This is a genomic window from Bacteroides sp. 2201st1_D9_2201SCRN_220225 (genome assembly GCF_040928965.1).
Classification (GTDB): domain Bacteria; phylum Bacteroidota; class Bacteroidia; order Bacteroidales; family Bacteroidaceae; genus Bacteroides; species Bacteroides stercoris.
On sequence record NZ_JBCODG010000001.1, the window covers coordinates 1 to 57,671 of the forward strand.

Annotated in this window: 45 protein-coding genes and 1 tRNA gene (1 of these 46 running past the window's edge); 15 read left to right on the forward strand and 31 right to left on the reverse strand. The window is 47.4% G+C overall.

Annotated elements, in window-relative coordinates; genetic code table 11:
- From AB5903_RS00005 to AB5903_RS00075, 15 genes are all read right to left on the reverse strand, one after another.
- On the reverse strand, positions 1-335 hold a 335-nt coding region (locus AB5903_RS00005), incomplete at its 3' end, for a transposase (protein ID WP_368117577.1).
- Positions 336-492: 157 nt separating this feature from the next.
- Entirely contained in the window at positions 493-4,836 is a 4,344-nt protein-coding gene (locus AB5903_RS00010; RefSeq protein ID WP_368117578.1) for an ATP-binding protein, read from the reverse strand.
- A gap of 124 nt (positions 4,837-4,960) precedes the next feature.
- Positions 4,961-6,097, reverse strand: a complete 1,137-nt coding sequence (locus AB5903_RS00015) for an N-acetyltransferase (RefSeq protein ID WP_368117579.1) — start codon at positions 6,095-6,097, stop codon at positions 4,961-4,963.
- Between the two features lie 57 nt (positions 6,098-6,154).
- A complete protein-coding gene (locus AB5903_RS00020) occupies positions 6,155-7,117 on the reverse strand; it encodes a calcium/sodium antiporter (RefSeq protein WP_118206713.1) in 963 nt (320 codons plus the stop codon).
- Between the two features lie 281 nt (positions 7,118-7,398).
- A complete protein-coding gene (locus tag AB5903_RS00025) occupies positions 7,399-8,331 on the reverse strand; it encodes a metallophosphoesterase (RefSeq protein WP_368117580.1) in 933 nt (310 codons plus the stop codon).
- A gap of 102 nt (positions 8,332-8,433) precedes the next feature.
- On the reverse strand, positions 8,434-11,202 hold the full coding sequence (locus tag AB5903_RS00030; protein WP_368117581.1) for a TonB-dependent receptor: 2,769 nt from the start codon (positions 11,200-11,202) through the stop codon (positions 8,434-8,436).
- A gap of 206 nt (positions 11,203-11,408) precedes the next feature.
- Positions 11,409-12,617 carry an SAM-dependent methyltransferase gene (locus AB5903_RS00035; RefSeq protein WP_272709988.1) on the reverse strand — a complete coding sequence of 403 codons (1,209 nt, stop codon included), beginning with the start codon at positions 12,615-12,617 and terminating at the stop codon, positions 11,409-11,411.
- Between the two features lie 106 nt (positions 12,618-12,723).
- The gene (locus tag AB5903_RS00040; protein ID WP_272709989.1) at positions 12,724-15,624 is read right to left on the reverse strand and encodes a chondroitinase family polysaccharide lyase; all 2,901 of its coding nucleotides are present in this window, start codon (positions 15,622-15,624) and stop codon (positions 12,724-12,726) included.
- A gap of 175 nt (positions 15,625-15,799) precedes the next feature.
- Complete coding sequence (locus AB5903_RS00045) at positions 15,800-17,398, reverse strand: RagB/SusD family nutrient uptake outer membrane protein (protein WP_117740669.1); 1,599 nt, start codon at positions 17,396-17,398, stop codon at positions 15,800-15,802.
- 24 nt (positions 17,399-17,422) lie between these two features.
- Positions 17,423-20,566, reverse strand: coding sequence for a TonB-dependent receptor (locus tag AB5903_RS00050; RefSeq protein WP_117740668.1), 3,144 nt, complete (start codon positions 20,564-20,566; stop codon positions 17,423-17,425).
- A 462-nt stretch (positions 20,567-21,028) separates the two neighbouring features.
- Positions 21,029-21,102, reverse strand: a tRNA-Ile gene (locus AB5903_RS00055).
- Positions 21,103-21,193: 91 nt separating this feature from the next.
- Positions 21,194-21,505 carry a DUF4491 family protein gene (locus tag AB5903_RS00060; protein ID WP_005655575.1) on the reverse strand — a complete coding sequence of 104 codons (312 nt, stop codon included), beginning with the start codon at positions 21,503-21,505 and terminating at the stop codon, positions 21,194-21,196.
- A 97-nt stretch (positions 21,506-21,602) separates the two neighbouring features.
- Positions 21,603-22,067 (reverse strand): Lrp/AsnC family transcriptional regulator, encoded by a 465-nt coding sequence (locus AB5903_RS00065; protein WP_005655574.1) that lies wholly within the window; start codon positions 22,065-22,067, stop codon positions 21,603-21,605.
- Between the two features lie 241 nt (positions 22,068-22,308).
- The gene (locus AB5903_RS00070) at positions 22,309-23,172 is read right to left on the reverse strand and encodes an FKBP-type peptidyl-prolyl cis-trans isomerase (RefSeq protein WP_016660893.1); all 864 of its coding nucleotides are present in this window, start codon (positions 23,170-23,172) and stop codon (positions 22,309-22,311) included.
- Positions 23,173-23,185: 13 nt separating this feature from the next.
- Positions 23,186-23,779: an FKBP-type peptidyl-prolyl cis-trans isomerase gene (locus tag AB5903_RS00075; RefSeq protein ID WP_005655571.1), complete on the reverse strand. Its 594-nt coding sequence runs from the start codon at positions 23,777-23,779 to the stop codon at positions 23,186-23,188.
- Between the two features lie 196 nt (positions 23,780-23,975).
- Here AB5903_RS00075 and AB5903_RS00080 point away from each other — a divergent pair, with 196 nt between their 5' ends.
- Positions 23,976-24,674: an NAD-dependent deacylase gene (locus AB5903_RS00080; protein WP_005655568.1), complete on the forward strand. Its 699-nt coding sequence runs from the start codon at positions 23,976-23,978 to the stop codon at positions 24,672-24,674.
- Positions 24,675-24,783: 109 nt separating this feature from the next.
- On the opposite strand, the gene AB5903_RS00085 is transcribed toward AB5903_RS00080, so the two are convergent.
- Together AB5903_RS00085 and AB5903_RS00090 are read right to left on the reverse strand one after the other, a co-directional pair.
- The gene (locus AB5903_RS00085) at positions 24,784-25,530 is read right to left on the reverse strand and encodes a glycosyltransferase family 2 protein (protein ID WP_005655566.1); all 747 of its coding nucleotides are present in this window, start codon (positions 25,528-25,530) and stop codon (positions 24,784-24,786) included.
- Positions 25,523-26,788 (reverse strand): glycosyltransferase family 4 protein, encoded by a 1,266-nt coding sequence (locus tag AB5903_RS00090; protein WP_016660891.1) that lies wholly within the window; start codon positions 26,786-26,788, stop codon positions 25,523-25,525. The genes AB5903_RS00085 and AB5903_RS00090 overlap by 8 nt, the downstream gene beginning before the upstream one ends.
- Before the next feature lie 226 nt (positions 26,789-27,014).
- On the opposite strand from AB5903_RS00090, the gene AB5903_RS00095 reads away from it, so the two are divergent.
- The 5 genes from AB5903_RS00095 (at position 27,015) to AB5903_RS00115 (ending at position 31,285) form a co-directional block, all read left to right on the forward strand.
- Positions 27,015-27,866 (forward strand): hypothetical protein, encoded by an 852-nt coding sequence (locus AB5903_RS00095; protein ID WP_272709998.1) that lies wholly within the window; start codon positions 27,015-27,017, stop codon positions 27,864-27,866.
- Entirely contained in the window at positions 27,863-28,615 is a 753-nt protein-coding gene (locus tag AB5903_RS00100) for an NTP transferase domain-containing protein (RefSeq protein ID WP_117907260.1), read from the forward strand. The genes AB5903_RS00095 and AB5903_RS00100 overlap by 4 nt, the downstream gene beginning before the upstream one ends.
- Before the next feature lie 230 nt (positions 28,616-28,845).
- Positions 28,846-29,889, forward strand: coding sequence for an N-acetylneuraminate synthase family protein (locus AB5903_RS00105; RefSeq protein WP_005655560.1), 1,044 nt, complete (start codon positions 28,846-28,848; stop codon positions 29,887-29,889).
- Complete coding sequence (locus tag AB5903_RS00110; RefSeq protein WP_117907259.1) at positions 29,886-30,749, forward strand: glycosyl transferase family 2; 864 nt, start codon at positions 29,886-29,888, stop codon at positions 30,747-30,749. The genes AB5903_RS00105 and AB5903_RS00110 overlap by 4 nt, the downstream gene beginning before the upstream one ends.
- Positions 30,750-30,787: 38 nt before the next feature.
- Complete coding sequence (locus AB5903_RS00115) at positions 30,788-31,285, forward strand: HAD family hydrolase (RefSeq protein WP_016660886.1); 498 nt, start codon at positions 30,788-30,790, stop codon at positions 31,283-31,285.
- A gap of 41 nt (positions 31,286-31,326) precedes the next feature.
- On the opposite strand, the gene AB5903_RS00120 is transcribed toward AB5903_RS00115, so the two are convergent.
- The 3 genes from AB5903_RS00120 to metG are packed head-to-tail and all read right to left on the reverse strand — an operon-like array spanning position 31,327 to position 35,817.
- A complete protein-coding gene (locus tag AB5903_RS00120) occupies positions 31,327-32,328 on the reverse strand; it encodes a glycosyltransferase (RefSeq protein WP_016660885.1) in 1,002 nt (333 codons plus the stop codon).
- Complete coding sequence (locus tag AB5903_RS00125) at positions 32,318-33,769, reverse strand: lipopolysaccharide biosynthesis protein (protein ID WP_195657868.1); 1,452 nt, start codon at positions 33,767-33,769, stop codon at positions 32,318-32,320. The genes AB5903_RS00120 and AB5903_RS00125 overlap by 11 nt, the downstream gene beginning before the upstream one ends.
- Positions 33,770-33,774: 5 nt before the next feature.
- Positions 33,775-35,817 (reverse strand): methionine--tRNA ligase, encoded by a 2,043-nt coding sequence (gene metG, locus AB5903_RS00130; RefSeq protein ID WP_005655552.1) that lies wholly within the window; start codon positions 35,815-35,817, stop codon positions 33,775-33,777.
- A gap of 218 nt (positions 35,818-36,035) precedes the next feature.
- Between metG and AB5903_RS00135 the strand changes: the two genes are divergently transcribed.
- On the forward strand, positions 36,036-38,099 hold the full coding sequence (locus AB5903_RS00135) for an acetate--CoA ligase family protein (protein ID WP_022104895.1): 2,064 nt from the start codon (positions 36,036-36,038) through the stop codon (positions 38,097-38,099).
- A gap of 82 nt (positions 38,100-38,181) precedes the next feature.
- A complete protein-coding gene (locus tag AB5903_RS00140; RefSeq protein ID WP_005655547.1) occupies positions 38,182-38,643 on the forward strand; it encodes a radical SAM-associated putative lipoprotein in 462 nt (153 codons plus the stop codon).
- Between the two features lie 13 nt (positions 38,644-38,656).
- Here the strand turns inward: AB5903_RS00140 and AB5903_RS00145 are convergent, their stop codons facing one another.
- From AB5903_RS00145 to xerD, 4 genes are all read right to left on the reverse strand, one after another.
- On the reverse strand, positions 38,657-40,195 hold the full coding sequence (locus AB5903_RS00145) for a YifB family Mg chelatase-like AAA ATPase (RefSeq protein WP_005655546.1): 1,539 nt from the start codon (positions 40,193-40,195) through the stop codon (positions 38,657-38,659).
- A 48-nt stretch (positions 40,196-40,243) separates the two neighbouring features.
- Positions 40,244-41,317, reverse strand: a complete 1,074-nt coding sequence (locus AB5903_RS00150; RefSeq protein WP_272710000.1) for a TlpA disulfide reductase family protein — start codon at positions 41,315-41,317, stop codon at positions 40,244-40,246.
- Positions 41,318-41,430: 113 nt separating this feature from the next.
- On the reverse strand, positions 41,431-43,122 hold the full coding sequence (locus AB5903_RS00155) for a tetratricopeptide repeat protein (protein ID WP_005655544.1): 1,692 nt from the start codon (positions 43,120-43,122) through the stop codon (positions 41,431-41,433).
- 135 nt (positions 43,123-43,257) lie between these two features.
- Positions 43,258-44,208, reverse strand: coding sequence for a site-specific tyrosine recombinase XerD (gene xerD, locus AB5903_RS00160; RefSeq protein ID WP_117740552.1), 951 nt, complete (start codon positions 44,206-44,208; stop codon positions 43,258-43,260).
- Positions 44,209-44,274: 66 nt separating this feature from the next.
- Between xerD and aroQ the strand changes: the two genes are divergently transcribed.
- From aroQ to AB5903_RS00175, 3 genes are all read left to right on the forward strand, one after another.
- Positions 44,275-44,700, forward strand: a complete 426-nt coding sequence (gene aroQ, locus AB5903_RS00165; RefSeq protein WP_016660879.1) for a type II 3-dehydroquinate dehydratase — start codon at positions 44,275-44,277, stop codon at positions 44,698-44,700.
- A gap of 15 nt (positions 44,701-44,715) precedes the next feature.
- The gene (gene pyk / locus AB5903_RS00170; RefSeq protein WP_005655539.1) at positions 44,716-46,173 is read left to right on the forward strand and encodes a pyruvate kinase; all 1,458 of its coding nucleotides are present in this window, start codon (positions 44,716-44,718) and stop codon (positions 46,171-46,173) included.
- A 75-nt stretch (positions 46,174-46,248) separates the two neighbouring features.
- Positions 46,249-46,878: an O-methyltransferase gene (locus AB5903_RS00175; RefSeq protein WP_005655538.1), complete on the forward strand. Its 630-nt coding sequence runs from the start codon at positions 46,249-46,251 to the stop codon at positions 46,876-46,878.
- Between the two features lie 87 nt (positions 46,879-46,965).
- Here the strand turns inward: AB5903_RS00175 and AB5903_RS00180 are convergent, their stop codons facing one another.
- From AB5903_RS00180 to AB5903_RS00190, 3 genes are all read right to left on the reverse strand, one after another.
- On the reverse strand, positions 46,966-48,198 hold the full coding sequence (locus tag AB5903_RS00180; RefSeq protein ID WP_005655537.1) for an FtsX-like permease family protein: 1,233 nt from the start codon (positions 48,196-48,198) through the stop codon (positions 46,966-46,968).
- 16 nt (positions 48,199-48,214) lie between these two features.
- On the reverse strand, positions 48,215-48,547 hold the full coding sequence (rbfA, locus tag AB5903_RS00185) for a 30S ribosome-binding factor RbfA (protein ID WP_005655535.1): 333 nt from the start codon (positions 48,545-48,547) through the stop codon (positions 48,215-48,217).
- Between the two features lie 420 nt (positions 48,548-48,967).
- Positions 48,968-51,481, reverse strand: coding sequence for a YfhO family protein (locus tag AB5903_RS00190; RefSeq protein ID WP_368117582.1), 2,514 nt, complete (start codon positions 51,479-51,481; stop codon positions 48,968-48,970).
- A 202-nt stretch (positions 51,482-51,683) separates the two neighbouring features.
- Between AB5903_RS00190 and AB5903_RS00195 the strand changes: the two genes are divergently transcribed.
- Positions 51,684-52,388 carry a 5'-methylthioadenosine/adenosylhomocysteine nucleosidase gene (locus tag AB5903_RS00195; RefSeq protein WP_005655531.1) on the forward strand — a complete coding sequence of 235 codons (705 nt, stop codon included), beginning with the start codon at positions 51,684-51,686 and terminating at the stop codon, positions 52,386-52,388.
- Between the two features lie 24 nt (positions 52,389-52,412).
- Entirely contained in the window at positions 52,413-52,901 is a 489-nt protein-coding gene (locus tag AB5903_RS00200; protein WP_368117583.1) for an S-ribosylhomocysteine lyase, read from the forward strand.
- 129 nt (positions 52,902-53,030) lie between these two features.
- Here the strand turns inward: AB5903_RS00200 and AB5903_RS00205 are convergent, their stop codons facing one another.
- From AB5903_RS00205 to AB5903_RS00215, 3 genes are all read right to left on the reverse strand, one after another.
- Positions 53,031-54,677 carry an AMP-binding protein gene (locus AB5903_RS00205; protein WP_005655528.1) on the reverse strand — a complete coding sequence of 549 codons (1,647 nt, stop codon included), beginning with the start codon at positions 54,675-54,677 and terminating at the stop codon, positions 53,031-53,033.
- 210 nt (positions 54,678-54,887) lie between these two features.
- Positions 54,888-55,463, reverse strand: coding sequence for a helix-turn-helix domain-containing protein (locus AB5903_RS00210; protein ID WP_005655526.1), 576 nt, complete (start codon positions 55,461-55,463; stop codon positions 54,888-54,890).
- A gap of 228 nt (positions 55,464-55,691) precedes the next feature.
- Complete coding sequence (locus AB5903_RS00215; protein WP_005655524.1) at positions 55,692-56,180, reverse strand: DUF4251 domain-containing protein; 489 nt, start codon at positions 56,178-56,180, stop codon at positions 55,692-55,694.
- Between the two features lie 96 nt (positions 56,181-56,276).
- Between AB5903_RS00215 and AB5903_RS00220 the strand changes: the two genes are divergently transcribed.
- The gene (locus tag AB5903_RS00220; protein WP_005655522.1) at positions 56,277-56,804 is read left to right on the forward strand and encodes a GNAT family N-acetyltransferase; all 528 of its coding nucleotides are present in this window, start codon (positions 56,277-56,279) and stop codon (positions 56,802-56,804) included.
- 102 nt (positions 56,805-56,906) lie between these two features.
- Here the strand turns inward: AB5903_RS00220 and rpsO are convergent, their stop codons facing one another.
- The gene (rpsO, locus tag AB5903_RS00225) at positions 56,907-57,176 is read right to left on the reverse strand and encodes a 30S ribosomal protein S15 (protein ID WP_005655520.1); all 270 of its coding nucleotides are present in this window, start codon (positions 57,174-57,176) and stop codon (positions 56,907-56,909) included.
- Between the two features lie 156 nt (positions 57,177-57,332).
- Here rpsO and typA point away from each other — a divergent pair, with 156 nt between their 5' ends.
- On the forward strand, positions 57,333-57,671 hold the start of the coding sequence (gene typA / locus AB5903_RS00230; RefSeq protein WP_005655518.1) for a translational GTPase TypA. It continues 1,461 nt past the right edge of the window; the window shows 339 of its 1,800 coding nt (coding positions 1-339); its start codon is at positions 57,333-57,335; its stop codon lies off the right edge, out of view.

Genomic DNA, 57,671 nt, shown 5'->3' on the forward strand with positions numbered 1-57,671 from the left:
ACCCGGTTGCGGAAACGGTTGATGGTAATGAAATCCGGTTTCTCATATCCGGCCAGCCAGATATAATGGATGTCACGGTGAAGAAGCTTTTCAATTTTCCGGCAGGAGTAGATGTTGTTCATATAGGCATACAGAATGACCTTGAGCATCATCTTGGGGTGGTAAGGACTGCGACCGCATTCCTTATACAGTTTTCTGAAACTTTCAAGATTCAAGCCCTCAACCAGGGCGTCAACCATGCGTACCGGATCGTTTTCTGCAATATCCTCATCAATTCTTTGAGGAAAAAGCACTGTTTGGTTGGGATTGTAAGGACGAAAATGTATCTTTGTCATAGTGAAATTCTTATGCCTAAAGATACAAAATCTTTAGGTAATAACAAAGCCCCAGCTTGTGAAAGTCGGGGCTTTGTGCGTAAAAGAAAGAAGGGGTGCATTTTGACACACCTTCTTATAATAATATCTCACTCGTAATGTCTGTCCGATATCACGGTTATGGCTGCTTCTTTTCTTTGTATTCCGAAGGGGTTACCCCTACAATCTTCTTGAAACAACGGCTGAAGTATTTCGGGTCATTGAATCCCGTCATATAAGCAATCTGCGAAATATTATATTCACCGCTGTCGAATAACTGTACCGCTCGTTTGATGCGTATCTGGCATATGAAATTCACAGGCGACAGTCCCACTATTGATTTTAGCTTCTGATAGAAGATAGTTCGGCTCAACAAGAGTTTTTCTGCGAATTGTTCGATGGTCAGATCCGGATTGTCCATCTGTTCTTCCATGAACTCCATAACTTTTTCCATAAACAGTTTGTCGTGCGGGGTTATTTGCGGTTGTGACGGTTCCGGAATGTCATCCGTTAAAGCTACGTCTTTGCCTGCGGTTAGCTTGGCCATGTACATCTCTTGCAGTTCTTTGCGCTGGCGTAAAAGAGAGGTGATACGGATTTTCAGGTAAGTGGAACTGAAAGGTTTGGTGATGTAATCGTCGATTCCGTGTTCCAATCCGGCGATACGGTCGTCCAAAGAAGCCTTGGCGGACAATACGATGATAGGAATGTGGCAGATATTATGGTTTGCCTTAATCTGCCCTATCATCTCCAGACCATCCATTATCGGCATCATAACGTCGCTGATAATGAGGTCCGGCACATTGTCGATGGCACGTTGCAATCCTTCCTTTCCATTGGAAGCGGTTATCACATTATAGCTGCCGGACAGACTGCTCTTGAGGAAATGCCTTAATTCATTGTTATCCTCCACTACTAATATGGAATTACAGTCGGAATCAGTCATCTCCGTTTCTTCCATGTATGCGTTTTCTCCGTCTAAACCGTTGGCTGCGGAAACGGTTTCCTGTTTGTCGTCATCCAATATGAACTCGGCTTGCATGTCTTCTTCGAACACTTTCTGTTGCAGGGGTAAGGTTACAGTGAAAGTACTGCCGACGCCGGGCTGGCTGCTTACCTGAATGCTTCCGTGATGCATTTCCACCATTTCCTTCGCCAATGACAGGCCGATACCGGAAGAGGGCTGTAGAATGTTCTGTTTCACCAAAGACTCGAAACGTTGGAATAACACACGCTGCTTGTCGGGCACGATGCCTATTCCCTCGTCTTTCACTTCTATATCGACCGATTCTTCTTTCGGGATAACCTTTATGGTAATCGCTTTGCCGGGAGACGTATATTTGAATGCATTGGATAGCAGATTAAAGAATATTTTTTCAAATTTGTCCTTATCTACCCATCCATATACGGACTGTACAGGTGTCACCAGCCGGTAATCCATATTTTTCTCTTTGGCGATTAGTTTGAAGTTGTCCATTGATTTCCGTAACAATGAAATCAAGTCTTTCTTTTCTACTAACAGCTTCATTTTCTGGTTTTGTATCTTACGGAAATCCAGTATTTGGTTCATCAGGTGAAGCATGTGCTCGGTGTTTTGATGCACTACGGTAAGATATTCGCGCGCGGTGGGCGAGAGCGGTTCATTCTCCAGTACTTCTGCGACGGGACTGCTGATTAGGGTTAAAGGTGTGCGCAGTTCATGAGAGATGTCGGTGAAGAAACGCAGTTTGATGTCGGTGAGCTGTTTTTCCATATCTACCCGGTGACGCAGGCGGTATATGTAGAATAACACATAAACAATCGTTGCCGTGAAAAGGATAAATAGCATGGAATAGAACACCCATGCCCAGTAAGTTTCCCAGAAAGTGGGGAGTACTCGTACGGGAAGGGAATATATGTTGTCCGTCCATACCCCGTCGCTATTGGTGGATTTGACCTGGAGACGGTATTCTCCGGCCGGCAGGTTGATGTAGCTTGCCGAGCGGTTGTTGCCGGCTTCATTCCACTCTTTCTCCAATCCTTCCAGACGATAAGCATATTGAATGTGCTCGGGAGCGACATAATCAAGGGCGGCAAACTGAAAAGTGACGTTTCTTTGCGATGCTTTTAACTCCAGCGCGGCCAGATTGTCAATCGACTGCTCAACCGGATGCCCCTGTATCCTGAGGTTGGTAAAGATGATTGGCGGCACATAACTGCTTTTTTTCATCTTGTCGGGCATTACCTCCAAGAAACCTTTATCGGTTCCTAAAACAATTTGGTGACGGGAATTTATTACGGGTAAGGCTTCCGAGAAATTGAAGTCTTGATAAGTTGAATTTAACTGATAGTTCTCGAACGTTTCTTTATCAGGGTTGAACTTGGACAATGCTATCTCGGACACGAACCATAGCTGACCGGAGTTATCTTCTATCATGGAAAGCATTAAATCCGAAGCCAATCCGTCCTTCTTGTCATATCCTTTGAATTGGATATTCTCTCCAAGCAGTGGTCCGGATATGATTTTATTGACTCCTCCAGTAAAGCTCATTATGTATGTCGTATTATGCCTGTCTGTGTAAATCTGCATAATATCGTTTGCGTTCAGACTGTGAGCATCACCCGTCCGGTGATTGTTCCTGTAAAATTTGATTTCTTCGGGACGCTTGAAGTCGCTCGCAAACGTAATTAATCCGCTGGTGGTTCCTATAAAAATAACTCCTTCGGGGCCGCCTGCAATATTACGTATTTTTGTTCCGTAGGTTGTGGGGTAATTTTTCAGTTCGTTATTGCAGTTGATAAATTGTATCTCTCCATTTCCGGTTTGCTTTATCAGGTTCAGTCCGCCGCCGAAACATCCTACCCAGATACGTTTACGGGTGTCCTGGAAAATGGTGTAGATGTCGTTGCCGCTAATGCTGTAAGGCTCTTCGGGGTTGTACTGATAGTGATGAACGGAGTATTTGCCGGTATCTTGTTTTTTTAGCAAATAGAGACCGGAACCTTTGCTTCCCATCCATATGTTGTGTTCCTGGTCTTCCATGAAATCATAGATATCTTCAAAAAAATGCGCCTGTTCCTTGATGATATCACCTTGTTTGGAAAGATAGCCTTCCAAGTTCCCGTCGGGAGCATATATGCGGACATGGTTTGATTTTGATGCACTCCAGAGCCGCCCGCCGCTGTCGCGCAGGAAAGCGCGTGTTTCGGCTTCATGATCGGTTTGATTGAAATGGAAACTTTGCGGTGAGAAACTTAATTTGTAGACGCCGCGCGCACTGGCCATCCAGGCATTGCCCTGATTGTCGATGGTGTGAACTCGGACTAACGGGCTGAAGATGGATTTGGGATGATTTACATCTATTACCAATGGCTTGAGTTTCTTTTCTTTTCTGTCATAATAGGAGAAATTTCCTTCGGTGGGTAACATCCATAAGGTGTTTGTGTTGTCTTCAAAGATTATTTTACGGCTTTTGCGTTCATGTTTAACCAACTCGTCCCGGGGAGTAACCAGATGCTCTTTTTCATTGGCGGCCATGTTGAGGCGGATAATGCCCGGCGTATTCGAGAATACCCAGATATCTCCATGCCGGTCTTGATAGACGGATTCTACGTAGTTGGAGTGTTGAGTGGGAGTTTGGATGTTTATCTGACGGAACTTGTTGTTGCCGGGGGTATAGAGTATGAGTCCGTTATCTGTTGCCAATGCCAGCGTATCTTTTCCGATGATTGTCAGATTGGCGATGTTCCGGTACGGATAGGGGACATCTATGAATTTCAGTTGGCGGGTTTTGAAATCATAGCTGGCCAGTTTGCCGTGTTCGGCGGCAAGATAGATGTTTTCTTTCCATTGGATGATGTGACGGAACGGGAAGTCTGTGTCCAATGTCTTTTTCCCGACGATAGTGATGCCTTTGTCGGTCAGTACCCATTCGTCTTCTTCGGAGTCCTGAAAGACCGTACAGACTTGATTGCCTTTCAGGTTGCCATTGAAGATGGAATAAGGCGAGATGCCTTTTCCGCCCTTGCACTGTTGCTCGTCGGCACGGTAAGTATATCCGTCTTTACAAAGTATCCAGGCAATTCCTTTTTTCAGCGAGAGAATACGTATGACATGGTTCGAATGATTGAGAGACCGGGTAAGCGGTTGGAGGACGTCTATGAATTTCTCAGTTTTGACATCGAACAGGCATGCTTGTCCGTCATACGTAGTACACCAGATATCGCCGTATTTACTTTCTACAATGTTGCCTATACGGTTACTCTCGAAAGAGTAGGTCGTTTCTTGGAATATTTTGTAGTTTTTGAACGTGTAACCGTCAAACTTGTTTATCCCATTCCAGGTACTGAACCACATAAGCCCTTTTTGGTCTTGCAGAATACTCATCACGTTGCCTTGTGCAAGGCCATTACTGACTGAGAAGTATTTAATTTGGCATACCGGTTGGGAAACAACGGATAACACGACTGACAGAAAGAAGAAGAAAAAGCTAAGCCGCTTCATAGTCATTATTTTAAAGTTTAAGCAAAAATAATGAAATGCGTTCAGAAGAAAAACAGAAGGGTGGATTTTACATAAAAAATCTACCCTTTCCCTTATTTTGTCCTCTATCTTACTATGCTGCGCCTTACTTTATAGCTTTGACAAACGCTCTTCTACGCTTATGCTGTTCGGTCTTGAAATATTCCCATTGTGCCTGTACCTTGCCGTTTTGTTCCAATTCGGGGTTGCTTTCTGCAAAGACAAATCCCAGTTTCTGATAAACGGGGATTAGGTCGGAGAATAGCAAGGCGTTTACGCCCTTGTTCTGGTATTCGGGTTTCACGGCTACCAGCAACAGATCCAGCATCTTGGCACGGCGTTTCATAAACAAGGCTTTCACCAGGTGATACCAACCGAAAGGCAGCAAACGGCCATGAGATTTTTGCAAAGCCTCTGACAAGGAAGGCATGGAGATGCCTACGGCTACCAGTTTGTCTTCGGCATCTGTAACCAGCGTCACCATGCGCAGGTCCAGAATGGGCAGATACATCTTTACGTATTGGTTAATCTGGCGCTGTGACAGGGCAGAGTAACCGTACAACGGGCTGTATGCTTCGTTCATCAGCTCGAAAATGGCTTGTCCGTAGTCGCGGGCAATCTTCTTGGCAGATGAATATTTCTTGATTTTGAGATTGTATTTACGTTGGATTAGGTCCGAAATACGCTTATGCTTGTCGGGTATGGCATCCGGGATATAAATCTTGTATTCTACCCAGTCGGCATCTTTCTCAAAGCCCATGCGTTCCATGTGTTGCGGGTAGTAAGGGTAGTTATAGGTGGTTGCCATTGTGCTAAGCTGGTCGTAGCCTTCGATAAGCATACCTTCCGCATCGAAATCGGTGAAGCCTAACGGGCCTTGTATATGGGTCATGCCCCGTTCCTTGCCCCATTCTTCAACGGTATGTATAAGGGCCTCCGATACTTCGGGGTCGTCGATAAAGTCAATCCAGCCGAAGCGCACCTCTTTCTTGTTCCAGGTTTGGTTGGCTTTATGGTTGATGATGGCGGCTACGCGTCCTACGATTTTATCATCCTTGTAAGCAAGAAAGTAATCGGCTTCGCAAAATTCGAAAGCGGCATTTTTCTTCTTGTTGAAGGTATTGAGCATATCATCGTAGAGATCGGGCACCGAATACGGATTGTTTTTGTATAGTTTGTAGTTGAAGCGGATAAACTGCTTCAATTCCTTTTTCGTAGAGACCTTTTTAATTGTAATTGCCATAGTTGTATGTTGTTATGAGCCGGCAAAGATACATGAAAATCTTTAAAAACGGGTGTCTTACAGGTTATAAATGAGGAATGTCGTATATGCAACGTAGCAAAGCACCATGATGCTTCCCTCAATGCGGGTGATGGTACGCTTGGCAAAGAACAGCCCGAAGAACCAAAGCAGAATGCCGGAGCCTGCCAGTACCCACAAGTCCAGATTAGTGATGCCGGTCAGGTGTAACGGAGTGATGGATGCACTGCATCCCAGTACAAAGAACACGTTGAACAGATTGCTGCCTACTACGTTGCCAATGGCTATCTCCGGATTTTTCTTCAAGGCGGCTACAATGGATGTGGCAAGTTCGGGCAGGGATGTTCCGCCTGCCACCAGCGTCAGTCCGATAACAGATTCGCTTACTCCCAGGCTGCGTGCAATGCCGCTTGCACCGTCAACAAAGAAACTGCCGCCGGCAATAAGTGCTCCAAGCCCGCCCAGAATGTAGAGGATAGACTTCCAAAGTGGCAGTTGCCTGATAGTTTCCTCACTGCCGGCTGTTTCTTCGGGACTGTGTGAGGCGATGGCAAAAGTATAACTCAGGAAGATAGCGAAGAAGCAGAGCAAAAGCAAACCGTCTGTGATACTGAGAGTATTAGCCTTGTCTCCGTTCAGGAATATGTCGTTGGCACAAACCAGTAAAGCAATAGAAGACAGGATGCACAGAGGTATTTCCTTTTGTAATGTGTTCCGGGTTACGGCAATTGGGGCGAACAGTGCGGTGCAGCCCACAATCATCAGTGTGTTGAAGATATTGCTGCCCACCACGTTGCCGATGGCAATATCGGCGCTTCCTTTCAGGGCGGAAGATACGCTGACCGTCAACTCCGGAGCTGATGTTCCGAAAGCAACGATTGTCAGTCCGATAACGATATTGGGTATGCGGAAGCGTTTGGCAACGGATGCTGCTCCGTCTGTCAGTCCGTTTGCACCTAACAGGATGAGGAGAAGTCCTCCTATAAGTAATAGAATGTTCATGAAATATATTATTTTGCGCGCAAAGATAATGCAAAATTCTGATTAAACGAGCCAAGAGGAAGTCCGTTTGCGCTTGTAAATGCGGAGAATTGTTCCGAAACCGGGGCGGAAATTATATCTCCACATTATATGGTTACGCGTGACGGAAATGTAAGTACGGCTCCGAAGGATGGTGCTACGGAAAAAGAAATAATTGAAAGAAGTCGTATCGGAATGATGGTTTGGTTCTTTCCGATACAACTTCGTATAATCAGGATTTTCCTATTGACTTAAAAAATGGGTTATTTGCTGCGTGTAACAGTGTGCAGTACATTGCCTTGTTTGTCAATCATGCGCAGTTCCAGTGTTTTTTTATCGGCAGATACTATGGAAAAGCCCGGTTCGGGACTGCAAAAAACGGTACTTTCAATAGGGTTGACTTTGCGGCTGAGCGAACCTGAGGTGTTGGTGATATAATCTATATTACTGCCCGGTACGCGCACATGCTGGAAGTTATGGATATGTCCGCAGATATACATGTCTACGTTGTGCCTGCGGAGTATAGGGTCGAGCCGCGACTGCATATCCCGGCGTTCGCTTCCGTCTTTCGGTGTTTCGGCATAAATGGGGTGGTGTCCGGCCACGATTACCCAGTCTTCTTTAGCGGCGGTCAGGACAGAATCGATCCATGCGAGTTGTTGTTTGTAATCTTGTTGGCAAGCATCGGGATAAGTCTCTTTCTCATTACGGTATTTGTCTATCATCGGAGCAGTATCTACCCAAACTACCCGGATAGTCATGCCTTTGTCTTCAAAAACTTTGGTATAGTAACGTGCGGGCATTGTCCAGCGGCGGCTGATATTCGAATAATCCAGTACGGCTTGCGTGTTGCCGCGGTATTCATGATTACCCAGCAAAGGAAACCAGTCTATCATCAGTTCGGGATGGCTGTAAATCAGTTCGTAATTAGTCATCCACAACGGGTCGTTGACGGAACGTACGCCTTCAAAGTGGTGCACATCACCCGCAGCGAGTACAAACTCCGGATCTGTGCCGTTTTCTGCCATTACTCCCATCAGTTCGGCAATGGGCTTCTGGTCATAATAGCCGTTGCGTCCCAGGTCATTGGCTACATAGAAGTTGAACTTTTTGTCGAATACGGAATAATCGGTAATTTGGGCACTTGCCCAGTTGCCCAGCAGGGCGACGAATAGTAAAAAGAATATTTTCTTCATTGTTTGGATGTTATTTATTCACTGCAGAGGGTATACGGTTGCATTGTTTTTTCATTTGGTGTGTTATAAAAGAAAATGCTCTGTCTCTCTGTGGTGATGTGTTTAAAAATTAATCTTCACTCCGGCATTCACCTTTACACCGTAGTATTCGGCTTGCATGGTACGGTCTTTTGTTCCCTGGTAGTAGCGGAGAGGCTGGTTCAGCAGGTTATTGGCTTCGGCATAGAATGTAGTCTTTATTTTCTTTCCGAACGTATAGCTTGCGTTGGCGTCCATGTAGTTCACTTTGTCGTAGTAACGGTCGTAGAAAGTGCTTTCACCCATTTCATCGATAAAGTCGGAAGCGAAATTATAGCTTACGCGGATGTTCAGTCCGGCTTTCTCGAAATAGAGCGAAGCATTGGCGGTGTGTGCCGGTGAACCCGGCATGCTGAGGCCTTCTTCGTTTTCGCGTCCTTCGAAGTTGAAGTCTTCTACGCGGGAGTGCGTATAGGTGTAAGTTCCGTAAAAGCCGATGCACTTCAAGGCAGGGGCGATGAATCCGAAGTCGCGTTGGTAAGAGAGTTCTATTCCGAGCAGGTTGGCGTTGCCCGCATTCTTGGGCTGTGTGAATCGAGTATATACATTGCCCTGATATTCGTAGTTGGTGCTGACTTGGTCTACGATGAAATCATCGATTTTCTTGTAGAAGATACCGGCACTGACCAGACCGATGCTGCGGAAATAATAGTCGGCGCTCAAGTCGAAGTTGTAGGATGTGGTCGGTTTCAATTCCGGATTACCGATGGTGATTTCATTATCGGAGCGCTTGATGTTTACGCTCGGTACAAGAGCCGAGTACTTGGGACGTGACAGTGTTTGGGTAAATGAACCGCGTACCTTGAAGTCATCGTTTACATTCCACTTTACCAGCAGCGAAGGCAGGAAATTAATGTAGCTGTTGCGCTGACGTTCGGTCTTGCCGGTGATGTCTTCGTCTGCATCGTATGTACGTCCGGTATAAGCCAGATTGGTGTTCTCGATACGCAAGCCGGACATCAGCTCTATGCGGTCTGTGATTTTTGAGTCAAAGCGGACATAGCCGGAGCTGACCGTTTCGCGTGCCTCAAAGTTACCTGCCAGTTCTTCCTGTACTTGTTCTTTCTCGAACAATGCAGGGTTATTAAGGTCTAATGCTCCGGTGTATTCCTTGCTGGCATAGATTCCTGTCTGGTATTTGTTATTGGGCATAAAGTGCTTGTTGGATTGGTCAACAGTATTTTTAAGGCTGTTTTCCATAAAAGCATCTTCGTCCAGCGGAGAATATTCGTAGAAGTCCACAGCTTTATCTTTGGTTTTACGAACTACCTTTGCGCCGAATTTCAGTTTGTTGCCATTCTTGAACGGGAGTTTGAAGTTGGCGGAGAATTTCAAGTCCTGCTCTTTGATGTCTTCCTGTTGCTCGGTCAGTTCTTTCAGGCTGAATTCGTCATTCAAGGTCATTGTAGAACCGTCTTTGGGAGATGCGAAAGGCTGGCGTTCGTTGCTCAGATCTATATCGAATTTCTGTTTCTTGAGTTGGAAGTCGATGTAGCGCTCGTTGGGACGCTCTTCGCTGGCTTTGGCATAACTTGCATGCCAGTCCATGGAAAGAAGTCCGAAGAGATGTTCACCGCCAAGTGAAAAATCCATCGTGCGCTGGCGTTCCAGACGGGCATTACGGTTGTCGGGCGTTCCGGCTTTGGTTTGTATGCGTACGGTGGCGCTGCCGTCCGGTTCAAGGTCTTTCAGGTTAGTGCGGTAACGGTTTTCCCAGTCGTTGCGGTTATTGAAGATACCTTTGAAAGTGAGTTTGTGGTTGGTGCTGATGTCCCAGTCCAAAGCGGCGGAGTAGCTTTGACGTTCGCGGGTTACGTAATACTGGCGCATTTGATAGTCGTTGACGTATGCTTTGCCGTCTTTATCCTGCTCCCAGGTAAACTCGGTGTCGTAAGAACCGGAGGGGGCATTTTGATAGGAGGCAGATACCATCAACCCTAATTTATTATTGAAGAAACGGTCGCCGTAGGTAAATCCCAGGTTCAGCTGGGCTTTTTCGCTAATCCAGTTGTAGCCTGTTCCTGCGGTGGCAGCAATGCTGCGCTTATAGGGTGAGTTCTTCGTTACCAGATTGATAGAGCCGCCAATGGCATCGGCGTCCATATCCGGGGTTACTACCTTGTTTACTTCGATAGTCTGAATCATGTCGGCCGGAATCAGGTCGAGCTGTACGTTACGGGTATCACCTTCGGCAGAGGGTACACGGTTGCCGTTGACAGTTACGGAGCTCAGGTCGGCGCTTGTTCCGCGTACTTGTCCGAAGCGGGCTTCTCCCTGGTCGTACTGCACGTTGATACCGGAGATACGCTTTAAGGCATCGCCGATGTTGGAGTCGGGGAATTTGCCTACCTGGTCGGCAGATACTACATTGGTAATTCCCAAGTTGCTCTTTTGGGCGTTGATGGCGCGGCGCTGTCCCTGAAATGCGCCGCCTACAACTATTTCCTGAAGTTCGACTCCTTCGTTCAGTACCACATCTTTCTCTAAAGTGCGTCCGGCGGGAATTGTAATTTTCAGTTCTACGGGTGAGTAGCCTACATAGCTCACCTTCACTGTATAGGTTCCCGGGTCGAGGTTGGGGAAAGTGTAGAAGCCGTTGACGTCGCTCGTCACGCCTGTGTGTAGTTTCTCGATGTAGATTGAAGCACCCGGGAGAGTTTGCTTGGTTACGTCGATGATACGGCCGCGTACCGTACCTTGTTTAACGATATTTGCTTTTTCGTCGGCCATTGTCGTGTTGCTGGCCGCTGCGAATAGTAGAAGGAATAAGAATGCTCTTACAATTTGTTTCATACCTGTTATTATCTGTTAATAATCTGCGGCAAAAGTATAGGTATGGGATTACGTCTGTCTTACGGAATTTTGAAGAAACGGTAACGATAATATTACAAATCAATTGCAAATGATGCATCAGGGGACGATATAATTTATCTTGTATGTACTGAATGACAGATTATAAGATTGGAATGTACTTTACTTTTATTTGCTTTAACTGTATATTAAGGCTGTTTACAGGCAATCAACAGCTTTTTCTCATCAGCAAGAGTCGTTGCAAACAGGTATATGTCTCCACCTTCCGCCAGCTTCAGGCGTTTTCGCAACTCGGCTACGCTGGCAGGAAAATTACGTACTGTGAGGTTGGCCTTCTTTTCCGTTCCTATTAGCTTTTTAAGTTCTTTCTTGTTGAGACTGCTGCTATCGGTAATGCGGAACTTGCGTCCGGGAAAGTCCGGTATATACTCGTCGGAAGTATAAAGATGACTGTTGGGGTGCAGTTTCTCTACATTATATATAGATGAAACGCTGCGGAAGGCTCCGGCTTTTAGGATGGATGCATTGGGTTCGTACAAGTATGTTTTCAATGTGGGAGTATACGGACATGTATGTTCTTTCTCCTGTTGGCGGGTGAACAGGAGCTTTTGAACCTTCTGCGATGCAGTGAGGTTGATGCAGTGAATAGGGATTTCTTCAGGTACTAATTCCTTTCCGCGCTCTAATACAAGGAGAAGTTCCTTGCATTCGTTGTTGACGGAAACGACGTGGGCGGCTTGTACATGTTTCAAGTCATGCAGTACAAGGGTAAGGTCCAGCATGGGAGATAACTTAACCAGAACGTGTGACGCTTTCTCAAGCAGTAAATTTTCCAAAGCGGAAACATCAGGCTCACATTCGCTGATAGCTATTGTTTTGCCTCCGTGTCCATCACGCCGGGCGGGGTCTATGAATATCCAGTCTACGGGTTCCATCATTTGCAGATAACGGATGCTGTCTTCATGGCAGACCATGACCTGTTTTAAGTTTAAAAGCGAAAAGTTATGAGCTGCTATTGTACAGAGTGTTTCCTGCCGCTCCACATAGGCGGACTGTTGGAAGCAGGCAGATAGGAAGGCACAGTCGATGCCAAAACCGCCGGTGAGGTCAGTAAAGGTTTTGCGGCTGCCGTATCCCGTGTCTGAAACTATTTTGACCTTATAGTTTGCCGTTACTTCCGAGGAGCATTGTTCCATGGAAAGATGTGTCGGGTAAAGAATACCTTCCCGTGCTGCCCAAGCGGGTATTTTTTCTTCTGCAATTTGACGTCCCACAATTTGGATGATAGCGGCAGGTACGTCTACTGTCGGATACTTGTGTGCTTGTAAAGCAAGGTTGCGTACGTTGTCTTTGCGATGCTCCCGGATAAATTGGAGTGTTTCTTCAGTCAGTGTCATGGGCATTGTTTGAGTAACGGTGCAAAGATACGGATAATTGTGATATGATTGAGGAGTTTTGCCAGCAGACAATCGGCAGGAGGTAGACCGGTTGTCTGCTGAGGCTTTATTGAATCAGGGTAAACTCTACAGGTTGCCCATGCTGGCATTCCACACTCAGTTGGGTTGTGCCGGTCCGGTATGTCGTTTTCACTCTTTTGTCGTAAGCAGACACATGCCATTTACCTTTCAGTTCCAACTCTTTTATTATGATACGGCTGGGTTCTTTGGTTGTGAATGTCTTTTCCGCAATGTTGAGGTTGGGAGTACACACACTCATTACCAAGGCATTATTCTCTTTTTGATACATCACCATTGTTTCTGCGGGCAAGAAAGAGAAAACATTATCGGCAGCCGGTTTGGTATCTTCAAAGACAGCGTATGCCATGGTGCCTGTCAGAATATCGTTTACGGCATGCATCTTGCGGTCGCGTTGTATCACTTTGTAGGTGGCTGCCGGCACATGGGTCTTCAGTTCTTTTCCAGAAGGCTGTATCCATACCATGTATTCGTAGCTTCCATCTTTGGGAGCTGTTCCGTGAGCTATCCATGCCGACGCAAATGTTCCGGTAGTGGGGGTGCGTAACTTTTCGTGGCGCGATTCCTGTTCTGTGATTTGTACCTTTACCTTTCCGTCTTTCACAAAATACAGGTTACCGCAGCCGTCTTCAAGGCAGACCGGTTGTGTATCCGAGGCAGGTAGTTCCTGTTGCAGCCCTATTTGCTGTTCTTTTTCTCCAGTAATCCTGATGAAATCTTTTCCCGGTCGGAAGACGTGTTGGAAAAGCGTTGTTTCCGTAGGATAGTCGCTGTTGCTGTTTTTGATGTCTGTGCCAAGGCAGATTAAGCGGTTATCGAAACAAAATACCGACTTTCGTGCTACGAAATCGCCGGTAAAGTTTTTAAGGTCTCGTTCCATTAATTTCATGGCAAACATTCCGTTTTGGTTTTTCAGAGAACTTGCACCGGCGAATTTTTCCTTGGAGCGTGCCATGGTAGTACCAGGCAGAGGACTGTTCAACAGTTCGAAGGGCAGGTGTATGGTGGTGGTGCCGGGCAGTCGGTTCCAATCCCAGCCATTTTCATTGTAACCGCTGGCTTTGCGGGAAGGAGCCCCCATTATTTGTACCGAACCGTAACTTTGATACCGACCGTACCGGTTGTCTTTTGTGTAAATTTCCGCTCCCCATACATCTGTGTTATATCCTTTGAGCGTAACCATCCAGTTATTGCGGCGGAAAATGCCGGCAGAACCGTAATTGTATACAAAAAAGCCTTGCGGCGCTGTTGCCGGAAGTATCCCTTGTTGTTTGAAGTAAGCGGCTTCAGGGGTATTACGTTTGCAAAGGCGCAAATAGTCTGCGGCCAGTTGATGATCAAACGGTTCTCCTTTATCCGAGAAGTCTCCGGATAGGGCAAGGTAGGCAAAAGCGTCTATGTCGTCATCTTTCATGGAACCGCTGAAAGGATGTCTGCCACTGATACCTACGCCCCATTCGTATTTGTTGCAATAGTTGCGCATGGCGATAAGAGCGGATTTCAGTACCTTTCTGGCAGATAAGGTCAATTGATAAGAAGTCTTGTTAGTCAGATTGGTGAATTGTCCCAGCATAGCAAGTGCTCCCGTGGTATAGGCCGGATAAAAGCCGCCATGGTGAAAAGTGGTACCGTCTACCTTAATACCTCCAATCGTACCGGGAGTATATCTCAACGACGTGGATACCCAACGTGAAAGTCCTTTCAGTGCGCGAACCCTTTCTCTCTCATCCTTTGTCATCATGGCTGAAACAATTTTAGGCATCAGCAATGTATGCCATGTATCCAGTAACTCGTCGCGGTTTTTGCCGCATGCCTTACGGGTTTCCTGTAAGGCTGCCCAGAACGATAGTGTTGAAAGGATATTATCGCATGTGGGAGCTTGCCGTATTTTGTCGCGCATCAGCCAGGCTGTGGTGTATATTTTTCTTATCTGATAGCCGTAATGGTGGTTGGTTCCCATGCCGCTTCCGAAAGCAAATCCTTGGTTCATGGCATAGTCCCAGACTAAAAAATATTTGTGTTCTGCATCTTTGGATTGATTGTAATAGGCATCATAGGCAAATCCGGAGAGCATTGTTTCCAGATCGTTGAGGGATATTTCTCCCTTTTTGCGGTTCAACTTGTCATCGGGAACTACAAGAGGAGCTCCTGTAAAGCCGTTTCCGGAGCGTTGTATCTGTGCTTTTTGGAATGTAGCATAGGCTTTGTCGATTTTGCCTTGTGAAACTTTATCCGCTGTCAGGACTTTTGTCAGCCGTTCTTCTATGGTTTGTAATTCCTGTTTCTCTGTCGGAGTCAGCGTAGCAGGAAGAGGCAGGTCATATTCCAGCTGTTCCCATTGCCATACACGACACCAATGCCATAAGTCTCTAAATGTAAGTGAATTATTGTAGGACATCTGCATGTCGGGAGTAGTGCGTTGATTCATTTCTTTTACGGGGAAAACGAGACGGTCGAAGAATACGCGTCCGTTGTTGTCCGGAGCAACGATACGGTAACCGGCGATTGTATTCTCTTGCTTATCTCCTTTCATGTGGGCAAAGCCTATCCAACAGGCACGCCAACCCTGAGCGTTTAGCCGGAAACCGAACCTATAAGATACATGACCCGTTGGAGAGAAGAATTCAAAGCGCAGCGAATCTTTTCTGGCTTGTTCGTTGTAAATCCATAGTGTAATCCCGCGCTTTTCTTTTGATATGGAGTCCAGATGTAGGGGAGTATCTAGTTTGACGGTGAGCACGGAACGGGGAGAGAATTGCCATGCAAGGCTTCTTTTCCCTTCTTTGTAGAACTCTTCTGAGGAAGAGAGTTCGTTTGATTGTACTGTGCAGAAGGATTGTGGCACTCCTTTTTCAAATCCGGTTGTCTGTGCAAAGAGTATGTTGCCAAGGCATAAAAACAGACAATATAACAAATAGAATCGGTACATATTGCGAAATTTTAGCAGGTATGCAAAAAAAGAGGTTGTCTTCGATGTAGAGGCATTCTGCCGCCATCTCTTTCCGGACGGAACGGCAGACTGCTTCATGCCATGAAACAACCTCTTTCGGTTAAGTTAATAAAAAAAGTTGAAGGTTAGAAGAATTGTAGTTCTTTTATTTAGGTTATTGCCAATATTTATTCTGTTCCAATTTGCCGTTTACATCCAGTTCTTTTGTCGGAATGGGGAGAAACTGGTGTTTTTCTTGTGTACGTGCTGCATAATCGCGTGCACCGATAAACTGGTTTCCTGTAGCCCAGCGTTTATCTTGAGTCGCAGCTCCTAATTTGTCGTGTACGGCTTCTACATAAATACCCCAGCGTACCAGATCATATTTCCGCAGAGACTCAAAACAGAGCTCACGGGCACGTTCGTCACGGACGGCTTGTTGGAAGTCTGTATAGGACAAACCCTCCAATTTGGATATGCCTGCACGTTGGCGTATCTCATTAATGCATTCGTATGCTAAATCCGTAGGTCCTTGATGGGCTTCATTTTCTGCTTCAGCCAGCATTAAAAGGACATCACCATAACGTAAAATAGGATAGTTTTCAGGAGTATAACTCTTCTCTTTCATAGAAGAGGTTTCCCATTCGCGGCGGAACTTTCCACATGAACGTTGGACAATCTGTTTGTTTGTCCATGTTTTCTTGTTGTCGTTTACATCATACCAATAAGGAGCGATGGACAAGTCGCGGCGCTTATCGTTTTCTTCGAATAAATCCCAAAGTATCAGAGTGGCTGCATAAAAGCCATAGGCGTATCCCTTACCGGTAGCTTTGGTGCATTTTTGAAGATTGCCTATAACATTTCCTATACGCCCGTCTGTATAGTTTCCTATGCCGTCGGCAGTACGGTTACCGATAAATTCGGCTTCCCAGATGCTTTCATTGTATTCGGTATCATATTTGTCGGCTGCCATGTTCTTCCAGATTGCATAGATATCCGGATTCATCTTATGCTTATTCGACTTTTTCACTTCATTGGCCCAATATGCAGCTTTGGCATAATAAGGCTGTCCGCCGTTGGCGGGATATCCGGCACGCCACAAGTATACGCGGGCAAGGATACCCATTACTGTATTCTTTTTGATATAAGAGGGAGACTTATCATAGGTCTGGTCATCAACCAAGTTTACGCATTCTTCCATTTCTCCGATAATCCAATCCAAAGCATCGGCATGGGGAGTTGCTTCTATGGATGAATTATTCACATCTTTGAATGAGGTCTTGCGGATGGGTACTTCGTACCAACCTTGTACTAACAGGAAGTGAAAATATGCACGGAGAAATTTAGCTTCACCTTTCATTCGTGTTTTCACACTTTCATCCATGTCGGCTTTGTTAACATTCTCAAGAAAAACGTTGGCATTGTTGATTCCTTTGTAAAGAGTCTCCCATGTACCCCATACATGTTGGTTTCCCGGATTATGGTCGTTGCCATAGACTTGACTTGCTAATTGTCCGCTTTGGCGCTGGTAGTAACTCAGGTCGTCTACGTTGGATATCATGCATGAGTAATTGTTTCCGTATACCTTCTCGTAGACCAAAGTATAATAGACTCCGGCCAAAGCAGCCGTACATTCACTTTCATTGGAGTAAAAAGTTTCCGGAGCGGTGAAATCATAAGGCTTTGTATCCAAAAAACTGTCGCAGGAGCTCAGCATTATGGCAGAGCATAATGTTAAAACTGTTGCATGGAATAATTTATATACTGTTTTCATATCAGTCTCATTTTTAATATTTGGTTAGAATGTTACATTTAATCCCAATGACATACTGAAGGCGCGAGGGTATGGAGACCAGTCAAAGCCCGGTGTCAATGGAGAATTACGGGTAGAAACTTCCGGGTCGCTTCCGGAATAACCGCTGATAGTAGCAATGTTTTCGGCAGAAAGGTAAACACGTGCGCTGCTTATATGCAAGGGCTTCAGTGTTTTTGCCTCGAAATTATATCCCAATGAGATGTTCTTGAGTTTCAGGAAAGAGCCGTCTTCCACATAGAGTGAACTGTATTCATTGGAACCTTGCGCCCGGGCTCTCGGTATGTTGCTGGTGGGGTTTTCCGGAGTCCAGCGGTTAGTATAGGCAGCAAACATATTGGTATTTTGTTTGGCAGCAGGGTTTTCGAACACCATGCGGTTGGCATTGAGAATATCATTGCCATAGCTCCATTGGAAGAAGATGTTCAAGTCGAAGTTTTTCCAAACCAGATTATTGGTAAAACCACCTATGTGTTTGGGCTGACCGTTACCGATAGTGGTCTTGTCCTTGTCGTTGATTTCGCCTTCACCTGTCAGGTCACGGTATTTGGGGTCTCCCGGTTGAGTACCGGCTACGTAATACGGGATGCCTTCTTTTAAGGTATATACCTCTTTGCCGTTTTCATCTATTGTCTTGTTGAAGTCCTCATATTTGTAAGTTCCGTCATAGATGAAGCCGTACATTTTACCGGCAGATTCACCTACTTTGCTGATATATGCCGGAGTGGTTTTATATTTGTTATCCCAACTGATATAGCTGGTCATATAAGGTTGTCCTGAGTTCAAGGCTATGATTTCATTCTTGTTGAAAGCGATGTTGAAGCTGGAATTCCAACTGAAATCTTTAGTTTTGATATTGGTGGTTTCCAAGGTGATTTCCAAACCGCTGTTACGCAATTTTCCAACATTTAAGGTAGCAGAAGAGAAGCCTGAGCTGGCAGATATATCGGCATCAAGCAACAAATCCTTGGTGGTTTTGATGTAATAGTCCATATTCAGGTTAATTCGTCCGTCGAGGAAGCCGAGGTCCAGACCGAGGTCCAATTGTTCGGTTGTTTCCCATTTCAGCTTTTCATTCTGCATGCTGCTCAATACATAACCCGGTACAAACTGACCGTTCCACGGATATTTGTAAAGATCGTCATCAGTGATGAGGTGTGCCATATAGTCATAGTTGCCTATGCGGTTGTTACCGGTCTGGCCATAGCTGAAACGCAGCTTACCGTTTGACAGCCAGCTGGCATTTTCGGCAATGAAAGATTCACGCGCAAAAGCCCATGCCAAAGAGCCGGAAGGGAAGTACCCCCAACGGTTGCCGCGGGCAAATTTGGAAGAACCGTCGGCACGCATGGTAGCTGTTATATAGTAACGGGAGTCGTAGTTATAATTGATACGTCCGAAATAAGACATCAGTTTGTTTTCGCCTTTGGAAGAATTTACGGCCGGTGTGCTTCCCTTATCGAGTCCTGCCATGCCGAAAGATTCATTGCTGATTTTTTCCGTCCGTATAGAATGTATATAGCTGGTATTTTTCTGAACAGACATACCGAGCATCGCATTGAAATTATGAGAGTTCTTGTTCAGTTGGTAGCTGAGTGTATTTTCGTTCAGGTAACTTCTTGCTTCACTTTGGTATAGATAAGCGTTTATTCCCTTACTTTGAGTGTTGGAAGGGTGGCTGTTACCGGTGCGTGTCTGAGAACCGTTGAATTCTTCGTTTTTGTAGTCGGTTGATGTATATCCGGCTGTAACTTTCAGTTTGAGTTTCTTAATTATCTCATATTCGGCACCTACATTAAACTGGAGATTATTGGTTGTCTTATGACGGTATTCGTTTTGAGCAGACTTCACGGGGTTAAAGCGGTAGTCCTCACTCATATTGACACCCTCATCGTACATCTGATTGAGAAGATCGCTTCCAGTAGGGGATACCGGACGGAAAGACCATACACTGTACATGTAGGCGGTAGACATGGAACTTGTGGCGCTCGATACGGTAGGACCGTCCTGAACAGTGCTGGCATAGTTCCCTGTAAAGTCAATCTTCAGTTTGTTGTTTACTTTCTGGCTCAGGTTCACACGTCCTTGATAGCGTTTTACGCCGGAGTTGATGATAACTCCCTGTGTGTCATCGTAAGACAAAGATGTGGTGTATTTCAAATCGCCTTGCGAACCGGTCATAGATATATGATGGTTATGGCTGAGAGCGGTACGGTAGATATAGTCTTGCCAATCGTAAGATTTAGCATTGTGATAGGCATCCAGTGTAGGATAAAGTTCGGTTATATAGTTTTTCTGGAATTCTTCTCCGCTGCCCATGATTTCTTGTTGCAGCATGACAAAGTCATAGGCATTCATCACTTCCGGTGTGTTTTTTACAAGACCTACTTTTACGCTACCGTTGTATGTAATGGTAGGCTTTCCAGCTCCGCCTTTTTTGGTGGTTACGATAACTACACCGTTGGCACCGCGTGCTCCATAGATAGCTGTGGCGGAAGCATCTTTCAAGATGTCTATGGATTCAATATCATTAGGATTTATTGATCCTAAGCCGGAACTTTCGGAAGGGAATCCGTCGATAACGTAAAGCGGAGCTGTACTTCCGGTCAATGAACCGGCACCGCGGATTACTATATTAAAGTTATCTCCCGGTCCACCGTCACCGGATGAAACCTGTACGCCGGCAATACGTCCTCCGAGGCTTTCGGTAATATTGCTGACAGGAGTCTTGGTCAAATCGCCCATATTGGCGGAACCGATAGAACCGGTCAGGTCACGTCTTCTGACATCACCATATCCTACAGCAACAACGGTCACTTCTTCCAAGGTTTGGGTATTTTCTGTCATTGTAATATCAAATTTACTTTGATTGCCTACTTTGACATTTTCCGTTTTGTAGCCGATAAATGAGAATTGTAAAACATCACCATTTTTTACATTGTCCAATTTAAACTCTCCGTTTAAATCTGTGGTTGTCCCATTGGTTGTTCCTTTAATTACAACACTTACCCCGGGCAACTCTCCCATGGCATCAATCACTTTACCTGTAATCTGTCTTCCTGTCTGTGCCTGTACTGCTGTACAGCAGAAAAGGAAGAATAAAAGATTTAAGATAACTTTTGGTCTCATAAAAATAAAATTAAAAAATTAGGATGTGCAAATGTATGGATTGTATAAGAAATGTGAAATCTGTAATTGTCCATAAAAAGTACAAATTCATACATGTGGAGTTGTAACTAACTGCGATGCAGCCAATAAACTGCTATTGGCAAGAAGGTATTATTATGTTACATTAAGATTTGCGGAGAAAGGAATATGAGCCAATTAGCTATGACCATCAACGGCTCTCGTTTTACAAGAGATTCCCATTTTGAGCAACTTGCACCGATTTATGCTGTAGCTGCTCAAGAAATAGAAGATTATATAAGGTTTTGTTTATTATAAACTGCTGCAACATTCTTGCGAATGAGGTTATATATAGAAGTATTTCTTAGAATTGTAGTAGCTTTATAGAATTGGGCATACTATCATATCTGGAGGGTCTGCAAACAAAAAAGGCTGTATTCCGTTAGGAATCAGCCTTTTAGTTTGTGGACCAGCCTGGGCTTGAACCAGGGACCTCCAGATTATGAGTCTGTTGCTCTAACCAACTGAGCTACAAGTCCGGTGTATCCTTATATCGGATAGCGGGGACAAAAGTAGTATTTTCTCTTGAAATATGCAAGCGTTTCAGATAAAAATGCGAATGCTTTTTGTTTAGAATTTATATGTTCGTTTAGGATTCTTGGGAAACCACCCTTTTTTTACCCGCTCTTCTTGTTCAAATACTTCTTTAATGGTCCAAAATGAAGAGAAAGCGAATACACCTAGCAGTGAGGCTACCAAAATATTGTCGGTATACAGTGAAGCAATGGCACCGCCGATTCCCAACAATAGGAAAATCCACCAGCATTTAGTTCCCCAATAATATTCGGCTTTTACTACTATGGGGTGGAAGATGCCTATGATAAGGAAAGTACAGATACCGATTACAAGTCCTGACAGGTGATATTCGTTTAAGAAATCCATATTTATATAAAGTGATAAGGTGATGAAATCATGGGGTTATGTCAAAACAAATAATAAGTGTTTTTTGTTTCGGCACAACCCCATTGTTTTATTTATCTTACTTTTCCGGGCAAATAGGAATTTCTTTCTTGATGCTTTGTTCCAGTGAAATTAATGTTTCTGTTGCAGTGACGCCGGGGATTTCCTGCATCTTGTTATTCAGCAAGTCCATTAGGTGTTCGTTGTCACGCGCATACACTTTGGTCAGCATGGTGTACGGACCGGTGGTAAAATGACATTCCACGATTTCGGGAATCTTTTGCATCTCGGTAACAACAGCCTTGTACATGGAGCCTTTTTCCAGTTTGATTCCTACATAAGTACAAGTCCTGTAGCCCAAAGACTTAGGGTTTACATGGTAGCCGGAGCCGACAATAACGCCCAAATCAATCAAGCGCTGTACGCGTTGGTGAATGGCGGCACGTGATACACCACATTCAGCAGCTACATCCTTAAAAGGAATACGGGCATTTTGGGAAATGATTTCCAGAATCTGCCGGTCAAGATTGTCTATTTTTTCCATAATAGTAAATAAGTAAAGTTCTTGTTCTTATCAAATAGTAAGCAAATATAGGACTTTATTTTAATTTATCTATAGAATGGAGCGAAAAAAAGAATAAAAGTGATAATACGATAAAGTGATAGGGTAATAAGGTGATAAAGTGATAATGGATGACAAGGTGATAAAGTGGTAGGGGGATAATGGAATAGGGTGGTGAAGTATCGTCGCTTCACCGCCCTATCGCTTTTATGGCATGATCGTTTTATTTTTCGATACCTACCAGTTCCACTTCAAAAATCAGAGTAGAGAACGGTTTGATTGGGCCGCCGGTTTCTCTTGCGCCGTAAGCCAGTTCTTGCGGGATGTAAAGTTCCCACTTAGAACCTACAGGCATCATAGTGAGGGCTTCTGTCCAGCCTTTGATAACTTGGTTGGCACGGAACGTAGCAGGTTCTTTACGCTTGTAAGAGCTGTCGAATTCGGTTCCGTCAATCAGCGTACCTTTGTAGTTTACTTTTACTTTGCTGCTATCAGCGGGGATTTCACCGGTTCCTTTGGTGATAATTTTATATTGCAGACCGCTCGGAGTGGTTACAACACCTTCTTTGGTCTTGTTTTCAGCAAGGAATTTTTCACCGGCAGCTTTGTTGTCGGCGTATTTCTTTTCCATGGCTTTAGCCTTTACTGCATCCATCTGGGTCTGCATGAAAGTCTGAGCTTCTTCTTTGGTCATGATGCCTTTGCCTACAACTCCGGCAACGAAACCTGCCAACAGGTTTTCACGGCTGATGGTTTGTGTAGAGTCTCCACCGAAAATCTGTTGGTTGAAGCCTTCTACCCATTGCTTGCTTACCATCTGTCCGATTTGCAGACCTGCCATGTAAGCAACGTCTTTCTTGTCGATTTTGCTTGCACCTTCGTTGAAACCTTTCAGGAAGTCTGTCATTTGAGTAGAATCGATACCCTGCTGTGCGAGATATTGATCCAGGCCTTCGGTACGTGCCATACCGATGGCGTAAGATAATGAGTCAACGTCTGTTTTGAGGTTCGCTTTCGGGCTTTGTGCAGTACAGGATGCCAAACCGGCAGCTGCTGCAAGAGCCATGATAAATGTTACTTTTTTCATTTTGCTTTTAAAATTATTTGTTTAATACTTTAAGTAGTTCCACTTCAAAAATGAGTGTGCTGTGCGGTGGAATCATCTCACCTGCTCCCTGGGCGCCGTAAGCCAGCTCGCTGGGGATGTAGAGTTTCCATTTGGCGCCTTCGGGCATCAGTTGCAGGGCTTCCACCCAACCCGGGATTACCTGGCTGACGCCGAATGTGGCAGGCTGGCCGCGCTTGATGGAGCTGTCGAACAGCGTTCCGTCAATCAGCGTACCTTCGTAGTGGCATTGTACCTGGTCGGTAGCTTTGGCATAAGTGCCTGTGTTGCCTTCGTTGATAACTTCGTACTGGAGCCCGCTGGGCAGCGTAACCACTCCCGGGCGTTTTTTGTTTTCTTCAAGGAACTTCTTGCCGGCCTCGATATTGGCGGCATTCATTTTCTGTTCCAGTTCTTCGAAGTACTTATTTACTATTTCGCGGGCTTCCGTATGGCTGATAGCCGTCTGGTTGCCTTCCAAGACATCTTTGATTGCTTGTGCAAAGTCATCTACTGCGATGCCTTTAGCACCCATACTTAAAAGATTCTGACCTATTCCAAGGCCGATAGCATAACTGAATTTATCCATAAAATGTTTTTGTTGGCGGCTGAAATCATTTCTTTTCCAGCCTATTGCAAATTAATGAATGGCAAAAATACGTCTTTTATTTGAATGATTTTGTTTTTTTCAGATTAAAAAATCTTAGTAAGTGAAAATAACTTCCCTCTTTTGGGGTATTATTCATACATTTGTATGACTATATGAACTTTAAGGAGATATAAAGATGAAGAACTTGGTTGTTTTGTCCGGTGCAGGTATGAGCGCCGAGAGTGGTATCAGTACTTTTCGCGATGCGGGCGGACTGTGGGATAAATATCCGGTGGAACAGGTGGCGACTCCCGAAGGCTATGCCCGTAATCCGGAGTTGGTTATCAACTTTTATAACGAGCGTCGCAAGCAATTGCTGGATGTAAAGCCGAATGCCGGACACATCGGGCTTGCAGAGCTGGAAAAGGACTTCAATGTAACGGTCGTTACGCAGAATGTCGATAATCTGCACGAGCGTGCCGGAAGCAAACGCGTGATTCATCTGCATGGCGAGCTGACAAAGGTCTGCTCCAGCCGCGACCCTTATAATCCGCACTACATAAAGGAACTGAAACCGGATGAGTACGAAGTGAAGTTGGGAGATAAAGCCGGCGACGGTACTCAGCTTCGTCCGTTTATCGTTTGGTTTGGCGAGTCGGTTCCTGAGATTGAAACGGCTGTGGATTATGTGGAGAAAGCGGATATATTCGTCATTATCGGTACTTCGATGAATGTATATCCGGCTGCCGGATTGCTCAACTATGTGCCTCGCGATGCCGAAGTGTACCTGATAGACCCTAAGCCGGTGGATGTACATTCCATGCGGCAGATACATGTAATTCAAAAAGGAGCATCGGAAGGTGTGCAGGAGTTGCGCTCGTTGCTTAAACCTTAGGCGTGCCGTTCACAGTCTATGTATGTGCCACTTTAATGGCACGCTTATGCCTATATACTGGCACAAGATTGCCAATGAAGTGGCACATACAATTTTCAAGCTGTACGGATTATTTTTTCAGTACCGCCCTCAGTACGAACCAGGCATGATAGGCTGCCGTGCTTATCAGACCGTAATATTGCGCCATAATGCGGAAACGTTCTTTAAGCGAGGCTTTCCTGTTTTGGGTAGTCATGCCCTCGTCCAGATAGTCTATTATCGTGAGGCGGGTATTGTGCAGCGTGTGTGCCTTTTTCATGATGCGGATGCACCAGTCAAAGTCGGCGGAAAAGCGGTACTTCAGGTTATACGGTTCTACTAAAGTGCGTTTGGCAAAGAAGGCCTGATGGCAGACAAGCATCCCTTGTCTGAAGCTTTTCCATGTCAGCGTTTCCGGGGCGGAAAGACGGCGCATACGTACGAAGTGTCCTTCTTTGTCCACCAGGGCCGTTTCACCGTACATCACATCGGGCAGCTCGCTTCCCGGCAGCGTATGTACCATTTGCTGCAGCGTATCGTCTTCGTGGAAGCTGTCGCCTGCATTAAGGAAGCAGAGGTAATCGCCCGTAGCCAGTCGGATGCCTTTGTTCATGGCATCGTACAGGCCTTTATCGGGTTCGCTTGTCACCTTTGCGATGTGATCCTTATAACGGTCTATGATAGAGAGTGTCTTATCCTTCGACGCTCCATCCACAATGATATACTCCACGTGGCGGTAGGTTTGCGAGATAACGCTCTGGATGGTATCTTCCAATACAGCCTCGGCATTGTAGGTCACGGTAATGACGCTGAACTTGGGGGTGGGATGGTTATGCATTTCTTCCGGTGACTTTGTTGTACAGGTCAATATATTTCTTGGCGATGGCGCTTTCCGAATAGTGGGTGACGGCCTTCCGGCAGGCCTGCTCGGCGAGGCTGGGATAATCCGGGTCGGTCAGTGTCCAGTAGATGCCGTTGGCAAAATCCTCGGACGACTTGTATTGCGCCACGTATCCGTTGTGCAGGTGGTCTATCATTTCGGGAATGCCGCCCACGTTGAAGCCGACGCAGGGAATGCCGCATGCCATGGCTTCCATAATCATGTTGGGCAGGTTCTCTTCCAGCGAAGGGGTGACGAAGAGGTCTACCGCATTGTATATGTTTACCAACTGGTGTTCGTTGCTCACAAAGTCCAGCGGATAGACCTTGAAAGGCAGCAGGTTGGCCAGTTGCTGCGACTCTTTGCCGAAAACGACGACACCGAGCTCCGTTTTCAGTTCGGGGTGTTTTTCCGCCAGCAGTTCACACGATTCTACCAGATAGTCTATACCTTTCCGTTTGTCCGTTATCTTTACCGAGCCGAACAGTACGAGTCTGGCGTCCTGCGGCAGTTGGCATCTGTTGCGTGCTTCTTGCTTGTTGTGCGGCTTAAACAGGTTGGTATTGATAGGGTTGGGGATGCAGGTAATCGTGTGTCCGGCGAGCAGGGCGCTTTTCTTGGCCAGTCCTTCCAGCCAGTGGCTGCACGTTACGAAATTGATGTGCCGTCCCTGATATAGCTCCTGCTTCTTGCGGAAGGTCCGGTAGGAGAGGTCTTTTCTGCTGCCGTTGCCGTGGATGAAAGGACAGTTGCCACACTCCTGCTGATAGCGGGTGCACTCGCGGGCATGGTGGCAGATGCCGGTGCACGGCCACATGTCGTGCATGGTCCATACTACGGGTTTGCCCGATGCAAGGATTTTCTCAATATTCTTCAGAGATAACATTCCCTGGTTTATCCAGTGGAGATGAATGACATCCGCCTGCTGGAACTCCGGAAGAGAGGTAATGTCCGTACCTGTATTGGCGATGTCCACGGCAAAGATATTCTCCTTTTTGAAGCGGTTGGCTTTCCATATGACGATACGCTCCCATACGAATTTCCATATCATGCGCCAGTTGTAGTTTAATGAAACCACGGTGATTTGGTCGGTCTGCTTGTCACGTACCAGAAGTTTGGCCTTGATGCCGTTGTTCTTGAGCGACTCCATCAGTCTGCTGGCCGCTACGGCTGCCCCGCCGATGCGTTCGGATGTATTGATTAATAGTACTCTCATTTTTGTGGAATGTTTGGACAAAAGTACTGCTTTTGCCGCTTTCTGCTCTATAAATCTTTTATTTTTTTAGTCTGTAACCGCTAAACTCCCTATCTTTGCCGAGGTTAAAAGCTCGTAATGCCGGGAGCAGTGGAGATGTTGCGCTGAGCAACGGATTGAACGTCGTGGAAAACGAGTTTTTCGCCGGAAGAAACCTGGAGTTCATCGGTAGAAAATAAATGTGAATATGGGAGATAAAGGAATGAAAAAGCTGGAGCAACTGTGGCAGACTTTCCTGAGTGTGGTGAAGATTCTGTTACAATCCAAATGGCGTACGCACCTACCATCGTCGTTCAGTAATCCGGAAGAACTGTTGATACTTGCCAACGGTCCTTCATTGAACCGTACGGTTCGGGAAACTCCGGACTTTGTACAGGGCAAGACGCTGCTGGCGGTGAATTTCTGCGTTACTTCCCCGATGTTCGAGCAGCTTCGCCCGGAGATATATCTGATAGCCGACCCTCTGTTTTGGATTGTTCCCGAGAAGCGGGTACAATTGTTCCGGACGCTTGCCGAAAAAACCGCTTGGCCGATGAACCTGTTTATTCCCGCCCGTGCTTTGAAGAATAAAGAGTGGCAGCCTATGTTGGCGGGTAACAGGAATATCCGCCTCTGCATTTACAATACCACTCCGATAGAAGGTGTGCAGGGATTCTGCAACTGGGTATTCGCTAAGGGTTGGGGTGTGCCCCGTCCGCACAACGTACTGATTCCTTCTATTGCCATCGGGTTGCGTCTGCCTTTCAAGAAAATTTATCTGGCAGGCGCCGATCACTCCTGGTTGCCGGAAATCACGGTGACGGACGACAACGTGGTACTGATGCACCAAAAACATTTCTATGACCAGAATAAGTCGCAGGCGGCAACGGTGACGCAGGAGAATCTGCATAGCGCACGGCTTTATACGATACTTTACCACATGTATGTGGCCTTTAAGTCCTACTTCGTGCTCGAAGCCTATGCGCGCCGGTTGGGCAAGGAAGTGATCAACGTTACGCCGGGCAGTTATATAGACGCTTTTAAACGAATGAAAGTATGAAAGACGGAATCATCATTCAGGCACGTACCGGTTCTACCCGGTTGCATAATAAAATACTGCTCCCTTTCTATGGCGGGCAGCGCATTATCGACATTTTAATCGGAAATATCAAGCAGGCCTGCGCCGATAAGACTATTGTGCTTGCCACTACCGACCGTCCGCAGGATGATATACTGGCAGAGGTTGCCCGCGAAGCAGGTATCTGTTGCTACCGGGGAGACGAGGACAATGTACTCGACCGCTTTATCCGGGCTGCCGCAACATTCAACCTTGACCGCTTTATCCGTGTCTGTTCTGACAATCCTTTCCTGCGTCCCGACAGTTTCCGGGCTTTCTTCGAGGAGTACGATGCCCGCCCGGCAGATTATATCGCTTACGGTTTTGCAGACGGCCGTCCCACTATCAAATCTCATTTGGGCTTGTTTGCCGAGCTGACGACTGCCGATGCCCTGCGCCGTGCAGCCGCCGCTACGCAGGAAAAACTGTACATAGAGCACGTTACGATTTATCTCTATACACACCCCGAAGCGTTCAGCGTTCGCCTGCTTCCGTTGCCCGATGAGCTGGAAGGGCGGTTGGACCTTCGCTTTACGCTCGATACAATGGAGGATTTCACCCTGTTGCAAGAGCTTTACGTCGCTTTCTGCGAGCAGACCGACCACAGCATCCATGCACTGCTCCGGTTGGTGGAGGCACATCCGGAGTATAGGGTCAAAATGCTGGAAAATATAGCGAAAAACGAGAAATAAGCTCCGGCTTTATCGCAGGGAGACTTCTTGGAAAAGGAAAAAAGATTATACTGCCGGGAAGAGGCCGGCAACAGTCGCTGACCGGACTCCATTCAGCCACTGACTGAAAGGGGATGGCTCCCTGACTGAATGCCTTTCACTCCCTGACTCATTGTCCCCCTTTCTACAGTGTATTGTGGCAGGGAAGGAAGATAGATTTGATGATAGTAAACAAAAATAACAGTTGCCGAATGAAGAGTACATACATTATCGGAGAAATAGGACAGAACCATAACGGTTCCGTCGATATCGCCAAGTTGATTGTCGACTTGGTGTCACGTCCCGTACGCGAAGAAGTCTTTAATCTGGAACTCCGTCCTATGGACGCGGTAAAGATGACCAAGCGGGATTTGAATGAAGAACTGACCGATTCGCAGATGAACCGTCCGTACGACTCTCCCCACTCTTTCGGACGCACCTATGGCGAGCACCGCGCTTATCTGGAACTGACGGACGAGGAGCATTTTGAAGTTTACAAGCATGCCAAGTCATTGGGCCTGGACTTCGTGGAAACACTGTGCTCAAAAGGCTGCATGTCTTTATTGAAGCTCTTTACGCCCGACCGCCTCAAGGTGGCAAGCCGCGACCTTACCAACCTGCCGTTGCTGGAAGTGATGGCAGAAACCAGGATTCCTATCATCCTTTCCACCGGTATGGCAGGCAAGAAGGAACTGGACGATGCTTTGGAGGTTATTACCCGTTATCACAACGATATATCCATACTGCACTGTGTATCGCAGTATCCCACTCAGCCCGATAACCTGAACCTGAGAACGATAACTTATCTGAAACAGCATTACGGACAATACCATATCGGCTTTTCCGACCACACCATTGGCATTGCCGCTCCGGTGGTTGCCGTAGGAATGGGTGCGGAGATTATAGAGAAGCACGTCACCATTGACCGCCGCATGAAGGGAACAGACCAACAAGGTTCTTTGGGACCGGACGGTGTGAACCGCATGATTCGTGATATCCGCATCGCCGAGCATTGGCTGGGCAGGGAGGAATTGTATATCGACCCTGCCGTCTCTGCCGCCAAGGTGAAGCTGGAACGTTCCATTGCTACGAACAAGGCGCTGCATCCCGGCGATATTATCACGGAAGAGGATATTCACCTGCTTAGTCCGGGCGACGGCTTTAAGTGGGCAGAACGAGATAAGGTGGTAGGCCGTCGGGTACGGAAGGAGATACCGCGTAACGAGATTATTTATCCGTCATTGATTGAGGAATGAGACTGCTTGCCGTTGTTGTACTTTATCATCCCGGTAAGGATTTGACCGGGAATATCAACAGTTATCTGCCGCAGGTGGATAGATTGCTGTTGTGGGATAATACGCCCGGAGGCGGAAAGGAACAGTTGCCCTTGTCGGGCGTCACTCATCCGGAGCGTCTGGAATATAGGGGTTGCGGGCGGAATGTAGGCATCGGTACTGCGCTGAATGATGCCGTGGCTTATGCCCGCGAGCATGGATATACGCATCTTCTGACATTGGATCAGGACAGTTACTTCCTGCCAGGAGCTTTCCCGGATTATATGGCTGCCATCCGGAGTTACGGGGAAGAAAAGCGGGTTATTTTCTCCGTCAATTATTTTATAAAGTCTCAGCAGGCTCCGCTTTATCCCGTTGCTGACAGGGTGGATGAGGTCTCTTCCGCCATGACTTCCGGTACTGTTTATCCGGTCGGCTTGTTCGAAGAACTGGACGTTTTTATGGAAGAGTTGTTTGTATGGGGCATCGACTGCGAGTACTGCTGGCGTGCAGCGCGTAAAGGAGTACGGACGGTTTGTTTCAAAAATATCCTGTTGCAACACGATTTGGGGTATCAGAAGAAGAAACACCGCTTGCTGGGTAAGGAGGTTTTTCCGAACGAGTATCCGCCGGCACGTACTTATTACAATGTGCGCAATGGCATGGTACTTCACAGACTCTATCCTGAGAGCCTGAACCTGAAAGCCCATTTACGCTACCATCTATATAAACGGATTGTCTTTGTGCTGTTGTATGAAAAGCAGAAGATAGCCAAATGGAAAGCTCTGTGGGACGGCTATCGTGACGGAAAACGCGGTAAATTGGGAGAGCGTGGGCAATAGATATTCTTACATTCTTAATCTTAAAAGAAATAACAGGCATGTTACCGAAATTAGTTATTACCGATATTGACGGTGTATGGACCGACGGCGGAATGTATTATACTGCCGAAGGGGACGTTATGAAACGCTTTTCCGTGAAAGACGGCTGGGGAGTGATTTTTCTGCGCGAATTAGATATACCCGTTGCCATTATGACCGGCGAGAATACGCAAATCGTGCAGAAGCGCGCCGATAAGCTGAAAATCGACTATTGTTATTTAGGGGTCAAGGATAAAGTGGAGCAGGCTGAGGAGTTATGCCGCGAGTTGGGTATTTCGTTAAGTGAGGTTGCCTTTATCGGTGACGACCTGAATGATTTGCCACTGCTGCGTCTGGTGGGTTACAGCGCCTCTCCCAGCAATACGCCCGAATATGTGAAGCGGGAAGTAAAGTATGTAACGGCCGCACATGGCGGTTATGGAGCTTTTCGCGAGTTTGTGGAGAAGCTGCTGAGCGATAACGGTGTGCTGGAAAAGACGGTTGGGAAATTCCTGTAATGTCCTCTTTGCGTGTGGATGGGTCGTTTTCGCCGGACGTGTCAGATATGCGGTAACGGTATCACTCTGGAAACGGCGGCTCTTCCCCGTTTCATCATGCCTTTGACAAATCCTGCCAGCCTTTGTGTGGTTGATTGCGGGCGGGGCAATTCCATACGTTTCACATCTTCCATAGTCCACTGCGGTTGATATTGCAGAAGCCGTTTTTCCGTATGCTCTATTTGTTCTTGCTGTCCTTTGCCGGTGTAATGGCGGATGAGGTTCAGGCATATCTGCGCATGGGATTGCCGGAGATTGTCGTATACGTCAGTCCTTCTTTCTTTAAAATAATCCATTAGCAACTCCCGGACAACGAGTGCGATGTCCAGTTTCCGGTCTGTTCCGGCTTCACTCCAGATTGCTTTTCCGTGTTGGCGGTAGACAGCCATCGGACGCTTTATATAATGTATCTTCCCGAATTGTGCATTCAGCAAATGTATGGCATAGTCGTAGGTGCTGACACGGGCAAACCATTCGGGCAGTTCGCCAAACAAGCCCCGGCGGAACAAGGCGGATACGTTGGAGATGTAATTGCTGCGTGCAAGGTCTGATATGTCTGTATCCTGCTTCTGCCCGCCATTGCTGAGGCTCTTGGTTCCGCGGTCTTCGTAGTAGTTGATAACCCGGTGAAAACAGGTGGAATAGTCGGGATGCGTATCCAGAAAATCTGCCTGGATTTGCAGTTTCCGTTTGTCTGTCCAGAAGTCATCGCCCTCGCAGATGGCGATATATTGTCCCCGACATTGGGCGTAGGTTTGTATGAAGTTCTGTTGCAGTCCCAGATTTTTCTTCCGGTTGAATAGGACGATTTGTTCCGGGTACTTTTTTTGCCAGTCTGCGCAAATCGTTCCCGTACAGTCCGTACTGGCATCGTTCCCTATGACCAGTTCAAAGGGGAAGTTTGTCTCTTGCAGCATTACACTGCGGATGGCCTCGTTGATGTAACGTTCCTGATTGTAGGTGAGCATCAGGACGCTGACTTTAAGTCCGGTATTATTGTTCATGTCCTTTTTTCTTTCGTATTAATTCCAGCGAGTCTTTCAGTATCTTCGAACCGGTGATATAGGCCGTACCTATATAAATGACCGTGCCGGCTGCCGCTTGTGTGACGAGCAGTAGCAACTGGTTCTCTATCCATCCGCCAATGGGCAGTAGCAATAAGGTCATCAGAATGCTGAGTCCTGCATATGGCAGTAAATCCATAAGTTGCATGGAAAAGCGGTATCCCGTGTAATGGGCGGTGTAAATCATATTGATAATGTATACCAGCAGGCGGGTGACTACAAGGCCTGCTACCATCGTCAGCACATCTTCCCGATAGGTAAGCAGCACTACTGCCACGGTGAAGGCTATCTTGTAATATTCTATTTTAAGTATGCCGTCCGAACGTCCGCTTACTTTAATGAAATTATTGTTGATGGCAGTCAGTATGGTGAAGCAACCGCCAAGACAGAGCAGTTGGAAGAAAGGAATGGAAGGCCACCATTCCTCTTTCAGCAGCAAACGGATAACGGGACCTGCCGTAACGAACAGACCTGCCATGATGGGGAGTGTGATGAATGCCGTAAAACGGATGGTCTTGCGATAAGCCCTTATCAGCCTTTCCCGTTCGTTCTGGATGGTACTGAATATGGGGAAGGTGGCATTCTGTATACTTCCGTAAATCAGGCTGACACCCATATCGCACATTTTGTTTCCTTGCGTATAATATCCCAATTGTTTTTGCGGAAACAGTTTGCCGATGATAACGGAATAGATATTCAGGAAGCAGGTATTGATAAGGCTTGCCAATAACAGGCTTGAAGCGAATCCGAACAGTGACCGTATGACTGCGAAGCGGAAAGTCCGTTGCGGACGCCAGTTCTCGCGGCTCCATAGCAGGGTGGCGCGCGCTGCTGCCAGTATTACCGGTTGCAGGGCCAATGTCCATACTCCACAGCCGGTCAGTGCCATGGCAAGCGAAGCTATGCCCGAAACCGTCATGGAGTATAGGTTTATTTGCGTCAACGGCTTGAAGCGGATTTGCTTGTTCAGTATGGTGCTTTGTATGATAGTGAGCGCATTGATGGGAAGTGCCAGAAAAATGACAGCCGACAGTTCCACCAGTTTGGGCTGGTTAAAGAAGCGGGCTATCAGCGGGGAACAGCCCATCAGCACTCCATACAGCAGGATACTCATTCCCAGATTGAACCAGAAGACGGAACTGAACTCTTCTGCAGTCGTCTCTTTCTTCTGAATGAGTGCGGCACTGAATCCGCTGTCCAGTACGATATTGGCAATTGCGCTGAAAATGGCAAGCATCCCTACCAGCGCATAGTCTTTGACGGAGAGTATATTGGCTACGAGGATACCGACAATAAACAACAGAACTTGCTGGCCCATACGGTCCAGCAAGTTCCAGAGCAATGCTCCTATTGTTTTTTGTTTCAGTGAAGACTCGCTCATACGGATTATTTCACTTCACTGCCGGGCTTTACTTCACGCAACAGTGAGGTTACTGCCAGTGAGCCGTCATAGTTTTCGGCAGAAAGTATCATGCCTTCGCTCACCAGTCCGTTCTTGAATTGGCGGGGAGCCAGGTTGGCGATGAACAGTACCTGCTTGCCTACCAGCTCTTCCGGTTGGTAGTGCTGGGCGATGCCGCTGACGATAGTACGGTTTTCCAGTCCGTCGGCTATCTTGAACTTCAACAGCTTCTTCATCTTGGGTACGGCTTCGCATTCCAATACGGTTCCTACGCGGATATCCAGTTTCTCGAAGTCCTCGAATGAGATAACGGGCTTGACAGGATTGGCTTTGTAGCCGGCTGCCTCGTTTGCTTTCTTGGTGGCGAGCAGTTTGTCTACCTGTGCCTGGATAACATCATCCTCAATCTTCTCGAACAGCAGTTCGGGAGTTGCCAGTTGGTGTCCGGCGGGGAGCAGGTCTGTATGGCCGAGCTCTGCCCAGTCGAAGCTGTCCATGTTCAGCATCTTGCGGAGCTTTTCGCTGCTGAACGGCAGGAACGGTTCGAAAGCGATGGCGAGGTTGGCAACCAGCTGCAGGGAGATATTCAGGATGGTGGCTACACGCGGCATGTCCGTCTTGGCAAGCTTCCAGGGTTCGGTGTCTGCCAGATATTTATTACCGATACGTGCCAGGTTCATGGCTTCCTTCTGCGCATCGCGGAATTTGAATACGTCGAGCAGCTTCTCCACTTCTTCTTTTACGTCGGCAAACTCTTTCAGTGTTTCGCGGTCGTAGTCGTTCAGTTCGCCGGCAGCGGGCACTACACCGTCGAAGTATTTCTTGGTGAGTTGCAGGGCACGGTTTACGAAGTTGCCGTATACCGCTACCAGCTCGTTGTTGTTACGTGCCTGGAAGTCTTTCCAAGTGAAGTCGTTGTCTTTTGTTTCCGGAGCGTTAGCAGTGAGCACATAGCGCAGCACGTCCTGCTTGCCGGGGAAGTCTTCCAGATACTCGTGCAACCATACGGCCCAGTTGCGTGAAGTGGAAATCTTGTCTCCTTCCAGATTCAGGAACTCGTTGCTGGGCACGTTGTCGGGCAGGATATAACTGCCTTCCGCCTTCAGCATGGCGGGGAATACGATGCAGTGGAATACGATGTTGTCTTTTCCGATGAAGTGAACCAGACGTGTTTCAGGGTCTTTCCACCATTTCTCCCAAGAGTCGGGCAGCAGTTCTTTGGTATTGCTGATATAACCGATGGGAGCATCGAACCATACATAAAGCACCTTACCTTCGGCGCCTTCTACCGGAACGGGAATACCCCAATCCAGGTCGCGGCTCACGGCACGCGGCTGCAAGCCCATGTCGAGCCAGCTCTTGCATTGGCCATACACGTTGGGACGCCATTCTTTATGGTCTTCCAATATCCACTGGCGCAACCATGCTTCATGTTTGTCGAGGGGCAGATACCAGTGCTTGGTTTCGCGCATTACGGGCTGGCTGCCGCTGATGGCGCTTTTCGGATTAATCAGGTCGGTAGGGCTGAGGCTTGTACCGCATTTCTCGCATTGGTCGCCGTAAGCGCCCTCTGCGTGGCAATGCGGACACTCGCCGGTGATGTAGCGGTCGGCAAGGAAAGTCTTGGCTTCCTCGTCGTAGTATTGCATGCTGGTCTTTTCGATGAATTCGCCCTTATCGTACAGTTTGCGGAAGAATTCGGAAGCTGTATCGTGATGCGTTTTTGAAGTAGTACGGCTGTATACGTCAAACGAAATGCCGAATTCCTCAAAAGACTTCTTGATAAGCGTATGATAGCGGTCTACTACATCTTGCGGTGTAATCCCTTCTTTTTTGGCACGGATGGTGATGGGCACTCCGTGTTCGTCGGAGCCGCCGATAAAGACCACGTCTTCTTTTTTCAGTCTCAGATAGCGGACGTAGATGTCGGCAGGTACGTAAACCCCTGCCAAGTGTCCGATATGAACGGGGCCGTTGGCATAGGGCAACGCCGATGTCACGGTGGTACGCTTGAATTTCTTTTCCATTGTATCTATGTATCTCTTTTGTTATGAACGCTTTTAAGCAGTGCAAAGATAACGGTTTTCTCTTAAACCTACAAAAAGAGCCCTATATACTTCGTGTCCGGAATATTTCGTCTTTGGAAGAACAAGGATACGGTAATATTAAAAGGTTATCTTCTTGTCATTATGTATATAAATTGTATATTTGTGCGATTGTCGTACTTTACTAATATGAACAGACTATGATAACAAACCAATTGCTGCGTCCTGCCAGTATTGTGGTGGTGGGAGCTTCCAACAATGTACATAAACCCGGTGGAGCTATTTTGAGAAATCTGATTAATGGCGGTTATACCGGAGAACTGCGTGCCGTCAATCCGAAAGAAACAGAAGTACAGGGCGTTACAGCGTATGCTGATGTAAAGGATATTCCGGATACGGACTTGGCAATACTTGCCATACCGGCATCTTTTTGTCCGGATGCGGTAGAATTGCTTGCTGCGGAAAAGCAGGTACGTGCGTTCATCATTCTCTCTGCAGGTTTCGGAGAGGAAACGCATGAAGGGGCGTTGTTGGAAGACCGTATTCTGGAAACAGTGAATAAGTACGGCGCTTCGTTGATAGGTCCCAATTGTATCGGGCTGATGAATACGTGGCATCATAGCGTGTTCAGCCAGCCTATTCCCAATTTGAACCCGCAGGGTGTTGATTTGATTTCCAGTTCCGGGGCCACTGCGGTGTTTATTCTGGAGAGCGCGGTAACTAAAGGCTTGCAGTTCAATTCCGTATGGTCTGTGGGCAATGCCAAACAGATTGGAGTGGAAGATGTGCTGCAATATATGGACGAGCATTTCGATGCTGAAAACGATTCCAGGATAAAACTGCTTTATATAGAAAGTATAGGCGACCCTGACAGATTGCTGTTCCATGCTTCTTCGTTGATAAGAAAAGGATGTAAGATTGCGGCTATCAAGTCGGGAAGCAGTGAGAGTGGCAGCCGTGCGGCATCCTCGCATACGGGAGCTATCGCCAGTTCCGATTCGGCGGTGGAGGCTTTGTTCCGTAAAGCAGGTATCGTACGTTGCTACTCCCGTGAAGAGCTGACTACGGTAGGATGTATCTTCACTTTGCCGGAACTGAAAGGAAAGAATTTTGCCATTATCACCCATGCCGGCGGACCGGGGGTGATGTTGACCGATGCCTTGAGCAAGGGCGGACTGAATGTGCCGAAGCTGGAAGGTGAGCTTGCCGAAGAGCTGAAAAGCAAGCTTTTTCCGGGAGCTGCTGTTGGTAATCCAATAGATATTTTAGCTACGGGTACGCCTGAGCATCTGCGGCTTTGTTTGGAATATTGCGAAGAGAAGTTTGATAATGTGGATGCGGTAATGGCTATTTTCGGTACACCGGGATTGGTCACCATGTTCGAAATGTACGATGTGCTGCATGAGAAGATGCAGGCTTGCAGGAAACCGATATTCCCTATTCTCCCGTCCATTAATACGGCAGGAGCCGAAGTGGCCGCTTTTCTTGCCAAAGGTCACGTGAACTTTGCCGATGAAGTGACGTTGGGTACGGCTTTATCGCGCATTATGAATGCCTCGAAACCGGCAAATAATGAAATAGAGCTGTTTGGCGTGGATGTTCCGCGCATCCGCCGCATCATTGATTCCATCCCCGAAAACGGTTATATAGAACCGCATTACGTGCAGGCTTTGCTGCATTCTGCCGGTATTCCTGTAGTGGAGGAGTTTGTGTCTGCAAACAAGGAAGAGGTGCTTGCATTTGCCCGTCGTGCCGGATTCCCGGTAGTGGCAAAGGTGGTGGGGCCTGTGCATAAATCCGATGTAGGCGGTGTGGTACTGAATATAAAGAGTGAACAGCATCTGGCGTTGGAGTTTGAACGGATGATGCAGATTCCGGAAGTAACGGGTATCATGGTGCAGCCTATGTTGAAAGGAACGGAACTGTTTATCGGAGCCAAGTATGAGGAGAAATTCGGGCATGTAGTGCTTTGCGGCTTGGGCGGTATCTTTGTGGAGGTGCTGAAAGACGTATCCTCCGGTCTGGCTCCTTTGTCTTATGAGGAGGCTTATTCGATGATTCATTCGTTGCGCGCCTATAAGATAATAAAAGGCACGCGCGGGCAGAAAGGGGTGAATGAGGACAGGTTTGCCGAAATTATTGTCCGCTTGTCCACTTTGCTGCGCTTTGCTACGGAAATTAAGGAAATGGATATCAATCCGTTGTTGGCCACGGAAAAGTACGTAATAGCAGTGGATGCCCGCATCAGAATAGAAAAGAACTGATTATACGTTAAAAGTCGGGTTGTTGTGCAGTATTTTGTTGGGATAGGCGTTTATAGGATATAACTTAGACTATAAACACACTATGAAGAGAGAAAAAGAACAATGGCTTAGAATTTTCAACGGCGTGATGTTCGGTGCATTGATTTTATTGGGGTTCGCATATTGCGATGAAAACAGTATGGGGGCAGGAAGTGAGAATTGTACTTCTTATGCCAAATATGAATTCAGAGGTAAAGTACTGGGAGAGAGCCGGCAGGTTGTGCCCGATGCCAGAATTCTGGTAAAGCATATAGCTTCTCCTGCCGACGGTTCATATGGCTATGCTGTTTTATCCGATACGGTTTATACCAAAGAAAACGGAGAGTATCTTTATCAGAATACCATAACCGGTTATCAGGACTTCCGTATTATCTGTGAGGACCTTACCGGGGTTTACCAGACCGATTCTGTGGATATAAAGATGAATCCGAAAGGTGGAAACGGCAGGTATGAAGGTAAAGATGACAGAGAGGTAGTCTTTAAACTGAAAAAGAGGGCTATATAAGACTGATACAGGGCTATCCGGCCCAATCTTCCCTGTCCAGGTTTCTGTATCCGATTGCTTCTGCCAAATGCGAGGGCTGTATCAGTTCGCAGCCCTCAAGATCGGCGATGGTACGTGAGACTTTTAAGATGCGGTCGTAGGCGCGTGCCGAGAGGTTGAAGCGGTTCATGGCCGTTTTCAGCAGTGCCAGCCCTTTATCATCGGGACGGGCATAACGGGCAAGTAATTTGCTGTTCATCTGTGCATTGCAATATACACCGGGAATTTCGGCATATCTTTCGGATTGGGTCTGACGTGCGCGTACTACGCGTTCCCGAATGAGGGTGCTCGATTCACCGGGACGTGCATCCGACATCTTCTCAAAGGGAACGGGGATGACTTCGATTTGCAGGTCGATACGGTCGAGCAAAGGTCCCGAAATGCGGTTCAGGTATTTCTGTACTTGCCCCGGGCTGCATACGCAGGCTTTGGTAGGATGGTTGTAGTATCCGCAAGGGCAGGGGTTCATGGATGCTGCGAGAATCAGGCTGGCCGGATATTTGACATTGCATTTAATTCGGGAAATGCTGATTTCCCGGTCTTCCAGCGGCTGGCGCAGTACTTCAAGTACATTTCGATTGAACTCCGGCAACTCATCGAGGAATAAGACTCCGTTGTGTGCCAGGCTGATTTCTCCCGGTTGTGGGAAACTGCCGCCTCCTGTCATGGCTACAGTAGAAATTGTGTGGTGAGGAGCGCGGAACGGTCGTTTGGAGATAAGTCCGCTTTCCTGTTCCAGCTTCCCTGCAACAGAGTGTATCTTGGTGGTTTCAAGGCTTTCGCCCAATGTTAACGGGGGGAGGATAGAGGGAAGGCGCTTGGCAAGCATGGATTTTCCGCTGCCGGGAGCACCTATCAGTAGAATATTATGTCCGCCTGCAGCCGCTACCTCTAACGCGCGTTTTACGTTTTCCTGTCCTTTCACGTCGGAGAAATCCAGATCAAAGTCATTCTGCCGGGTATAGAACTCTTTACGGGTGTCGACATGTACCAGCTCCAGTTCCTGTTTGTCGTTGAAGAACTCGATGACCTCTTTCAGGTTCTTTGCTCCGTAAACTTTCAGGTTATTTACAACAGCAGCTTCCCGTGTGTTCTGTCTGGGTATGATAATTCCTTCAAAACCGAGTTCTCTGGCTTTTATGGCAATGGGCAGTGCGCCTTTAATGGGTTGCAGGCTGCCGTCGAGACTTAGTTCTCCCATTAACAGATAGCGGCTCAACTTGTCCGGTTTGATTACTTCGCTGGCACCTAACATGCCGATAGCCAACGGCAGGTCGTAGGCAGCGCCTTCTTTGCGGATATCAGCCGGTGCCATGTTGATGACGATATTACTGGTAGGCATCCGGTAACCGTTTACTTGCAGTGCGGAAATGATGCGTTGGTGGCTTTCCTTGACAGCAGAGTCCGGCAAGCCGACGAGATAGAACATACAGCCTCTGGAGCTGTTGACTTCGATAGTGATGAGGGTTGCATCAATACCTTGAACAGCCGCTCCAAAAACTTTGATGAGCATGTAATTTGAGTGTTTAGTGATTAGGGTTTATGATTACCGATAGAAAAGTTATCGTTTCTTTTTCCTTTCGTTCTCTATCTCCCTCTTCTTTTCTTTCTTCTCTTGTTCTTCTATGTCTTTCAGCTTCTTTTCGATAGCCGTTTCGCTCAGGTTCTTTCCTTCAATCCTTCCGGAAGGGCTGAGCAGTACATTGGCAGGCAGGGTTCTTATGGCAAGTTGCTTTACAACTCCGGTCTCCCAGCCGGAAAGGTCGCATGCTTGCTCCCATTTCAGGGTATCTGTTTCGATAGCCTTTTTCCAATTGTCTTTGTTGAGGTCTAAAGAAATTCCTAAAAGCGCGAATTTCTTGTTCTTTTGTCCTTTCCTGTAGATTCTGCGGTAAACAGCATTGCTGTCGCGGCTCACGGTATCCCAGGAAGCCCAGAAGTGTATTAGCAGGTATTGGTCTTTGAAGTTCGAACGGGTTATCTGCTTCCCTTCGGCGTTGGGCAGGCGGAAGTAGGCGGCAGTCTTTCCGGTCGTAGCCTTTTCTTCTTCCTGGATGCGGTCGAGCAGCCCGTCGATATAGGGACGGTCTTTCAGTTCTCCCGTCATGTGCTCGGTCAGTTGTTTGATTAGGGTATAATCCGGTTTTCCTTTTTGTGCGAAGTATTTGTCAAGCAGGTAGATACTCGCTAAAGAGGAATGATGCTCATTGATAAATTTGCCGGCTTTCTCTTCCAGGACTTTTTCAGACGGTTTGCCCAATCCTTTCAGTTCTTTCCGGAAGGCGGTCAACTCTTCATTGTGCGGGTTGCCGGTTATTTCCATACTGTTTAGTTCGGCAGCAGAGCCTTTTATGTGTATTTTGTCACCTTTATCCATGAAGAAAGGGTATCGGCTGCCGTCGCTGAACAACAGCCATGCAGCTACCAAGGTATCCGGAGAGAGTGTTTTCGAGAATTTGCCGTTCTCAACGGGCAGGGTATCCATGCGGTCGTACATTTCGTCTGCACCGTATATATATAAGGTGTCATTTCCCAAACCTTTGATTTCTCCGCTCAGACTGACTGTGTCGGAGCTTTTGCCACCGCAAGCGGATAGCATGATAATCAGGAAATATGCAAGATAAATATTCTTCATACGGCTTTCTTCTTCTGATACGTTGCTGCGAAAGTAGTTCTTTTTGGTGTGAATAAAAAAAAATGCCCGACATATTTCTATGCCGGGCACTTCTTTTCATCTTATAACCTTTATTATTTGATGATATTCATGAAGTCTGCATTCGTGAAGTATTTGGAGAATTCCAAGTCAGAAGCAGCTTTCTTAGCCAATGAAGAATCTTTGGCAACAGCTTTCTTCAGGTTGTCCATAACCATAGAAGAGTTGTTGGTTCTTGCACCTACAACAGCCATCAGGTAGTCAGTGTAAGCGTCCGGTTTAGCGATGCTTGACAATGTGCTCTTAGCCTTGTTGTAGTCCTTAGCCAGGATTTGTGCCAAAGCTGCACTGTTGGTCTTAGTGTCGCCAAATGCGTTAACGGCTCTGTCATATTGACCTTGAGCGATGTACAGGTTACCCAGAGCTTCGTTCAGTTCCTTAGTACCGGAAGCTTTGCCCAGGTAAGTTTCAGCTGCTGCCTTGTCGCCTTTTCTCAAAGCTACGAGACCCATGTTCATGTTAGCTTCAGCAGAATCCTTGATAGAAAGAGATTTCTTCAGGTAGCCTTCAGCCTTGTCCAAATCACCGGCTTGGTAAGCTAACTTACCGAGGTTGTTGTATGCACGGTAGTCGTTCGGGTAGATTTGAGTAGCTTTGGTGAAGATAGCTTCTTGCTTGGCAGGATCGTTAGTCAGAGTAGCTGCATACAGCAGTTCTTCGATGTTCAGTTGCTTAGCATCGCTGTCAGCCAAAGATGCGATTTCTTCGTCAGACTTACCGATTACGTCATAGTTCAAAGTCAGACGAGAACGACGCAGTTGCGGAAGGATTTCTTCTGCCAAAGTGCTGTATACAGAAGAGATATTCTTGATTTCCTGTTCTCTTTGTTCAGGATCAGAGTACATTGACAAAACGCGGAGAATCAACTCTTTATCCTGGATGTTGGATTTGCTGACCAGTTCCTGGAAACCTTCCCAGTCCTGTGCAGTATATTTAGTATCTACAGCTGCTTCGATTTTGCTCTTCTTCAAATCCTTGTTGATAACTTTGGCTGTGTTGTTCTGACGGTTTTCAGCCAGACCAGTATTCAGCTCAACGCCACCATCGGGAGAAGCGTATGCAGAGATTTCGATGTTGCTGATCTTCTTGTTGGCAGCTTCGTTGATGTTCTTAACTTCTTCGTTGAATGCTTTGGCAGTTTTCAACTCGCTTGAACGGATGTTAGCCTGTTGGATCAGGAACATGATGTTTGCATCATATTTTTCTTTGATTACGCGTTGGAAAGCGTCGTCACCGTTAGCAGGATTAGCGCTGCCCAAAGTCTGGCCAACCAGTTCGGAAGTAGAGATAACACCGTCGGCTACTTTTACAGCAGGGATAGTAACTTCTTTCTTTCCGACTTTAGCTTTGAATTCCAAGTACAATTCAGACTTAGCCATTTCGGGAACATAGTCGAAAGAAGTCTTCATTGTGTAGCTACCACCAGCCTTGTAAGAGATAGTCTGGTCGTTGCCTTCTACTTTTTCACCCTGGAATACGGCAGGCTGACCTTTAGCTTCGCCGCCTTCCCATCTCAAAACCGGAGTAACTTCCACTACAGCTTTTTTCTTGAAATACTTTTCAGGGAATTTACCGTTAATTGTAGCAGGTACCTTACCGCCTACGGCTTCCAATACTTGCGGAGTCACTGTGAAATAGTCAGAAGACAGTTCACCCATTTTGCTGCTGCATGATGTCAAAACAGCAACAAGTGCCACTAACAAAGGCAGATACAATTTTTTAGTCATTTTAGATATAAATTAATTGTTTGTAATTGAAATTTGTCCATTCACAATTAGTTGCTATATTCCTATATATATAGCTTTGCAAAGATATTAATTCTCTTGGCAATTTGTTAATAATACTATCACATTTATTATAATTTAATAAACGCCATGCTCTTTCCTGTATTTAATATTGCGGGGATGATGCTCGATAATTTCACTTCGGAGTCTGTTCCGGTCGATATGTGTATAGATTTCAGTGGTGGCGATGGATTCATGTCCCAACATGCACTGGATGGCCCGCAGATTGGCGCCGCCTTCCAGCAGATGGGTGGCGAAGGAGTGGCGGAACGTATGCGGACTGATATTCTTGGTGATGCCGGCTTTTTCTGCCAGCTCTTTTATCATGTGAAACACCATGATGCGGGAGATATTATTACCCCATCGTGCCAGAAATACGTAATCCTCGTATCCTTTCTTTATTTTTCCCAGGTTGCGGTCTGCAAACCAATACTTTATCTCCTTGATTGCACGAGGCGAGATAGGTACTAAACGCTGTTTGCCGCCTTTGCCTTCTACCTTAATAAACCCTTCCTCAAAATAGAGATCGGAGATTTTCAGGTTACACAGTTCCGACACGCGTAACCCGCAGCTGTACAGTGTCTCCAGAATAGCCCGGTTGCGTTGTCCCTCTTTCTTCTCCATGTCTACGGTGGAAATGATTCTGTCGATTTCTTCAACGGTGAGCACTTCCGGTAACCTGAACCCGATTTTGGGACCTTCCAGCAGCTCGCTCGGGTCGGCTTCCTGATAGTCGGCAATCACCAGAAAGTGGAAGAACGATTTGATTCCGGAGAGTATCCGGGCCTGGGAACGGGGATGGATACCGATGTCGTGGAGTCCTGCGGCAAAGCGTTGCAAATCATCCGGTGTTACGTCCGGAATTTCTATATTCTCTCCTTCCAGAAAGTGCAGAAGTTTCTGTAGGTCCGTCATATAGGCATCGAGCGTATTGGGCGAAAGCGCTTTCTCCAGCCTGAGATATTGCTGATACTTTCTGATTATCACCGCTCGTTTTTCCTTATTCGTCAATTTCTCTTCTACTTTCATTACTTTTTCCTATCTTTGCACCTTGAAAGAATGTTCTCTGTGGACAAAGGTATAAAAAAATGTGTTATGAGAATACAGATTATTAACGGCCCCAATATAAATCTGTTGGGTAAACGCGAACCTTCCATTTATGGCAGTGTTACTTTTGAAGACTACCTTGCCGGACTCCGTGAAAAGTATGCGGATGTACAGATAGACTATTTCCAATCCAACATCGAAGGAGAGTTGATAGACAAGATACAGCAGGTGGGTTTTGATGCGGACGGCATCATCCTGAATGCGGGGGCCTATACCCATACGTCCATTGCCCTGCAAGATGCGATCCGGTCGGTCACTGCTCCGGTGATTGAGGTTCATATCTCCAATGTGCATGCCCGGGAGTCGTTTCGCCACGTATCCATGATAGCTTGTGCCTGCCGGGGTGTTATTTGCGGCTTTGGGCTGAACTCCTACCGTCTGGCATTGGAAGCGTTAAAGGAATTATTAATATAAAATAGGTATAAGATTATGCTATTGAAACAGACAAAAATTGTTGCAACGATTTCCGATCAGCGTTGCGATGTTGATTTTATAAAACAGTTGTTCGACGCAGGTTTGAACGTAGTACGTATGAATACGGCTCATGCAGGCCGCGAAGGTTTCGAGAAGCTGATAGCCAATGTGCGTACGGTTTCCAACCGCATCGCTATCCTCATGGATACGAAGGGTCCCGAAGTGCGTACGACTGTCCTTGACGAGCCTATTCCCTTCAAGGCAGGCGATCGTGTAAAAGTGGTAGGCAATCCCGACCGGCAGACTACCCGCGAATGTATCTCCGTTTCTTATCCCAACTTTGTACACGACCTCAATGTGGGCGGTCATATCCTTATCGACGACGGTGACCTGGAACTGGTTGTTGTGGAAAAGAATGCCGACCACCTGCTGTGCGAGGTGCAGAATGAAGCTACCTTGAGCAGCCGCAAGAGTGTCAATGTGCCGGGTGTACGCATCAACCTGCCTTCACTGACGGAAAAAGACCGCAACAATATCCTCTACGCCATCGAGAAAGACATTGACTTCATCGCTCACTCTTTCGTGCGCAACAGACAGGATATTCTGGATATAAAGGCTATCCTCGATGCCCACAACAGCGACATCAGAATCATTGCCAAGATTGAGAACCAGGAAGGTGTGGACAATATCGACGAGATTCTCGAAGTGGCCGACGGTGTTATGATAGCCCGTGGCGACCTGGGTATCGAAGTTCCGCAGGAACGTATTCCGGGTATCCAACGTTTGCTGATTCGCAAATGTATCCTTGCCAAGAAGCCGGTTATCGTTGCCACGCAGATGCTCCATACCATGATTTCCAACCCGCGTCCTACCCGTGCGGAAGTTACCGACATCGCCAACGCCATCTATTACCGTACGGATGCTTTGATGCTGAGCGGTGAGACGGCTTACGGCAAATATCCGGTTGAAGCCGTCAAGACAATGACGAAAGTTGCCGCCCAGGCGGAAAAAGACAAACTGGCGGATAACGACATCCGTATTCCTTTGGACGAAAACAGCAACGATGTAACGGCTTTCCTCGCCAAGCAAGCGGTAAAGGCCACTACGAAGTTGAAGATTCGCGCCATCATCACCGACAGTTACAGCGGCCGCACTGCCCGCAACCTTGCTGCATTCCGCGGCAAATACCCGGTGCTCGCCATCTGCTATAAGGAAAAGACCATGCGTCACCTGGCGCTTTCATACGGTGTAGAAGCCATCTACATGCCCGAACTTGCCAACGGACAGGAATACTACTTCGCCGCTCTCCGCCGCCTGCTTCAGGAAGGCCGTCTGCAACCTACCGACATGGTGGGCTATCTGAGTAGCGGTAAGGCCGGTACGCAAACATCCTTCCTCGAAATCAACGTAGTGGAAGATGCCCTGAAACATGCTGAAGACAGTGTACTTCCGAACAGTAACAGATACTTGTAAAATTATAAATTGAGAATTAAAAAATGACAGTCCGCTGGCAGACATTTGTTTTTTAGTTCTCAATTCTCAATTTATATGACTTTAGACGAATATATCCTGCAACACATCGATGAAGAGGGCGACTATCTGAAGGCTCTTTATCGCGATACGCACCTCAAGTTGCTTTATCCCCGCATGGCTTCGGGACATTTGCAGGGGCGTATGCTCAAGATGTTTGTCAGGATGATACGTCCCCGTCAGGTGTTGGAGATCGGGACATATAGCGGATACTCCGCACTTTGCATGGCAGAGGGGTTGCCGGACAACGGAATGCTGCATACGTTTGAAATCAATGACGAGCAGGAAGACTTTACCCGTCCGTGGCTGGAGAACTCACCCTATGCCAATAAGATAAAGTTCTATATAGGTAATGCTTTGGAACTTGTTCCCCGGCTGGACATCACTTTCGACCTTGCTTTCATCGACGGTGATAAGCGCCGTTACATCGATTATTACGAGATGGTATTGGCACGCCTTTCGGACGGCGGTTATATCATTGCCGACAATACCTTGTGGGACGGGCACGTTCTTGAAGAGCAACCGCATCGCACGGACTTGCAGACCATCGGGATAAAGGCTTTCAATGATCTGGTTGCCGCAGATAATCGGGTGGAGAAAGTTATACTGCCGTTGCGCGACGGACTGACGATTATACGTAAGAAATAAAAAGTTTGCATCCTCCCCCTTCACCCTTCACAATTCCTTTGCATCATACTGTTCATGGGATTCTGCGGGTGAAGGGGGAGGATGCTTTTATTTTTTAAGCAACCGCTTGCTCAAGTACCGCACAGGATACCACACCGAGAGGAACCCTACGGTGATAACCGTTACGAATACCAGTATGATGTCCGTTGCATGCACGCTCACCGGATAGGCGTCCACTACAAAACTTCCGTTGCCGCCGCCCAGCGATATAAGTCCGAAGCGTTGTTGCAGGAAACACAGCAGCAGCCCCAATACAATCCCGGCAATTGCTCCGAACACCGAAATCAGCCGCCCTTCAAAAAGGAAGATGCGGGCTATCAGCCGGTCGTCGGCGCCCAGATTGCGCAGCGTCTCCGTATCCTCGCGCTTATCCAGTATCAGCATGGACAGCGAACCGATAACATTGAAGCAGGCAATTGTAAGTATAAAGGTAAGGAACAGGTAGGAGATGAGTTTCTCAATCTCCATGATACGGAATACATCCGCTTGCTGCTCGTAGCGGTTTTGCACGATGAAGCGGTCGCCCAGGATGCGTTCCATTTTCTTCTGCACGGCATCGGTGTTGCTGCCCGGTTTCAGTTTCAGTTCGATGGCGGAAACTTCCGTGTCATAATTGAACAGCCGCCGGGCAAAGCCCAACGATGTGAGGATATAGCGTGAGTCGTATTTCTGCTGGTTGACAACAAACACCGCTCCCGGCGAGAACAGATAATCCTGGTTGAAAGCCGCCGACGGATTGGCGATGTTGACACGTACATTCCTTTTAGGTGCATACACCCGCAGTGGGTCGACAAACTGAAGTCCCGTGCCCAGCTCGGACACCAGCTCCACACCCATAAAGCCGTAGTCCACAACGGAATCGTTCAAAATGAACTTCCCCGTACCGTACAGCAGGCTGTCTATGGATGTCAGTTGCTCGAAGTTATCCTCCACGCCTTTGATAACCGCCATTGCCTGGCGGTCCTTGTACTGCACCATTGCGTTTTCTTCCAGCGTCTCCGTCCATACATCTATTTCGGGCAGGGCGCGTACTTGCTGCACACGCGATTCGAGCGGGTCGAACACCTTTCCTTCCCGAACGGTGATTTTCAGCTCCGGGTCGAAAGCCGTGAAGAACCCCGCTACCATATCTTGAAATCCGTTGAATACGGACAATGTGCACACCAACGCCAATGTAGCCAACGCCACCCCGCACACCGAGATGCCGGATATAATATTAATGGCATTATGCTTCTTCTTAGAGAAGAGATAACGGCGGGCTATAAAAAAAGGAAGATTCATGGTTGGGGATTAACCACTATTTCAGTAGTTCATCGATTCTTTCCAGATAATCCAGCGAGTCGTCCACGAAGAACTTCAGTTCGGGAATGATGCGCAGTTGGTGGCGTACGCGGGTTCCCAGTTCAAAGCGGATGGACTTCATGTTGGCATTGACGTTCTTGATGATTTCTTCGCTCCGTTCAGAGGGGAAAACGCTGAGGTAGGCGCGTGCCACGCTCATATCGGGACTGATGCGTACGGCGCTGACCGAAATCAGTATACCGGGCATCGATTTGGTTTGCAACAGGAAGATGTCGCTTAATTCCTTTTGGAGCAAACGGGCTATTTTGTTCTGTCTGGTAGTTTCCATACTCTATCGTTTTTTTGATTTGAAAAGCAAAGTTACTGAAATATATCGTTCTGCCGGTGATTTATACTATTTTTTTCATTCTTTTCCTTGTAGGAGAATCTGATTTATGACGTTGCAGGATTGTATTTTCATCCGTAGGGCATTCGTTTCGGCCACTGGGAACATCAGGTGTTGACTACTGTCAACAGAGCTGTTTACTGCTGTCAACGGATCGGCCGGCTATTGTCAACCGGGCTGTTGACAGTAGTCAACATCCGATGTTCTTCCTGAGAAAAAAGAATTCTCTCTATAGCAATACCTGATTTTCCTCTGTATGTCTTTGTTATAAGGCTGTGAGGAAAAGCGTACTGCTATAGAGAGAAAGACGTATTACTCTGTTATATTGAATGTGGATGAATCCGGTTGCCCCGTAGATTCTACCTATTCTTGCGCTTTTTTGCGTGCAATCAGCGCAACGGCTACAACTCCGATAATCAGCAGCGCCAATGCTCCGTAGGCGATGCCTTCCGTTACATGCAGGCTTTTGGGGTCGAAGCGCATCTCGACGGTATGCTTGCCGGCAGGGATATACAAGGCGCGCAGTACATAATCCGCACGTCCCAGTCCGGCAGGTTTCCCGTCAATGGTTACTTGCCAGCCGTTCGGGTAGTATATCTCGGAGAATACGGCGATGCCGTCTCCTGCGTTTTCCGTTTCGTAAACCAGGCGGTTGGGTTCGTAACTTGTCAGGCGAATGGAGGAAAGGCTGTCTTTATGAGCCTCTGAAATCCCTTTCAGCACATCCTTGAAACGGACATCGACAACAGCGGTTTCGGTGGGAAGGATGGTTTTGAGCGCATCAATCTCCTCATTGGCATTGTTTACGTATTGCACGTTCTCCACAAACCAGGCGTTGCCGTTGGCATAAGGGTTGAGGACGGGAACGGTCTGTCCCTGCTGTCCGGCGGGGAGGATGAAGTACTTCGTGTTCAGCATGTTCAGTACGCGGAACTTGGAGGCGTCCACACTGTCCATTTCTCCGCCTGCGGCGGCTATCGCTTGATAGGCAGCCTGCATTTCGGGAGAGATGTGGCGTTCTATCAGTTCCTGGTAGCGACGCAGTTTGGCGGCATGGTATCCGCCTATGTTCTTATGCCAGTAGGAAGTGTTGTTCTCGTTGAAGGCATCGGTTGCAAAGTTCAGTACGCGGTAGTCCGGGCTTTTGTCCTGCAGGATGAGTTCGTCGGTCTTGGTTTTGCTGAACGTTTCCGTTTGGATGGAACGGGGCACGAACTGCTCGTCGTGCAGGTAGCGTTTGTTTACACTCCACATATCTACAAGGCAGAGAACCGTGATGCCTGCAACGGTCAGTGACCGGCGCAGCTTGCCTGCCGAGTGGAGCCAAAGCAGCGCGCATCCGATGCAGATGATGATGAAGCTCCGCAATGCGTCGGCGCTGACAAGCGCACCCCGCATTTCTGAGAGATTGGCGAGGATGCCGGACAGCTCGTTGGCGGGTATCATCTGCTGGTCGACGGCATTTTGCAGCATCTGCGCTTCTTGTGCGGGCACGAAGCCGGAGCCGAGGCTACCCGGCGCTACGGTAAGCAGCAGGGCTACACCGGCGGTCAGCGCAAGGCTGATGCCGAACGCTTTCTTGTTCGCTTTCCATATTCCGGGTTCTTCCAACACGCGCTTCAAGGCAAAGATTGCCAGCAGGGGAATGGTGAATTCCGCTATGACGAGGATGGATGATACGGCGCGGAACTTATTGTACATCGGGACGTAATCGATGAAGAAGTCCGTCAGCGGCATGAAGTTCTTACCCCATGCCAGGACGATGGAGAAGAAGGTTGCTCCCAGCAACGCCCATTTCAGCGGTCCTTTTACGATGAAGCAGCCCAGCACGAAGAGGAACAGGACGAATGCACCCACATAGACGGGGCCGGCGGTCCAGGGCTGGCTGCCGAAGTACTGCGGGAATGAGTTGTACAGACTCCCGTACATCGGGTTGGCCTTTTCCATGGCGGTTTCGCTCTGGCTGAGGGGGGCGGAGGAGGAACCGCCTTTGAAGTTGGGAACGAGGAGCGTCCAGGTTTCGCCGATGCCATAGCTCCAGTTGGTGATGTAGTCGCGGTCCAGTCCGCTGCTGGTTTGCTTGGCGGCATCACCGGTCTGTACCAGCTCGCTTTTGCCGCGCATGGTTTCCTTGCTGTACGTATAGGTGTGGTAGAGGTTGGAAAGGTTGGCGGCCACACCGATAAGGGCGGCAACCAGCAGTACGGCGCTTGCCTTGAAGAACCGGGGAAGCGTCTTGTTGCGCCACGCATCTTCAAAGTATGCTCCTGCGATGAACAGGATGACGAACAGGAAGTAGTAGGACATCTGCACATGGTTGGACATGATTTGTAGGGCGATGAAGAAGGCTGTGAGTATGCCGCCTGCCAGCAGCTTGCCCCGGTAGGCGAGCACGATGCCCGCTATTGTGGGCGGGATGTAGGCAAGGGTGATGAATTTCCAGATGTGTCCCGCCGAAATCAGAATGAAGAAGTAGGACGAGAAGGCCCACATGATGCCGCCCAAGCCTGCCAGCCATGCCGGTATGCCGAATGCCCGCAGCAGGATGTAGAAGCCCAGCATCAGGATAAACGTCAGGTTGACGTAGGTGGGCAGGAAGAGCTGGTATATTTTCTGTGTCCATTGCAGCGGTACGGTAGAGTCGTAGGACGGGGATATCTGGTAGGTAGGCATTCCGCCGAAAAGGGAATTGGTCCAGCGGGTGCGTTCGCCTGTCTGTTCGTAATACTCTTTGGCTTCTTGTCCGGCGCCGGCTCCGGCGGCGGTGTCGTGCTGGAACAGAATACGTCCTTCTATATCCGCCGGAAAAAAGTAGGCGAAAGAAATCAGGACGAATGCCAGGATGGCAATTAAGTCGGGAAGAATCTTCTTTATCATCTTTGCTGGGTTATGGTTTATGTGGGGGAGCCGAAAGGGTGAGGAGTCGACTCCCTTGACTCCTAATCTGAATTTCAGCGGCAAACTTATACATAAATATTGATTTATGCACCAGTTGGATAGATAAATCTGCTGAAATATCGTACCTTTGCCTTCCCTAAATCATATAATTCATAAATCTGAAATTTGGAAATCGGTAAGCATGACGATAGGTGTTATCAGTGCAATGGATAGCGAACACCGCCAACTGGCGGAACGTTTGCAGGAGAAGAAGGTAGCGGATTACGGGAATCTGCACTATGTGGAAGGTATGCTTGGCAGCAACCGCGTGATACTTACGCAATGCGGCATCGGTAAGGTGAATGCGGCGGTGGGAGCTACGGAGCTGATACGCCGTTTTGCCCCGGACTGCATTGTGAGTACCGGTGTGGCGGGCGGCATCGACGCTTGTCTCAAGGTGACGGATGTAGTGGCGAGCGACTCTTTGGCGTACCACGATGTATGGTGCGGTGACGGTAACGAGTACGGTCAGGTGCAGGGATTGCCTGCAGTGTACAAGGGGTGCGCCCCGCTTTTGGAACATGCTTTGTCTCTGAACAAGACCGGATTGGAAAGCCGTATTCATAGCGGACTGATATGTACCGGCGACCGGTTTATCACCAACCGCACAGAGCTGGATGCCATCAAACGCCGCTTCCCGGCTGGACTGGCTGTCGATATGGAGTCCGCTGCCATTGCGCAGACCTGCTATCTGTACGGCATTCCTTTCCTCAGCTTCCGTATCATCAGCGATACGCCGGGCGTGGAAGACCACTCTTCGCAATATGCCGATTTTTGGGGTACGATGGCGGAACGTTCTTTCCTTACGACATGGACTTTCCTTTCCACCCTGCCCGACAACTTATAACTCATAACTCACAACTTATAACTTATGAAGAAAATACCCAGCTTTACCATCGATCACATCCGTTTGCTGCGCGGTATTTACGTATCGCGCAAGGATGAAGTGAACGGAGAAGTCATCACGACTTTTGATATCCGTATGAAAGAGCCCAACCGTGAACCGGCATTGGGACAAGGCGCCCTGCACACTATCGAGCATCTGGCTGCCACCTACCTGCGCAATGAACCGCAATGGCAGGACAAGATTATCTATTGGGGCCCCATGGGCTGCCTTACCGGCAATTATCTGCTGATGAAAGGCGATTTGCAGCCGCAGGACATCGTATCGCTGATGCAGGATACGTTCCGCTTTGTTGCCGGATATGAGGGCGAAGTTCCCGGTGTTGCTCCGCAGGATTGCGGCAATTACCTGCTCCACGACCTGCCCATGGCAAAATGGGAGTCTGCCAAGTATTTGCATGAAGTGCTGGAACAGATGACGGAAGAGAATATGAACTACCCCGAGAAAGCGGAGTGAGTGGTTGAATGAATGTTGAAAAATACATTTATGTTAAGAGTATCTGTCATTCAGAGCTTCTTTGCGATGCTCTGAATGACAGATAGTATAAGCTAATTCCCCATATTTACTTGGTTTACTCCTAACTGCTTAAATAATTTCTATTCCTTGCTCCTTGCAAAGTTGCAGCCCTATGTCTTTCAGCTTGAATTTCTGTATCTTGCCGCTTCCTGTCATGGGGAACTCTTTTACAAAGAAAATATATTTGGGAATCTTGTAACGGGAAATCTTGCCGATACAGAAGTCGCGTACATCCGATTCGTGCAGGTCTGCCCCTTCGTGCCGGATAATGAATGCGCCGACCGCTTCGCCGTACTTCTTGGAAGGGATGCCGGCTACCTGCACATCCTTGACGCCTTCCAGTTGATAGAGAAACTCTTCGATTTCGCGCGGATAGATATTTTCGCCGCCGCGGATAATCATGTCTTTGATACGTCCGGTGATGCGGTAGTTGCCGTCCTCGTCTTTTACGCCCAAGTCTCCGGAGTGCAGAAAACCGTTCTTGTCGATGACCTCGGCTGTGGCCTGCGGATTCTTATAATATCCTTTCATGGTGTTGTAACCGCGGTTGCACATTTCACCCTGCACGCCTACCGGGCACTCTTCGCCGGTTTCCGGGTCGATGACTTTCACTTCGGTATGCTCAAAGTCGCGTCCTACGGTGTTGCAACGTACATCGAACGAGTCGTCTATTCGCGTGGCGGTCATGCCGGGAGCGGCTTCCGTTAGGCCGTAAACGCTGGTTACTTTCATGTACATCTTTTCCTCTACCTGCTTCATCAGCTCGACGGGGCAGAGAGAGCCGGCCATGATACCCGTGCGCAGGCTGGACATATCGAACAGGTCGAACATCGGATGGTGCAGCTCGGCTATGAACATCGTGGGTACGCCGTAGAGTGCGGTGCATCGTTCTTTGTGGATGGATGCAAGCACCACCAACGGGTTGAAGCGTTCCACCATGACTTGTGTACAGCCGTGGGTAAGGCAGTTCATCGTGGCAAGCACCACGCCGAAGCAGTGGAACAGGGGGACGCAACAGCAGAGTTTGTCAGCGGCAGTGAATTTCATATGCTCGCCGGTAAGGAAACCGTTGTTGGTGATGTTGTAGTGGGTAAGCATTACCCCTTTCGGGAATCCGGTAGTGCCCGAAGTGTACTGCATGTTTACTACGTCGTGGCAACTTACCCGGCTTTTGAGCTCATTCAGACGGGTGTCTTCCACGTTGTCGCCTAAAAGCAGAATTTCGGAAGTGTTGTACATTCCTCTGTGCTTTTCCTGCCCTACGTAGATTACATTCTTCATATAAGGGAAGCGCTCGCTTTTCAGATGTCCGCGCTGGCAGGTTTTCAGTTCAGGCAGCATGGTGTAGGTCATCTGCACGAAGTCGCTGTCTTTCTCGCCGTTGACGATACAGAGCGTGTGCATATCCGAATTCTCGCACAGGTACTCCAGTTCGGCTTGTTTATAGTTGGTGTTTACCGTTACATAAACGGCGCCTATTTTGGCGCAGGCATACAGCAATGTCAGCCAGTCCGGTACGTTTGCCGCCCAGATGCCGACGTGTGTTCCCCGTTCCACGCCGATAGCGATAAGTCCTTTTGCCATGTCGTCCACTCTGCGGTTGAACTGGCTCCAGGTGAAGCGCAGATTACGGTCGGAGTAAACAATGTATTCTTTGTCAGGTGTAGTTGTGGCCCAATGCTCCAGCCATTGGCCAAGCGTTCTTTCGTATAACATAACGATGCTAATTAACGTATAAAGTATGAAATATAAGAGGGTATGTCAAAACTAAAATTCGCTTGCCGTTTGTTTCTTTTTAGGCACGGATTACACGGATTTCACGGAAAAAGAACAAAGAAAATCTGTGTTTCCGTAGAATCCGTGTAATCCGTGCCTAAAAGAAATCATCAAGTGTATTTTGACACACTCCCTTATACCTTATACTTATCAGATTGGTGTATAAATTACTGCCAGTATTTTGGCTGCCTGTCCTTCATAGGCGTGTACATGGTGCGGTACGATGGAATCGTAGTAGATGCTGTCCCCTTCTTCGAGCAGGTAGGTGTGCTTGCCGTAGCTGATTTCCATGGTTCCTTCCATAACCATGATGAATTCTTCGCCTTCGTGTGAGGAAAGAACGAAATCGCTGTCGTCCGTGGGAGCTACGTCAATGATGAACGGCTCCATGTGGCGGTCTGCTTTTGATTTGGAAAGAGAGTGGTACTCCATGTGTTTGCGCGAGTGGATAGCGTTGTTGGAGAAGCTGATGCTGTCCTTTGCTTCCGACTTGCGGCATACCACAGGACCGTTCTCGTCCTGGTCGTCAAGGAATGTGCCGAGACGCACGCCCAGTACGCGGGCTATTTTGATGAGCGGAGCCAATGAAGGCAGGTCGATATTGTTTTCGATGCGTTCGATTTGTTCGATGGCGAGCCCCGAACGTTGCGCCAACTCTTCCATGCTGATGGACTGGCTTTCGCGGAGTGATTTGATTTTTTCTCCTACAATCTTACTTGTATCCATAATTTGATAGTATTTTCAGTCTAAAAGGTTATGATTAATAGCTGTAAATTGCAAAAATAAGATATTCTTTTACTTGGTGCAACATTCTATGACGAAAAGTTTGCTTATGGTCTTTGCAGGTGTACAGGAGATTTTGTCTGTATGCCATCGCTATTCCGGCTTTCTCAGAGCAAGAGTGATATTCGCAGACGTATGGCTTATGATTGCATGAAGCCTGATAGAGGTTCCTTACTCTTTTATATCCAACTCTCCGGAGTATGAAATGGCCTGTCTGTTCATCGGCTGGATATGTATGTTGGCCGAACCGTCGGAATAGATAGTAAGGCTGTATTCATATTTATCTTCTTCGTTGCCGGTTTTGAAATCAATCCGGGTTTTTCCTTTTTTGAGGCTTTCTTTCCTGTATCCGGTTATCGGGGCATTAAATATCAATCCCTTCCCGCCGCCGTAAGGTACATTGTATGCCACTCCGAAGTAGGGCAGGTAAGAAAAGACGGAGTCATTCCTGATTTCGATGGAGTAGTCGGATGTCAGGGCGCGGCTGCGACCTTTCATGGGTTGCATATAGTCTACGTTGATTTTGTAGTGATCGGCATTTATCGCTTCCCTGACGTTACGTTCGGTCTGTGCTTTCTTTTCACTCCGGCTTTGTGCTGTTGCGGACTGCATGGCAAGCATTCCCGACAAACATAATAGAATTAATTTAGCTGTTTTCATCGTTGTTTGGTTTTAGGTATCAACAAAGATAAAGATAATGTTTTTGAGAAGTAAAACGGATTCAGTATTTTTGTATGAGAATAAAGATTATTAAGTATGGTATATATTGAAACTCCCCGTTTGATATTGCGCGATTGGAAAGAAGAAGACTTCGTTCCTTTCGCAGAGATGAACGGGAATCCGTCTGTCATGGAGTTCTTTCTGCATCCTTTGTCCGGGGAAGAGTCGCGCAATCTTTTTGATACTGTCAGGAATGAGTTTCTTCAGTACGGATATGGCGGATATGCCATCGAGCAGAAGTCCGATGGAGCCTTTGTGGGGTTTACGGGCTTTCATAACTTTATGTTTGATGTGGACTTTGCTCCGGGTATTGAGATACTGTGGCGATTGAAGCAGGAATATTGGGGTCGGGGGTATGCTACCGAAGCAGCGAAGTCATGTCTGGCTTATGCTAAGGAGAATCTTCCGTTTTCTATGGTCCGGGCTTTTACTTCGCTGACCAATAAACGTTCGCAACGGGTGATGCAGAAGATAGGGATGGAATTTGAAAAGAATTTTATGCACCCTGCAGTGCCCGACGGGCATCTGCTGAAAGAGCACGTACTCTATAAGGTACAATTGTAATAGGCTTTTAAAACCCCTGTACAGGGAAGACTGTGATAAAAGTAAAACGGCGGTATTCTCATTGGAAAATACCGCCGCTTTAATAAGTTTACCGCAAGTAAATTACTTACGCAAGCCGAGTTCCTGAACAATGGCACGATATCTGTTGATGTCGCGGTCTTTCAGGTAGTTCAACAGCGCGCGGCGCTTACCTACCAACATTGTCAAGGCTCTTTCTGTACTATAATCCTTTCTGTTGAGCTTCATATGCTCAGTCAGATGAGCAATACGGTATGAAAACAAAGCTATCTGGGCCTCTGCTGAGCCAGTATCAGTGTTAGACTTCCCGTATTTGCCGAAGATTTCTTGCTTTTTAGCAGCGTCTAAATACATAGTTTTTAATTAAAAAGTTGATAATTCTTTTCTCTTTCGAGCGTGCAAAGATAGATATTATCTTTTATATTGCAATGATATTCAGCAAAAAAATCTTTTCTCTGTGATGTATATACTGTAAAATTCGTACCTTTGCGGTCAAATAATAGGTATTATATGCAAAATATTAGAAACATTGCAATTATTGCCCATGTCGATCATGGGAAAACGACGCTTGTAGATAAGATGCTTCTGGCAGGAAACCTTTTCCGCAGCAACCAGAGCACAGGTGAATTAATGTTGGATAACAATGATTTGGAGCGTGAGCGAGGGATAACAATCCTTTCCAAAAACGTTTCTATCAGCTATAAAGACACGAAAATTAATATTATCGATACTCCGGGACACAGCGACTTCGGTGGCGAAGTGGAACGTGTATTGAATATGGCCGACGGATGTATCCTGTTGGTGGATGCTTTTGAAGGCCCGATGCCGCAGACCCGTTTTGTATTGCAG

What these genes read in the sequence shown, in the direction of transcription:
- AB5903_RS00045 (WP_117740669.1), bottom strand. Translation starts at nt 17,398, where the DNA reads ATGAAAACAGTATATAAATTATTCCATGCAACAGTTTTAACATTATGC.
- AB5903_RS00150 (WP_272710000.1), bottom strand. Translation starts at nt 41,317, where the DNA reads ATGAAGAATATTTATCTTGCATATTTCCTGATTATCATGCTATCCGCT.
- AB5903_RS00090 (WP_016660891.1), bottom strand. Translation starts at nt 26,788, where the DNA reads ATGAGAGTACTATTAATCAATACATCCGAACGCATCGGCGGGGCAGCC.
- AB5903_RS00175 (WP_005655538.1), top strand. Translation starts at nt 46,249, where the DNA reads ATGACTTTAGACGAATATATCCTGCAACACATCGATGAAGAGGGCGAC.
- AB5903_RS00115 (WP_016660886.1), top strand. Translation starts at nt 30,788, where the DNA reads ATGTTACCGAAATTAGTTATTACCGATATTGACGGTGTATGGACCGAC.
- AB5903_RS00010 (WP_368117578.1), bottom strand. Translation starts at nt 4,836, where the DNA reads ATGAAGCGGCTTAGCTTTTTCTTCTTCTTTCTGTCAGTCGTGTTATCC.
- pyk (WP_005655539.1), top strand. Translation starts at nt 44,716, where the DNA reads ATGCTATTGAAACAGACAAAAATTGTTGCAACGATTTCCGATCAGCGT.
- rbfA (WP_005655535.1), bottom strand. Translation starts at nt 48,547, where the DNA reads ATGGAAACTACCAGACAGAACAAAATAGCCCGTTTGCTCCAAAAGGAA.
- AB5903_RS00060 (WP_005655575.1), bottom strand. Translation starts at nt 21,505, where the DNA reads ATGGATTTCTTAAACGAATATCACCTGTCAGGACTTGTAATCGGTATC.
- AB5903_RS00135 (WP_022104895.1), top strand. Translation starts at nt 36,036, where the DNA reads ATGATAACAAACCAATTGCTGCGTCCTGCCAGTATTGTGGTGGTGGGA.
- AB5903_RS00200 (WP_368117583.1), top strand. Translation starts at nt 52,413, where the DNA reads ATGAAGAAAATACCCAGCTTTACCATCGATCACATCCGTTTGCTGCGC.
- AB5903_RS00195 (WP_005655531.1), top strand. Translation starts at nt 51,684, where the DNA reads ATGACGATAGGTGTTATCAGTGCAATGGATAGCGAACACCGCCAACTG.
- AB5903_RS00125 (WP_195657868.1), bottom strand. Translation starts at nt 33,769, where the DNA reads ATGAGCGAGTCTTCACTGAAACAAAAAACAATAGGAGCATTGCTCTGG.
- AB5903_RS00080 (WP_005655568.1), top strand. Translation starts at nt 23,976, where the DNA reads ATGAAGAACTTGGTTGTTTTGTCCGGTGCAGGTATGAGCGCCGAGAGT.
- AB5903_RS00180 (WP_005655537.1), bottom strand. Translation starts at nt 48,198, where the DNA reads ATGAATCTTCCTTTTTTTATAGCCCGCCGTTATCTCTTCTCTAAGAAG.
- AB5903_RS00085 (WP_005655566.1), bottom strand. Translation starts at nt 25,530, where the DNA reads ATGCATAACCATCCCACCCCCAAGTTCAGCGTCATTACCGTGACCTAC.
- AB5903_RS00205 (WP_005655528.1), bottom strand. Translation starts at nt 54,677, where the DNA reads ATGTTATACGAAAGAACGCTTGGCCAATGGCTGGAGCATTGGGCCACA.
- AB5903_RS00015 (WP_368117579.1), bottom strand. Translation starts at nt 6,097, where the DNA reads ATGGCAATTACAATTAAAAAGGTCTCTACGAAAAAGGAATTGAAGCAG.
- AB5903_RS00065 (WP_005655574.1), bottom strand. Translation starts at nt 22,067, where the DNA reads ATGGAAAAAATAGACAATCTTGACCGGCAGATTCTGGAAATCATTTCC.
- AB5903_RS00050 (WP_117740668.1), bottom strand. Translation starts at nt 20,566, where the DNA reads ATGAGACCAAAAGTTATCTTAAATCTTTTATTCTTCCTTTTCTGCTGT.
- AB5903_RS00025 (WP_368117580.1), bottom strand. Translation starts at nt 8,331, where the DNA reads ATGAAGAAAATATTCTTTTTACTATTCGTCGCCCTGCTGGGCAACTGG.
- aroQ (WP_016660879.1), top strand. Translation starts at nt 44,275, where the DNA reads ATGAGAATACAGATTATTAACGGCCCCAATATAAATCTGTTGGGTAAA.
- AB5903_RS00070 (WP_016660893.1), bottom strand. Translation starts at nt 23,172, where the DNA reads ATGAAAAAAGTAACATTTATCATGGCTCTTGCAGCAGCTGCCGGTTTG.
- AB5903_RS00145 (WP_005655546.1), bottom strand. Translation starts at nt 40,195, where the DNA reads ATGCTCATCAAAGTTTTTGGAGCGGCTGTTCAAGGTATTGATGCAACC.
- AB5903_RS00120 (WP_016660885.1), bottom strand. Translation starts at nt 32,328, where the DNA reads ATGAACAATAATACCGGACTTAAAGTCAGCGTCCTGATGCTCACCTAC.
- AB5903_RS00110 (WP_117907259.1), top strand. Translation starts at nt 29,886, where the DNA reads ATGAGACTGCTTGCCGTTGTTGTACTTTATCATCCCGGTAAGGATTTG.
- AB5903_RS00020 (WP_118206713.1), bottom strand. Translation starts at nt 7,117, where the DNA reads ATGAACATTCTATTACTTATAGGAGGACTTCTCCTCATCCTGTTAGGT.
- AB5903_RS00035 (WP_272709988.1), bottom strand. Translation starts at nt 12,617, where the DNA reads ATGACACTGACTGAAGAAACACTCCAATTTATCCGGGAGCATCGCAAA.
- AB5903_RS00210 (WP_005655526.1), bottom strand. Translation starts at nt 55,463, where the DNA reads ATGGATACAAGTAAGATTGTAGGAGAAAAAATCAAATCACTCCGCGAA.
- AB5903_RS00105 (WP_005655560.1), top strand. Translation starts at nt 28,846, where the DNA reads ATGAAGAGTACATACATTATCGGAGAAATAGGACAGAACCATAACGGT.
- AB5903_RS00040 (WP_272709989.1), bottom strand. Translation starts at nt 15,624, where the DNA reads ATGTACCGATTCTATTTGTTATATTGTCTGTTTTTATGCCTTGGCAAC.
- AB5903_RS00220 (WP_005655522.1), top strand. Translation starts at nt 56,277, where the DNA reads ATGGTATATATTGAAACTCCCCGTTTGATATTGCGCGATTGGAAAGAA.
- AB5903_RS00215 (WP_005655524.1), bottom strand. Translation starts at nt 56,180, where the DNA reads ATGAAAACAGCTAAATTAATTCTATTATGTTTGTCGGGAATGCTTGCC.
- rpsO (WP_005655520.1), bottom strand. Translation starts at nt 57,176, where the DNA reads ATGTATTTAGACGCTGCTAAAAAGCAAGAAATCTTCGGCAAATACGGG.
- AB5903_RS00155 (WP_005655544.1), bottom strand. Translation starts at nt 43,122, where the DNA reads ATGACTAAAAAATTGTATCTGCCTTTGTTAGTGGCACTTGTTGCTGTT.
- AB5903_RS00190 (WP_368117582.1), bottom strand. Translation starts at nt 51,481, where the DNA reads ATGATAAAGAAGATTCTTCCCGACTTAATTGCCATCCTGGCATTCGTC.
- metG (WP_005655552.1), bottom strand. Translation starts at nt 35,817, where the DNA reads ATGGAAAAGAAATTCAAGCGTACCACCGTGACATCGGCGTTGCCCTAT.
- AB5903_RS00075 (WP_005655571.1), bottom strand. Translation starts at nt 23,779, where the DNA reads ATGGATAAATTCAGTTATGCTATCGGCCTTGGAATAGGTCAGAATCTT.
- AB5903_RS00095 (WP_272709998.1), top strand. Translation starts at nt 27,015, where the DNA reads ATGGGAGATAAAGGAATGAAAAAGCTGGAGCAACTGTGGCAGACTTTC.
- AB5903_RS00140 (WP_005655547.1), top strand. Translation starts at nt 38,182, where the DNA reads ATGAAGAGAGAAAAAGAACAATGGCTTAGAATTTTCAACGGCGTGATG.
- AB5903_RS00030 (WP_368117581.1), bottom strand. Translation starts at nt 11,202, where the DNA reads ATGAAACAAATTGTAAGAGCATTCTTATTCCTTCTACTATTCGCAGCG.
- AB5903_RS00100 (WP_117907260.1), top strand. Translation starts at nt 27,863, where the DNA reads ATGAAAGACGGAATCATCATTCAGGCACGTACCGGTTCTACCCGGTTG.
- xerD (WP_117740552.1), bottom strand. Translation starts at nt 44,208, where the DNA reads ATGAAAGTAGAAGAGAAATTGACGAATAAGGAAAAACGAGCGGTGATA.